Below are 57,671 nucleotides of genomic sequence, written 5' to 3' on the forward strand. Positions count from 1 at the left end.
TTTACCACAATAAGAATGGCTAGTTGCCATATAATTTTTTAATTGCTGATTAACATAGATACAGTCAACCATTAAATTGTTATTCTTAATCATTATTGGCATATAGGCCTCAGTTTCATCTGAAGCGGTATTAGAATAATAAAATGCTGGTTTATTATTCCATCTAAAAAAATTAATATATACCATGCCTCTAATTCCAATTACATTTTTAAGGGATTTATTGATATTTTTTCCATGTACTTCCAATATGCCGGGTTTTATAAAAACTTCACTCTCCTTCTCATCACAATAGTAAGAAGTAAATTTATAAGATTGAGCTTTAAGGTTAAAGTGATAATTTCTTACTGAGGTTTTATTTGAACAAGGTTGCTTTGCATAGCAAACAGTACTGATAATTAGCGTGAAAATTAACAATATTATTTTTTGCATATTAAAACTCCTCAGTCAAAATTGAGGTTTGTCGAAGAATAGCTTCAAAACGCTTAGCAAATTCTGCTAGTTTATCAGCATAGTCAGATCCATTTATAACTGCTCTTGCTGCTTTATAGTCAATACGATTTTTATTAATATACGTTGTTAGTTTTTTAGTACTAAAACCGCCGGTCATCGATCCCCATATCAAAATTGGTACCGCATTATCAAGTTCAGCGGCTTTATCAGGATCTTTTACAAAATCAATACCAAAATAGTCACTGGCTCTTTTATAATTGCCTTTAAAGGTTAAATGAGCTAAACCTCTACCACGATATGTATATCCGTCACCCTGTTTTGTATTTCCATTATCTTTAGCTCGCTTTCGTAAATCTTCAGTAGGAGCTAATACAGGATCATATCGATTAAAATATGATAATGAACCATGTTCAAACAACGCACAAAAAACATCCTCACCCCAAGTCGCTTCCCAACGAGCTGTGGCTAACATATAAGATAGATAGTAAATATTGGGTTTAAATTCATCATTTTTTCTATAAAACAGATTGATTCGTTCAATAATACCCCGAAGTGTATATTTGGATTTTTGATTAAAATCAGGAACATTATCCGTATCTTTTTTCTTAAAATTTTTATGTTCACTTTCATACTTAACAAGGAAACTTTCTACATCGATCAGATCTTGATATGTCACAAATTTAAACAGCGAGATAGGATGGATAAACCATACTTTACCATCCTTGCTAAGGGTGGCGGGTGGCGTGGAGTTTGCTGGTGCGGTTGAGGTATCTGCACCCTTTCCATTTTCAGCAGTAGTGTCAGTTTGTTGGCTTTGCTTAGCTAAGCCTTTAACCACATCATCCCACCACAGCATTTTTTTCGCCTTTTCTTTGGTTTTTTCCCAAAGCATGACACACCTTTCTAGCTCTTCTAATTGAACACAAATTTCAAGTTGTTCTTTACTCAGTTTTTCTGCTGCTTGATCTTTAAAGTTTTTAGGTAAACGTTTAATTTCTCTTCTTAGCTGTTCCAATCCTTTTTTTACAGGTTTTTGCTTGCTTGCATTTAATGTGCTTATGTACGCATCACATTTTGCTTCATTCCCTTTCTTTAAATAGTCCAAGATGTTTTGGGCATCTCCGGTCATTTCACTGTTCAATTCTTCCCATTTTGATATTTTACCTTCTGTATTAAGTTTACCATACCATTCACTTTCATAATTGATTAATAACCGTGCTAGCGCCGTGATTAATATTGGCTCATCAACGATTCCTTTAAAGCAATTTTGTTCTATCATTGCATATTTCTCTTGCCCTGACTTATATTGCTTATCTAAGATTGTTAATACCTCTTTTATGGATGGCGTGTACTGTTCTAAAGATGAATTATCTTTATTTCTTTTTAAGGTCTTTTCTGCACTAAGATAAAATTCTTTTAAGCTGGCACTTTCTTTAATCTGCTTAAAATCAAACCAGTCCCAACAACTGACTCTTTTCACACCTTCGCCTTCGGTTGATACCCACCCTGGGATAGGCAAATTTTTATCATCTAATAATTTTTCTACCCTTATCCATAAAGTACCTTGCTCATCCTCTGCCCGATTTTCTTTTGCCCGAAATTTATTATCATCCAAATCTAGCAATAAAGACGTGCCGACAATATGGGTACTACTTTTTAAATCACTAACCTGTAACGGATGCTTACTCCATGCTGGCGTATTTTCAGTTAATTCAATATTGTCATTTGGTATAGCTTTTTTCTCTATCGCTTCATTGTTTTCTATCCATAATTTCTTGCTTTGGTTTTCTGCTATTGTAATTTCTATTTGTAACCACTTTATATTTATCGCTTTACTTATTACCTTGATTTGTGTTTCTTTAAGCGGTTTACCTACGGTTGTATCGGGTTTCGTATTAAGAAGCAAAAATTTCGCACCTTTAGATATCCCTAATAATGGTTTTTCTTTTTTAGGTATTTTGCTCGCCTCTGTTTGCGTTTTTGTTATGTAACTCGCTAAATCTTCACTGGTAAAACATTCAATATGTAAATTTGGTCTAAATTTACTTTTTTTTAAACCACCGCCAAGTGGTAAGGTCTCTATATCTTGATAACTGTTATCTTTATTTTTTTCTTTGCGAATACTATCATTCTGATTATGACCAATATGTCCTACTAAATCACCCGCTTTTATTGGAAACGGTTTATCTAATACCACAACCTCATTATATTTTTTCCCTCTTACTATATGTTTTAAACCATCAAATTTGACCATTTTTTTCGTGTCAGGTAAGGGTAAAGTTGGTTGACCATTTCGAACAATTTCCGTCAGTTCAACAAGCTTTCCTGCTTTTTTTTCACCCGTTATTTTTATTTGGGTTCCCTGTGGTAGCATTGAAATATTATCACTACCACCTTCGTTTTTGATGCCTAATCCCCTGGATTTAGCTTGACTTGTATCTGGTCGGTCGCTTGGGGGAATCTCAAATATCGATTCAGTTAGTTGCTTATTTGAATCATTGTAAACCAAACCCAGAATTTGATGTCCCTTATAATCATAAGGCTTTAATATGGGAATTGAGGAATAACCATCTACCAAGCTCGAAACGCCATACCATTTAAATTCATCTTCATGCACTTCAAGATTTAAATTAACTTTTGTTCCAGTCTGTAATACTCCTAGAATCTGTTTATTTGGGTCATGCCGGATATTTAATCCCTTAACATATTCCAAACTTCCATCTACTTGATAAACATCTTGTTCCCAAAATGCTGGTGTAGGCTCTTTGGGATTATCATCGTAGTATTTAGTATCAGCCAAATGCATATACAAACTATAAAAATAGAGGCGATGACCTGGTTTTTTGTCTTTTTTTGACTTGGTTGCTGGCGCAGTTGATGTTTTGGTTGACGAGGATGAGGCATTCGATGATTGAGCTGAATTAGCCGTTGCTTCTGATTTTTGTGTGTCGGCATTATCCGTTGGCTTATTAGTTTCTGCTGCTTTTGGTGTTTCTTTTTCAATAAGATCCATTTCAAGCAGATGCCGAACTAAGACAAAACCGGTTGAGAAAAAACCAACTTCATCACCATAATCTACTTTTTGATAATTGTCATTAACGCGATAAGCTATGACTTCTCCATCAGCAATACAATGCACTTTACGAACACTTTCATTACCTAATCCGGCAAGAACATTCTGATCAAAATGAATTCCACCATGCACCTGATTGTTTATACTGACAGGATAAAAGCCACTTTGTGCTAATTGTAATGACCGATAATAATGATTTTCACTTGGTTTATCTTCATCATTTTTGATAACCGGGAACTTCCATCTTTTTACTGCTAATAATGCCATTTTTTTAATCCTTTTATTTAACAATTTGGTATTTAGTCAATTGATTAATAAACATTTTAGCGCCGTTAATGATACTGGCTTATCAATTATTTTTTTAAAACTATCGGCTATTATCGCTACATATTTTTATTGGTTAGGGTGATATTGCAAAATGCCAATCTCTATTTAATTATTTCGAATTTTTTCTGAAAGAAATCTAGATTTCTTTACAAAAGGATTCTCTCAATTAAAAGCAATAAATAGCAGCAATTTGAATTTTCCTTGTAGCAATCTTTTTCGAAAAAGTTAGTTTCATCATATTCCTTTTTTAATTTTTTATCTCCATATAATTGCTTTTTAGAGTTGTTTTAATAATATACAGGAATGTTGGTTATGGCAGCGACATTTTATTTCGGTATTTTTTTAAGTTCTTTTTCTTCTGTCTCATATAAGTCACTATAATTAAATATTTTTTTAGTCAACATTTTTCCCTTTTTATCGTAGGTGGTGACAATTTTATAATCTTTACCAAACACATCGGGATGATAATATGTAACTTGAACTAAAGCACCAGATAAATCATAATTATACCAATTCCCCACTGAAATACCTGTTGCATCAAAATGGCCTTGGCAACCTTTTTCCGATATTTGACCATTTGGATAATATTCTATTCGCAGTGAATAACAACGAGGAAGATTATCTAATGAAATTGATGAATTAGTTTTACTATGCTTTGGGGTTGATACTTTTTGGGTAACCATAGTGGCTAAATGACAACCATCAGTTAGCTTATTGTTACATGCTTGATTAAACCAAGATAGAGCTTGTTGGTAATTGGATTGAGCTAGTGTAATTATCCCTAAATTAAGTTGCGCAAAAGCACTGAAATCATTATTCGCTTTAGCCGCCGTTTTAAACCAATATATCCCTTCTTTTTCGTCATTTTCTGTATTAAACCCAGCATCATACAAATATAAATTACCTAACTCTACTTGGGCAGCAATATAACCTTGCTCTGCCGCTCTTCTCAACCAATATAAAGCTCGTAAACTATCATATTTATTCATCAAAAAACCAAAGCGGTAACACACACCTAAATAGTATTGTGATTGAACATGATTTTGTTTCGCCGCTTCTAGTAACCAGCTAATGGTTTTTTTATAGTTTCTGCGTTCCAAATAAATCATAGCCAAAGCAAACTGAGCATCGGCATACCCTTGCTGAGCTGATTTTTGATACCAGTAAAAAATTTTATCATTATTTTTTTCACCAATATTTTGAGATAACAACCTATTAGCAAGTAAATACTGAGCGACTTTATCACCGTTTTCAGATTTAAGGATTAAATCATCTTTAGGGCTATTATTTGCCTTTGCAATATTATCAATATTAACTACCCACAATAGAAAAAATAATATTGTTATAAGGTAGCTTTTTTTATTACAGTATTTCCGTTTGTTTTTTTCTATCATCTTATATAAATCATTATAATTAAATATTTTGTAAAAATATTTCAGGTTAAATATACGTTTGAGTATAAAAGCTATACTCAATATTAGCTATAACATCTTAATTTATTGAAGAATAAATTTGAACAACAGGTTAAAATCATTAGTCTCCTTAAATGTTGCTACTCTTTAATACCTAATGTGTGCTAAAGCATTGAATTGGATAATAACAAATCATGTTATATCGTTCATCACAATTTTGAGAAAGTCATCGCGGAAACAGTTTTTCAACTCAGGATTCCAGCTTACACCAATCTCCCAGCGTATTTGGTTGTTAGGTGGAATAAGTAGTTTTACGCCGTCTGGTAAAAAATGTTGAACGCTTTTGGGCAACAATGCAATCCCATTCCCCCCAGCAACTAACGCTAACAGGGTTGTCATATCTCCCGTAATGGAAACTTGATTTGCATTTAATAGATTATTTTGTAGAAATAATGTTGTTTCTGCGGCTAAACAAGGATTGGTTAATGGATCTAATTGTAACAATGGATAAGCAGATAAAATGCGTTGTATATCGGTAGGTTCAATATCACATATTGTTGGTACAGCTAAAGCTAATATCTCTTCATGAATAACTTGTGACGCTAGATTTTTTGTTATCGGCATCCTGACAAATCCGGCATGTAATCCCCCTTCTTGCAACATTTCCATTTGTACACTAGAGGGAAGTTGATTAATTTCTACATCACATTCAGGATATTGTTGACGAAATTGATTTATCCAATGAGGAACATTTTGAAATGAAGAAATACCAAACCCGATAAATAATTTTTCATGATTAGGGTTATTTAATTGTTTGGCATAATTTAAGAATTCAACATGAGATTGTAAAATTTCATTAGCCTTAGGGTAAAGTTGTTCCCCAAATGAAGTTAGGGTTGCACCATGACGACCACGGAAAAAAAGCTGTCCATTAGTCAATTTTTCTAATGCTTTTATCTGTTTTGATAACGCAGGTTGAGTTAAAAAAAGTGATTTAGCAGCATGACTGTAATTGCCCTTTTCCGCTAATTTAACAAAAGCATGTAGGAGTTTTATATCTATTCCTTTCATTTATAGACTCCAGAAAAAAATGGAATTATACAGGTACTCATAACTAACATATGATACTAATTCATAACTAAAAAGATGACAAATCTTTTGCTGTTTTGCTTGTATAACTTATTGTTAATATCAATTGATAGTTAGATTAATGTAATTTAAGTAAAACCAACAAATATTGCAGTATTAATGGAACTCTTTTTAAAATTAATCATTGCAAAAATAAGGATAGCATAAATGGATAATCACATACCTAAAATAGCAGCAGTGTTGTTTGATATGGATGGTGTACTTATTGATTCTAATGCCGTTATAGAACGAGCTTGGCTAGAAGCAGCTCAAATGTATGGTATAACAATATCAGAACAAGATATGCTGCAACATATTCATGGGCAACCCGGACCACATACTATCCGCACACTTTTTTCTGATCTGCCGATAGAAGATCAGAAAAAAGTCCAAGCTCATATTATTGATTGTGAAAATATTGCAACCTATGATCCAATTCCCGGTGTTGCACAGTTAATTATCTCTCTTCATGCGCACCACATTTGTGTTGGGATTGTAACTAGTGGGTGGCGCGAAAAAGTTAACCGTGTAATTACCATGCTCGGCGTTGAAAAATGTATCTCGGTTATTGTTGAACGGGATGATGTGAGTCGAGGTAAACCATTCCCTGACCCTTACATTTTAGCAGCAAAGCGTTTACATCTACCTTCAGAACAAACGTTAGTCTTTGAGGACTCACGTAGTGGAGTAATTTCAGCAGTTGCAGCTGGTGCATTTTGCGTTGGCATTGGTAATACTGAATTAGTCGAATGTGGCGCAAAGCTAACAATACCAGATTTCACTGGTGTTAGCGTCATTAGTCAACCGGATGACAAAATAGTTATGGCTTTTGATCCTAATCATACTTTAGTCATGGAAAAATCAAAAATAGCTTGAATTAGCCAAAAAAAGAATTGTTAAGTACTTGATTGAATGTGATACAAATTTTTTATTTCATCAATAAAGTTAATATTGTAATAGATATCTTCTTGTTTTTTAGGAAAGATTTTTAACAATCCGTTATAAAATTCAAGTGCTGCTGACAAAAAAGCCTGCATAAATTCGATAAAATCGACATTAATTCTATCATCATCTACAGTTAGTATTAGGCGAGAATTCTTTTTTTGCAAAATAACTTTGATTGGCTGATCGGGAAAATAGAATTCTGAACTAGAATGCGTTTTTAGATCATTGAGGGTATTTAAAAAATAAAACCATAATTGATCTATCAAATCCCAATACCTAAAACCCAAGATATTTTTATTTTGATATTCAATACATATAGCACCATAAAGATAATCATAATCTAAATGATGCTTAATCAACACATCATCATTTTTGATACTGATAAATTTTGTCTGATTTATTTTGTTTAAATCTTTTATCTTATAGTTAGGTAAAAGTATGTAGGTAGCTATTTTATCAAATCTTATATCCTATTGATTAATTTTGATAATAACACCGTTTTATTGTTAGTTTATTAGTATAAATAATGTGCTAGTAAAAGCCAAAGTTGCATTGATTTTAGCATTGGATCATCTGTTGGTTTTCAAATATTGAAATAGTAACTGAAATGAGATTTCAATCTTAGCTATTGAATTTAGCCATTATGAAAAAATGAGACGGTATAGACTCCTGAATATTTTTTACAATACAGGCATCATTTTATAAACAAACAAATCCTGTTATTACTCCCTTCGCCGTTAAATTTAGCCATTAAGAAAAAATGAAACGGTATAGACTCCTGAATATTTTTTACAATATAGGCATCATTTTATAAACAAACAAATCCTGTTATCACACTCTTCGCTATTGAATTTAGCTTATAATCTTATACTCAAACATATAGCTAACCTGAAATATCTTGTTAAAATATGTCTGTCTTATTTCGGTTTACCCAAAAAAATACCGCCAGTAGTTACTGGCGGTATGATTTCATCTAATAATATGATTTAGTTCACGCTATTTTTTCTTAGCTTTAGCGTTTGGTAAATCAGTGACTGTTCCTTCGAAAATTTCAGAAGCTAAGCCTATTGATTCATGAAGCGTTGGGTGGGCATGAATTGTTAGCGCAATATCTTCTGCATCACAACCCATTTCAACTGCTAAAGTGATCTCACCAAGTAATTCACCACCGTTAGCACCAACTACCGCGCCACCTAACAGTCGGTTATCCGCCTTATTAAAAATCAGTTTGGTCATTCCTTCTGAACAATCTGAGGCAATGGCACGACCTGATGCAGCCCATGGAAAGATTGATACTTCATAATCTATACCTTTAGCAATCGCTTCTTTTTCAGTTAAACCAACCCAAGCGACTTCTGGTTCAGTATAAGCAATGGAAGGAATGGTTTTCGGATCGAAGTAGTGTTTTTTGCCAGCAATCACTTCGGCTGCCACATGCCCTTCGTGTACACCTTTGTGAGCCAACATAGGTTGACCAACAATATCACCAATGGCGTAAATATGTGGAACATTGGTTCGCATCTGTTTATCAACTTCAATAAATCCACGATCAGTTACTGTCACACCTGCCTTTTCAGCGCTAATGAGCTTACCATTAGGTGTACGGCCAATGGCAACTAATACTGCATCATACATATGTGTTTCAGTTGTGCCGTCTTTCTTTTCCATGGTGACATAAATAGCATCATGTTTAGCTTCAACTGTTGTGACTTTAGTTTCTAATCGTAAAGTAAATTTTTTCTGAATTTGTTTAGTAAATACTTTAACTACATCTTTATCCGCAGCGGGGATCACTTGATCGAACATTTCAACCACATCAACTTCAGATCCTAACGCATGGTAAACAGTTCCCATTTCTAAACCGATAATCCCACCACCCATTAATAGTAGTTTCTTTGGGATAGTCGTTAATGCTAGGGCATCTGTAGAATCCCAAATTCGTGGATCTTCATGAGGAATAAAGGGTAATTTAATTGGTCGTGATCCTGCAGCAATAATCGCATTATCAAAAGTTATTTTGTTGACCCCTTTTGCTGAAGTCACATCCATAGTATGACTACCAGTAAATTGAGCTTCACCTTGAATAACATTGACTTTGCGCATTTTTGCCATGCCAGCAAGGCCATTGGTAAGTTGGTTTATGACTTTTTCTTTCCATGCTCTCACTTTATCCAATTCTAGTTTTGGCGTACCAAAATGAATACCTTGATCGGTCAATGATTTGGCTTCATCCATTACTTTAGCAACATGCAATAGTGCTTTGGACGGAATACAACCTACATTTAAACAAACGCCACCCAGTGTTGAATAGCGTTCAACAAGAGTAACATCCAGTCCAAGATCGGCCGCACGAAAAGCAGCTGAGTACCCTGCTGGCCCTGCCCCTAAAACCACAACTTGTGTTTTAACTTCTTGACTCATAGTATATTTCCTCCACTACATCACTAAACGACGTAAGTCGGATAAAACGTTTACAATGTGACTTAAGAAGCGCGCACCGTCAGCGCCATCAATTACTCGATGATCGAAAGACAGTGATAAAGGCAACATTAAGCGTGGAGTAAACTCTTTACCATTCCAAATCGGTTTCATGCTCGATCGGGAAACACCTAAAATGCCAACTTCAGGCGCATTAACAATTGGTGTAAACGAAGTAGTACCAATTCCACCTAGACTTGAAATAGTAAAACAACCACCTTGCATATCAGCACCTGTTAATTTACCGTCACGTGCTTTTTTGGAGATTTCAGCAAGTTCGCGCGAAAGTTCCACTATGCCTTTTTTATTGACATCTTTAAATACTGGTACAACTAAACCATTTGGTGTGTCTACTGCTACACCAATGTTGATGTATTTTTTAATAATCAATGTTTGCGCATCTTCTGATATAGAACTATTAAAGCGCGGGTAAGCAGTTAAGGCACTTGCTACAGCTTTCATAATAAAGACCAATGGGGTGATCTTCAGATCTAATTTCTTCTTATCCGCTTCAGCATTTTGTTGCTTACGAAATGCTTCTAGTTCAGTAATATCTGTTTCATCAAATTCTGTAACATGTGGGATCATGACCCAATTTCGGTGTAAGTTAGCACCTGAAACTTTTTGGATCTTAGTTAATGGTAGGCTTTCTACTTCACCGAATTTACTAAAATCGACTTTCGGCCAAGGTAATAAGCCCGGTAACGCGCCTCCGGTAGAACCACTTTCGATCTGTTTAACCGCATTTTTGACATAAGCTTGAATATCTTCACGTAAAATACGATGTTTAGGACCAGTCGGCGGAACTTTTGCCAGATTAACCCCAAATTCGCGTGCTAAACGACGTACTGAAGGGGTAGCATGTGCATAAGCATCATTTTCAACAAAATCATTACCAGTAGTAGTCGATGCTAATGTTTGAGCTGGAGTACTATTAGTAGGTGCTGATGAGATGCTACTCTTTTCTGTTGCAACTGGCGTTACCGCTTGAGCATTAACCGGAGCGCTACTGGTCGCAGTGGTAAATTCCATGATCTTGGAACCCGTTTTCACTTTGTCACCAATTTTGACCAAGATGCTTTTCACAACCCCAGCTATCGTCGCCGGCACTTCCATTGAGGCTTTATCACCTTCAACTGTTATCAATGAATCATCAATAGCAATAGTATCGCCAACTTTAACTAAGATTTCAGTAACTTCAACTTCATCACCACCGATATCAGGGACATTGACATCAACCACTTGATTGGTTGTTGGTGCTATAGATGCAACTGGCGCTGGAGAAACTTCTTTTGATTCCTCTTTAGCAACAGGAGCCGTTGCGCCTTGTTCATCAAACACCATAATACTTACACCAGTTTTTACTTTGTCACCAATTTTAACCATAATGGATTTAACGATCCCCGCTTGTGGCGCAGGAATTTCCATTGAGGCTTTATCACCCTCTACCGTTAATAATGATTGATCGAGTTCAACTTTATCACCCACTTTAACTAAGATTTCGGTGACTTCAACTTCGTCATTACCAATATCAGGTAATTTAATTTCAATACTCATTATAGTTACCTCTTATGCTATACGTGGGTTTAGTTTGTCGGCATTAATATCAAACTTTTTAATTGCTTCCTCAACGACACTTGCTTCAATATCGCCTCGTTTAGCAAGTTCACCCAATGCTGCAACGACAACATAAGATGCATCAACTTCAAAATGATGACGTAAATTTTCACGGCTATCACTGCGTCCAAAACCATCTGTACCTAGTACTCGGTAGATTTGTGTAGGAATATATCCGCGAATTTGTTCAGCAAATAATTTCATATAATCGGTTGAAGCAACAGCAGGATTATTATTCATCACTTGGGTAATATAAGGTACTTTTGGTGTTTCACTTGGATGTAACATATTGTAACGTTCACAATCTTGGCCATCTCGGGCAAGCTCAGTAAATGAGGTAACACTGTAAACATCGGAAGTAATTCCGTAATTTTTGGCAAGGATATCAGCGGCTTCACGTACATGACGTAAAATAGAGCCTGAGCCTAATAACTGAACTGATGGTTTGCCGGTTTGCCCTTCAACGGTATCAAGTTTGTAAATACCGCGTTTGATGCCCTCTTCTACACCTTGTGGCATTGCCGGTTGGGCATAGTTTTCGTTTAATGTTGTGATGTAATAATAAACGTTTTCTTGCTCGCCATACATTCGACGTAAGCCATCTTGCATAATCACTGCAACTTCATACGCATAAGCTGGATCATAAGAGATACAGTTAGGAATAGTTAGCGCTTGAATATGGCTGTGACCATCTTGGTGCTGTAAACCTTCACCATTGAGAGTAGTTCGACCAGATGTTCCGCCAAGCATAAACCCTCGAGCCTGTTGATCGCCTGCCGCCCACATTAAATCTCCGACACGTTGGAAACCAAACATTGAATAGTAGATATAAAATGGGATCATTGGAAAATCATTAGTACTATATGAAGTTGCGGCTGCTAGCCAAGAAGCGGTAGCCCCGCACTCATTAATACCTTCTTGTAAAATTTGTCCTTTTGCATCTTCTCGATAATACGCCACTTGTTCTTTATCTTGTGGTGTATATTGTTGACCATGAGGATTATAGATACCAATTTGACGGAATAGTCCTTCCATACCAAAAGTACGCGCTTCATCAGCCAGAATCGGCACTAAACGTGGTGCTAACTCTTTATCTTTTAGCATAATATTGAGTACACGAACAAAAGCAATAGTGGTTGATATCTCTTTGGATTGGGCTTCAAGTAATGGTGCAAATTCGCTAAGTGGTGGAATTGAAACGCTACCTGAAAACTTCTTCAATCTGGTTGGTACATAACCATGTAAAGCGTTGCGACGTTCATGAATATATTTATATTCAGGTGTGTGTTCTTCAAATTTTATATAAGGTAATTTTTCCAGCGCTTCATCGGTTACCGGAATATTAAAGAAATCGCGAACATGACGCACACCATCCATATTCATCTTTTTGACTTGGTGAGCAATATTTTTGGCTTCTGCCGCTTCTCCCATACCATAACCTTTAATGGTATGCGCTAGAATGACAGTTGGACGATCTTTGGTCTCTTTGGCTCGACTAAACGCAGCAAACATCTTTTCAGGATCTTGACCACCTCGATTTAATCGGAAAATCTCTTCATCAGACATATCTTTTACTAATTCAGCCGTTTCTGGATATTTACCAAAGAAATGTTCACGAACGTAGGCGCCGTCTTTAGATTTAAATGTTTGATAATCGCCGTCAAGCGTTTCATTCATTAAACGTATTAATTTACCTGATTTATCTTTTTGTAAGAGTTTATCCCAGCGATCACCCCAGATAACTTTAATCACGTTCCAACCCGCACCGGCAAAAACACCCTCTAATTCATTGATAATTTTACCATTACCTGTGACCGGACCGTCCAAACGTTGTAAATTACAGTTTACTACAAATATGAGATTATCTAATTTTTCACGTGTAGCAACGGTGATTGCTCCTTTAGCTTCTGGTTCATCCATTTCACCGTCGCCTAAAAAGGCATAAACAGTTTGTTCGGAAGTATCTTTCAAGCCACGATGTTGTAGATATTTTAAAAATCGTGCCTGAAATATTGCACTGACAGGACCCAATCCCATAGAAACCGTTGGGAATTGCCAAAATTCTGATAATAATTTAGGGTGAGGATAAGAAGGTAAGCCTTTACCATGAACTTCTTGACGGAAATTGTCTAACTGTTCTTCCGTTAAACGTCCTTCGACAAATGCACGAGAATAAATACCTGGTGAAATATGCCCCTGAAAATAGACGAGATCACCGCCATCTTTTTCATTGCGCGCACGGAAAAAGTGATTGAAGCAGACTTCATAAAATGTGGCGGCAGATTGGAAAGATGCCATATGACCACCAAGCTCCAGATCTTTTTTCGAGGCTCTTAAAACCATCATTATGGCGTTCCAACGAACGATTGAACGAATACGTCTTTCTATTTCCCAATCACCTGGATATGCTGGTTGTTCTTCTACTGGAATGGTATTAATGTAATTACTTGTTGAAGTTCCGAAAAGTAAAGGTACTCCTCCATCTCTAGCTTTATTGACGATCTGTTCAATAATATATTGCGCTCGTTCGACGCCTTCTTCGCGAATAATAGACTCAACACTTTTCAGCCAATCTTGCGTTTCGACGGGATCGATATCATTCATTTGCATGTCCGACATATTTAAACCTCTTTTTTGTTATAAAAAATGCAGTCTCTACTATCCTTAGCTATAACAAAAGCCATAACTAACTTTATTGGCTTCAATTCTGCATTACGGAGCTTCATTAATATAAGTCTGCCATTTCCAATAAAAAAGTAAAGCAAACAACCTAGTAGAAAAGAATGTTAATTCCTATCAAATTAATCATCTATTTCAATAAAACAATTTAAATAAATAATAATTATTTGATAAAAATCAATTTTTGCAAAGCGTGAAGTATCGAGTTGTATGACGTTGGTTATACCGTGTTCAGTGACAGGTTGTCAAGTTATAGTAAAATCTGTTATATAAGATTAAATAATTTGATAATGGTGATCCCTAATAAATAAACTATGCCACTGGACAATATCATCATACATAATTTAGGTATAGAGCCTTATATGCAGACTTATCAGGCAATGCATGCTTTTACTAAAAACCGTAATGAACATACCACTGATGAAATTTGGTTAGTTGAGCATTTACCTGTATTTACTCAAGGTAAAGTCGGTAAGCCTGAACATCTATTAACCCAATCGGATATTCCTGTTGTGCAAACTGATCGGGGTGGTCAAATTACTTACCACGCGCCAGGTCAACAAATTATGTATATCTTGTTGGATTTAAAGCGACGACAAATAGGTATTCGCCAAGTCGTCAGTTATTTAGAAAATTGTGTGATTCAAACCTTAGCTCATTATGATATTGTAGCTTATGCGAAAGCAGATGCACCGGGTGTATATATCGATCATAAAAAAATTTGCTCTCTGGGTTTAAATATTCAACATGGTTGTACATTACATGGACTGGCTCTTAACATCAATATGGATCTGACTCCATTTAACTATATAAATCCTTGTGGATATGCAGGCTTAGAAATGACGCAATTAAATCATTATGTCAGCCAGATTGATCTAAATGAGATCCGTCAATTATTAACCGATCAGTTTATTAAACAGTTACTTAACTAATAAGATACAAATTATGCAAAATAATCAAACGATAATCAGAAGTTCTAAATATCGCGATGCAGATAAAACCCGTTTAATACCGACAGTTACCTTAGAAGATACTACCCCACTCAAAAAGCCAGAGTGGATGAGAATTAAATTATCTGCTCACTCTGATAATATCGCGCATATTAAAAATACCATGCGAAAACATGGTTTGCATTCCGTTTGTGAAGAAGCTTCTTGTCCTAATTTAGCTGAGTGTTTTAATCATGGAACGGCAACGTTTATGATCCTAGGTGATATTTGTACCCGCCGTTGTCCATTTTGTGATGTCGCTCATGGGCGACCTTTACCGCCAGATCATCAAGAGCCAATTAAGCTAGCACAAACGATTCACGAGATGAAATTACGTTATGTGGTGATTACTTCTGTTGACCGAGATGATCTTAAAGACGGTGGCGCAAGTCATTTTGCAGCTTGTACCGCAGAAATTCGTTCATTAAGCCCCAATATCAAAGTTGAAACTCTTACACCTGATTTTCGTGGTTGTATTGATGAAGCTGTTGATGTATTAAGTGATAATCCTCCAGATGTATTCAATCATAATTTAGAAAATATTCCTCGTTTATATAAAAAGATTCGTCCCGGAGCTAACTATGATGGCTCTTTGAAATTGCTCGCATCTTTTAAACAAAGACATCCTGAAATTCCAACCAAATCGGGGCTGATGGTAGGATTAGGTGAAACAAATCAAGAGTTGATCCAAGTATTAAAGGATTTACGTGCGCATGGTGTAACTATGTTAACGCTTGGGCAATATTTACAACCAAGTAAATATCATTTACCTGTAGAACGTTATGTTTCGCCAGATGAATTTGCCGAGCTAAAGAAAATCGCTTTAGATATGGGATTTACTCATGCAGCATGTGGACCATTTGTACGCTCATCCTACCATGCAGATTTACAAGCAATGGGAAAAGAGGTGAAGTAGTATTCACCGGTAAACTGACAACTAGCTTAAACTAAAAGTTATACTTAAACATATAGTTAACCTGAAACCTTTTTACAGTTTTATAAGCTGTCTTAACGGATATTGTTAATTAACTGATACAATTAGTTTTCTTGCTATCTATTTTTTGATAATTTAGTTATCTACCACCATAAATCGACGATTTTCTGTGACAATCTGTAAAAATATTGGCAAGCTAATGGTTTCATCTTTTTGCAATTTATTGTCAAGATCGTAAATCTTAGAACGACCATAGGCATCAAGCACAATGGTTTTATCATCATAAAGCGCTGCAATCTCATTTTCATTACCTGCAACTAACCATTGTCGAGTATTAGTTTTAAATAGATTTTTACCTTGACTGTACTGTTGTGGTGGTGTTGTCACATACAATGCATCTTGCAATAGTGTTCGCATAATATCAGTTTGGGAAGTTTCTTCGGTTATTTCGCTACTTGCCTTTTCTGGCCATGCAATAATCAGTGGAACTTTTAGCAAATCGCGATTGAAGCTACTTCCAGTATTTCGCATAGCGATTTTTTTCACTTCATCAATATTAATATCATTCGAACCAGTTATCACAATCACAGTATTATCAAAATCATTTGAGAATTTTAAATAAGAAATGAGTGATTCTAAATATTGATCTAGCTTTTTAGCTTCGGATCCTAGATTGGCTAAAGGGATTTTTTTATTTTTATCTCCCAATGTGTATTGAATAATTGAGAATGACGGTTGTAGATTTTCAAGTTTGTTTTGCTCATCATACCATGCCATCCAATAGTCAGTTATCTGTTTATTCGACTGTTTTTTCGGTTCTGGCATAGCAAAATTAGACAATAATGCATAACGATAAAGCGGATCAGCAAAACCGTCTGCCGAAAATAACCCTAAATTATAATGCTGTTTCGCCACTACATCGAGTAAAACTGAAGGTTTATGGCTTGCTAAAATGCTATTGTAATAATTTGGATCTAGACCATAGAAAAGTGAAAAGTTATTTAAGTAAGCTTGATGACTTGCACCATAATGATTAGTAAATTGTATATTTTGTTTGGCAAACTCTTTTAACCACGGCATATTATTCGCCAATAAATCATTATTCCAACCATCAATTACAATCATCACCACATTTTTTTGTACCTGATCTTGCGTATAATTGATACGCCCAAGTGGATATTCAATCGCGATAGCAAAGGGATTCCCCTCTTGAGCAACACGATTACGATAGTTACTTTCGGCAATAAATCCATATCGTTCCAAAAAATGACGAGCAGTTAATGGATAAGAGAGTGGTAAACTCGAACGCTGCATAGTAATTGGTCGATAAAAATTAGCATCAGCCCAAATATGAATTAAATGTGAAGAGACAAAGCAGAGAATAAATAAAATAACCACTGGTTTGGCATAATTTCGACGTTTGCTTAAACTGCGTAGTTTTTTCCAGCTCCAAACAGCAAATAAAATTTCGATTAATAATATAAACGGAATAATAATAAAGGTACTACTTAAAAATGAGGCTCTTTGCGAACTAAATAATTGCCAAATCGATAAATTAAGATGCATCCTAAAATGTGAAAAGACATCGATATCAATTAAAAGTAATGAAATCCCTAATGTGGCAATAATTGTTGCGATGATGCGCTGCCAGCGAGAAGAGTGTATAAAAAAACTTAATGGGAAAAGCAAAATCAGATAAGTTATAAATGTCAAATAACTAAAGTGACCGATCGCACTGATGATTGCATAAAATCGCCCCATAAAGGTACGCGGCCAATCTGCAATCAATAAATATTGACTACCAAGTGTAATGACGATAAATATATTAAACAACGTAAACCAGTGTCCCCAGCTAACGATTTGCGAAGAACGGTCATCTTTAAGGTGATTATTTTTGAGTTTGAGCATATTTAATCGTTGATATTGATGATAAAGAAGATAACTAAATACTAAATTGCCAAATAGTTTACCCGATTTTGAAAAATCTTTCTGTAAATTTTTTATCTGGTAGCATAAAGATTCAGGTAATCTGTTGGCGTTATAGCTGTTACTTGTTATAATTTGAGGATTAAATTAGCTAACAAAAAAGACAATAACTTTGGCAATCACACAACTCAAAACTCAACAGCTCCAACCTAATTTAGATCCAATCACAGAACTTGTTAAGAAGAGCAAAACAGATAGGCCGTCAGTAAACGATAAATCATCTCATTTACTTACTTGGCAACCTCGGGTTGCCTCTGCGCTATCGATGTTATGTCCGAGTAAACGAGTACCCTATAATCCACGTTTTATGCTTTTAAAAGCGAATGAAAGTGAATTATTTTTCAATCTACTTAAGCAGTCTGTTAAGTTAAATCTAACTACCTCGACTTTAGGTTATAGTTATCATTGTAACGAAACTAAGATTACTTTAACTAAAGCTAAAACTCAGCAAGATAACTTTGCAACGCTTGATAGTTGCTTAGCTGCCACCACTGTAGATAGTGAAAAATTATTTGGTTGTGTTCGACAACCTGAAAATAGTCCAATTAAATTACAGGCAGGATTAGTTCATTATACTAATGGCGGTATTTTAATTTTAGGTTTACGTTCCCTATTGAGCCAACCTACTGTTTGGACTAAATTAAAACAGATGATTATAAAACAAGAATTCGAATGGTTTTCAGCTGATGAATCGCACCCTTTGCCATTAGCTATTCCACCGATGCCACTTGATTTACGCATTATTTTAGTTGGCGATAGGTTGAGTTTAGCGGAGTTACAAGAGTTTGAACCTGAATTTTATACAACTGCAATTTATGCCGAATTTGAAAATGAATTGCATATCAAATCTCCTGAGCAAATTGAACAATGGTTCGCTTATCTACAATTTATCGCTGATAAACAGCAGTTGCCTAACATAGACAAATCTGCTTTTGCTCGACTGTTGAAACATGCTACACGTTATACCGGTGATCAGTATTATCTCCCTCTTGCGGTTGACTGGGTGCAATCATTACTGGTAGAAGCGAGCTATCATGTACAAGACAATACTATCGATGACATCTGTTTAACCAAAGCTATAGAACAAAAATCATGGCGAGAAGATTACTTAATTGAACGCTTCCATGAAGAGATTTTTAGTAATCAAATAATGATCAACACCAAAGATCAAGTGATTGGTCAGATCAATGGACTTTCAGTAATCGAATATCCGGGTTATCCCAAAGTAATTGGTGAACCGTCTCGCTTAAGTTGTCTTGTTCATTTTGGCGATGGCGAGTTAATTGATATTGAGCGTAAAACCGATCTTGCCGGTAATATTCATTCTAAAGGTATGATGATTATGCAGGCCTTTATTATGTCTGAATTTGCTATTAATCATCAGTTACCTTTTACAACTTCTTTGGTTTTTGAACAATCTTATAGCGAAATTGACGGTGATAGTGCATCACTTGCCGGACTTTGTGCGTTAATTAGCGCATTATCTGAACAACCAATAGATCAACAATTAGCCGTCACCGGCTCAGTCGATCAGTTTGGTCATGTTCAATCTATTGGTGGTGTTAACGAAAAAATTGAAGGTTTTTTTGCTGTCTGTAAACATCAAGGTTTAACCGGTCAACAAGGGGTTATTATACCGGCAAGCAATCAACGTCATTTAAGTTTGCATGATGATGTAATTAAGGCGATCAAGCAAGAGCAGTTTTCAATATGGGCGGTTGAACATATAGCTGAAGCACTCTATCTATTAACGGGCATTCCTTATAAGGATGAAAATAGTATTAGTTTATATAAACTCATCCATGCCCGTATGCAATCAATGCTATTACAGGATAAAAAACAAGATAGCTGGTTAAGTAAATGGCAAAAATATTGCAAAAAGTAGTAATTGACAATAAACTTTGATCCAAAATCCCATTAATAAAATAGTGGGAAATTTTAATTTTTACCGATTAATTTTTCATAATATGGTTATCAATAATTCTATTTACGATAACCATGAATGTGATCACAACAAAAATAAGGTTTTTTTATGACATTTGAACGTAAATCTTCATACGATAAAGCAGATCTGATTAAATCAGGAAATAATGAACTATTTGGCCATGACGGTCCCCCCTTACCATCTGATTTAATGTTAATGATGGATCGTGTTATCGAAATGAATGAGGAAGGCGGTAATTTTGGCAAAGGCTATGTCGAAGCTGAACTTGATATCAATCCTGATTTATGGTTCTTTAAATGCCATTTCAAAAACGATCCAGTTATGCCGGGCTGTCTTGGTTTAGATGCTTTATGGCAATTAGTGGGATTCTACCTAGGCTGGCTTGGCGGAAAAGGTAAAGGTCGCGCTCTTGGTGTCGGTGAATTAAAATTAAAAGGTCAAGTATTGCCAAGTAATAAAAAAGTAACTTATAAAATCCACTTTAAGCGCGTTATTAATCGTAAATTAATTATGGGTATTGGCGACGGCGAAGTTTTTGTTGATGGTAAACTCATTTATGAAGCAACCGATCTTAAAGTTGGTCTTTTCAAAGATCCTGCCAATTTTTAAGTATAATATGTAATCTGATCTCGTTAACAAGTAGTTAACGAGATTTAAGCAAAAAATGCGATCCCAGATTAACTTATTGAAATCCCTTAAAAACAGTCCTATATTTCACCACTGACGTTAATCTCTTTTGATTTTAACAAAAAAATTGTATCCACTTGTTAATTATATTGATGCGTGAATCAATTATTATTCACTTATCTAAAATAGATATACGTAATTGATACCCAATTATTTTCGAGATAAAAATAACTCCTTCTGACTCTTTCATAGTCAACCAATCGCGAAATAGTATGGATGAATAATGAGTATATTTATTTGTGAATTTCAAAAACACAAATAAGTTATTGTATTATGGATAATCAAACACAAACCAAATTGTGGAGTACGGATTTTATTGTCGTTTCCGCTATTAATCTATTCGTTTTGATAAATTACTATATGTTACTTGTAACCATAGGTAATTACGTTGTTGATACATTTGCTGCCAGCAAAAGTATCGCAGGCCTCGTTACTGGTATGATGGTTATTGGGTGTCTGATTGGTCGGTTTATCACTGGATTTTTCCTTGAAATGATTGGCTGCAAAAAAGCACTTTTTGTTGGCATCACCGGTTTTATTATCACTATGGGGTTATACTTAACCGCTTTTAACCTGACATCATTAATATTAGTTCGTTTTATTAGTGGCATTTTTGTCGGTGTCATTGGTACTGTAACAGGTACAATTGTTGTCTATATTGTTCCACCTAATCGCCGTGGTGAAGGCATTAGCTACTTTAGTTTGAGTACCATTTTAGCAACAGCATTAGGCCCTTTTGCCGGCATATTATTAGCACAACATGTCAACTTTTCGGTACTGTTTTATTTTGGCATTATTATTGGGATCATTTGTCTATTAATTGCTTATCGCCTTAAAGCGAATAAATTGATGATCAACTCCCCCCAAAAGCAAACATCTAAGCAAAAAGCATCATGGTTACAATTATCAAGTTATATTGAACCTAGTGCTGTACGTATCTCATTTATCGTAATGCTTGTTTCTATCGGGTATGCAGCCATTCAAGCTTACTTGTCATTTTATGCTCAGCAGCTGAATTTAATAGAAGCAGCTAGTTTCTTTTTTGCTATTTATGCCGTATTTATTTTAATATCACGTCCATTTAGTGGTAAATTGTTCGACCTAAAAGGCGAAAATGTAATTATTTATCCAACCTTAACTTTACTTATTATTGGCTTTATTGTTCTAAGTACTGCTCATAATGCATGGCTTTTACTACTTTCCAGTGCTTTGATAGGACTAGGTTTTGGTAACTTTCAATCAACTGCACAAGCTGTGGCTGTCAAAGTTTCTCCACATCATAAAGTAGGACAAGCTACGTCTACTTATTTCATTCTATTTGATTTTGGTATTGGTCTAGGACCTTATTTTATGGGACTTGTTATTCCCTACACCGGTTATCAAGGATTGTATTTACTCTGCGCACTAATAACTTTCTTATCTATGATTCTTTACTACTTATTACATGGACATAAAAAACCACAAATTACGGTCACAGAAGAGCGATAAATTAACTTTTAACACATAATGAATACTAAATTACACGTTGAGTAATAAGCCTGAATACCAACTTGCTCCGAAGATAATTTCAAGATATGTGATCGTTTAATATTCAACATGCCTGAGTTTTTCAATTGCATTCCGGTTAAAGTTAACTTAATCAGGGTTTCAATTGAGTATCTATTTATATTCGGTATATAATATATGACAATATTTGCAAATTATTATTGATGATGAATTTATTAAAACATTTTTTTATTAGTATTGTACTACTTCTATCATTAACAACTTTAGCTAATGCTGATTTTCAAGGTAAAGTTGTTAAAGTCATTGATGGTGATACCGTTGATGTATTAACTTCCCAAAAACAAAAAATCCGAATTCGTTTATTGGATATTGACGCGCCTGAAAGTCGACAAGCTTTTGGTAATGTATCAAGGAAATATTTGGCATCATTGATTGCAGGTAAAATGGTTTTCGTTAAAGAAAATAAGAAAGATATTTACCAACGCACCCTTGGTACCATTTTCTATAATAAAATAAATATCAATGCCAAAATGATTGAAAATGGTTATGCATGGGCATACCGTTATAAAGGGGTAGCTAAAAATAAGATATTTGTAAATCTAGAAACTAAAGCTAAACAAAACAAAAAGGGACTTTGGAAAGATAAACATCCTATAGCCCCTTGGGATTTTCGACATCAAAATCGACATTAAATTATTATTAATCAATAATACTATCTTTTAGGCATTGAAGCTTCAAGTTGTTTCAATGTTTCACTAGCTTGTTTACAAGCAGCTTCTTGTTGAGATTCAGGCATTGAAGAAATCTGTTGTTTACCTGCTTCTAAATTTTGTTTCATTAGATCCATTTGTTGTTTAGTTGCGGCATCATCAGGAATAGCTTTAAATAAAGTATCAACTTTATCAAAGTATGTTTTACATGTAGCTGATAAATCAGCCATAGCAACTGATGAAAGACCTAATAGTGCTACTGATAAAAATAATTTTTTCATTAAATTTTTTCCTTTCTATATTTGAGTATAATTATGTTGATTAATAAACCAACATACCGGAATAATCATACAATAGAAATTTTCATAACACAAGTTGATAGGCGATAAAACATCTTATCAGTAGTGTGTTTATAACCTACTGATAAGATTAAAAAGAAAGGGTAATTACATTATAACAACTTCGGCAGCAGCTGGACCACGAGGACTATCTTGGATAGCGAACTCAACATGTTGCCCTTCTGCTAATGTTTTGAATCCGTCACCAGCAATAGCGGAAAAATGTACAAACACATCTTTACTACCATCTTCTGGAGAGATAAATCCAAAACCTTTACTTTCATTAAACCATTTAACTTGTCCTGTCTTCTTAGACATAATAATTTCCTCTAATAAAATAATCTCAGCCGATAAGGCTATCTTTAAAACATAAAACTTAGAACTTATGAACACTGAGAAGGAAAAGTTGAAGAGAACTAAAGCTAAAAGAGATAGAAAGTAAACTACAAACTGCTTAAATCAAAATGTCACTAAATAAATCCGCATGTCATATGCTAGGTACTATTAACGCATAGATTGACTTCATATGCAAGCAATGTTTTAAACTATTTTATTGTTTGCTATAAATAGCCCCTGCCAAAATCATTATCCGCCATTAATAAATTAAGGCGGATAAAAGAGTTACACTGTTACTTTTCAGCAAGTACTTGAGATTTTTTAATCGTTGCAGCCACAGCATCCATGACTGCAGCCCTAAATCCTCTCTCTTCAAGCGTTTGCACACCCTCAATTGTTGTACCGGCTGGTGAACAAACCATGTCCTTAAGTTCACCGGGATGTTTGCCTGTTTCCAAAAGAAGTTTAGCTGATCCCATGACTGCTTGAGCCGCAAATCTATAAGCTTGTTTTCGCGATAAACCACCTTTGACCGCCCCGTCAGCTAATGCTTCAATAAACATAAACACAAATGCAGGCGATGATCCACTTGCACCTATAACTGCATCAATTAAGTATTCAGGAACGACTTCGGTTGCACCAATACAGTTTAATAATGATTGAATAACAGCAATCTCTTCATCTGTTACTTCGGTATTTGGTGTAATTGAACACATTGCCGCATTGACCAGTGCCGGAGTATTTGGCATTACGCGTACAATTTTTTGTTCATAACCAACACTATTAGCAATGGTTTTTATCGTTACACCGGCTGCAATTGATACCACAATAGTGTTCTTTTTCAGTTCCTTTTGAATGTCATTTAAGACATCAACAATAACATTAGGTTTTACTGCGATAAAAACAATATCTGACTCTCTGGCTACATCTCGGCCGGAACTAAGATTATTAATAGAATAAGATTGATTAAGCGCCTGCCCTTTCTCAGGATGAGTATCATAAACATAAATTTGCGTTCCCGGTACTATGTTACTTGCCAAAACACCTTGCAAAATAGCATTACCCATATTACCTAAACCGATAAAACCAATACGCTGTTCCATTATTTTCTCCTTAGTGAAAGAACGACTAAGTGATTATAAAATATTTTGGTTATAAAGCTAAAAAATATTATTGGCAATATCAACGATACTAGTAACAAACTATTCATAATTACGTTTATCTCTTTAATTATTTTTTTACAATGCCGGGAAATAATTTTAAGCAATTTACCAATTGAGTTAAAAAACGATTATCAAATTTTGTTGGGTAACAGGTATCTTTTCTTTCTAACAAATGGGTTACTGGTTTGGCTGTTAGGCGAAAATGTTCTGATGAGTCAATGATATTTACTCTCGTTTCGATACATCTATTTTGATCAAAGATTGTAATTATTGATTGTTCCTTCTGTCTAAGTATTCATCTAGCTAACGCAATTGGTTGTGTGCGTCATATTGAATGGATTGGATAGCTAGTAATAATCAATGTACTTTTATTATTACTAGTGAAGATGATATATATATATAACGCTCTTTCATTTACAATATTCATTAAAATTGATCATCATTGTGGCATAATTTGCATACCATATTGTTGCCCCGTCTGCATAAGTGAAAAAATCTGCTTAATTTTACCTTCATTGATTAAATTACTTACCGCAGGTGTATTAATCAATATTTCAAATAGTGCCTTCCTGCCATTTGTGTGTGTAACTAATTTTTGGCTTATCACCGCTTTTAAACTACTGGCTAATTGAGTGCGAATAAAATCACGTTCATGACCATTAAATACATCAATAATACGATTGATCGTCTGTATTGCCGAACTTGTATGTAAAGTTGCAAAAACCAAATGCCCCGTTTCAGCAATGGTTAATGCCGCTTGGATAGCTTGTTTGTTTCGCAGTTCACCTAATAGAATAATATCTGGATCTTGCCTTAAAATAGAATTTATCGCACTATCGAAATCTGATAACTCTCGTTGCTCAATTAATGATTTTTCATTTTGGTATATAAACTCAATCGGATCTTCTAATGTGATAATATGTTTAGCTACCGTCAAATTGATATATTGAATCAATGATGCCAATGTAGTCGATTTGCCACTACCTGTCGCGCCAGTGATTAAAATAATACCATACTTTGATTCTACTAAACTTTTAAAAATATTTGGGGCATCAAGCTGTGATAGGTCGGGGATTTGTTGATTAATTACTCTAAATACAGCAGATATACCTCGATGCTGATAGAAAATATTTGCTCTAAATCGACCGATATTGCCAAGATGATAAGCTAAATCAAGTTGACCGTTATGGTTTAATTCATCTTGTTGTAATGGAGTAAGTATTTTAAGTAACGCTTGTTTTAGTTCCAGAGGTGATAATTTTTCATCAACTAAAAACTGTAACTGCCCATTTATACGGATGCATGGCTTTTCACCACTGGAAAGATGCACATCTGAAGCATTTTGCGTTACACTACGTGCCAATATTGAGTTTAACATATTATTACATTATCAATTGGAAATTAAAATGAACACGGTACATGACAATTTACTTGCTATTAAAAATAAAATTCAAAAAATTGCCTTAGAATGCGATCGCGATCCCAACACTATTGAACTTATTGCTGTAAGTAAAACCAAACCTGTTGAGCAAATCACAGAAGCGATAAATGCTGGTCAAATTTCCTTTGGTGAAAATTATGTTCAAGAAGGTGTTGAGAAGATCAACTACTTTAAGCAAGCATTACCTGATACCCCTTTAATATGGCATTTTATTGGTCCTCTCCAATCCAATAAAAGTAAATTAGTTGCAGAAAATTTTGATTGGATGCATACCATTGATCGTTTCAAAATCGCTCAACGATTAAATGATCAACGTCCAACGCATATGGCAAAACTTAATGTACTTATTCAAGTTAATATTAGTCAAGAAATGAGTAAGTCTGGTGTCTCACCTTCAGATGTAACCGATTTAGTTAAACAAGTGATAAATCTCCCTAATTTAAGTTTGCGAGGTTTAATGGCGATCCCTGAAATTGAAAATGATTTCAACAAACAACTGAACGTTTTTCGTCAAATGCAACAACTTTTATATTCATTACAAGCTGACTATCCATTTATGGATACACTGTCAATGGGTATGACTGGTGATATGCAAGCCGCTATTGTTGCGGGTAGCACTATGGTTCGAATTGGCACAGCAATCTTTGGTGCAAGGCAGTATTTATGATATATTGCAAGGCATGTAAATTTTAAGGAGTTTTAGATGGCATCGATTTTCTTTCTAGGAAAAACTGTTTTAACCGTTTGCCTTTATATCATAATTTTACGATTATGGATGCAACGCATGCGTGTTAATTTCAATAATCCATTTACGCAATTTATCGTAAAAATTACTCAACCAATTGTAGGTCGTTTACGTCAATTTATTCCCTCAATCGGGCGATTTGATACTGCAACATGGATTATTTTATACGTGTTTGCATTAATCAAAATTATGTTTGTTTTTAGTTATGGCACCATCAATGCACCTTTATTTAATATTGATTATTTGTGGTTTGCTGTTGTAGCAATCATTCATGCGATAGGACATTTACTATTTTGGTTATTATTATTTAGAGCAATTTTTAGTTGGATTAATCGTGGACAAACGTTTACTGATGAACTGCTTGCTCAATTAACCGAACCGCTGATTGCGCCTATTCGCCGACTAGTACCACCTATCGGGTATATTGATATCTCATTTATAATTGTGGCATTTATTCTTATCTTTTTAAATTTGCTAGGTAATGATATTTTCGGTGTTTTGTGGATCTTACTTTAATGACTATACTTTAATAACTAAAGTAAAAGGGAGCGAATGCTCCCTTTATGTTAAATGATATGATCTTCCCAACAAATCACATCTTTTTCATAAACAATACGATTTTTAACTGAAATTTTTAGTTTATGCATCTGCTTTTTATTGCCTGTAATAAGCGGATGCCATTCAGGCAATCGACCATTATCTAAAAAGAAACGATAACTACAAGTTAATGGCAACCATTCGATAGTAAGTAAATTTTCTCGGGTTAATTTAATACAATCAGGTTCATATTCAAAACGATGATGATAGTGTCTGCACTGACAAGTATTCGAATCTAATAAGTTGCAAGCAACATTAGTGTATAAAATCTCATCGGTGTCTTCGTCCATTAATTTATTTAGACAGCATTGACCACAACCATCACAAAGTTGTTCCCATTCATTATCACTCATTTGATCTAAGGTTTTATATTCCCAAAATGGTTCGATCATACTTTAAAATCATCTTCTTTTAGCATTTGCAGAAAAAATCCATCATTTTTTATCTTTTCTTCAATTTCATCAGAAGTACCGACGACAAAACGTCTTTTTCCGTCAAGCAATACCTTCATAACAAACACTGGCGTACCAAAAATAGAAAGGATTTTTTCAGGAATGGTTGAAAAGTCATTCTCATTTTCCATATACAAATAACAATTCTCTTTTTTACTACTACGATAAATATAACACCACATCATAAGATAACTTCCTTACTAATCAGCACTTTTCCAGGCTATTTTGCAAATATACACCTGCACCAAATAGTCCCGGATCTTTATGAGTGATAACATACACAGGCACTTTTTTAACCAAAAATGACATACGGCCTTTATTTTCAAATGCATCTCTAAATGCCGATTTTTTAAAAAATTCTATGAAACGAGGCACAATACCACCAGCGATATAAACCCCACCTTGTGTATTAAGCGTTAAGACTAAATTTCCGCCAAATCGTCCCATAAAAGTACAAAAGTGATTTAAGGTTTGTAAGCAAATTGGACAGCTATTATCTAAGGCTCTTTGCACAATAATATCAGGGGTAATATCCTCTATGGGTTGATTATTGATTTGTAATAGTGCTTGATAGATATTAACAATACCATTACCTGATAAAAAACGTTCTGTTGATACACGCCCGAACTTTTTACGCAATTGCACTAATATACGATCTTCTTCATCGTTAGTCATTGGCAATTCAGTATGGCCTCCTTCACCAGATAAACTTATCCAGTGACCATTGATGTTAATCAGATGTGAGACACCAAGCCCTGTTCCAGCGCCATAAATAGCGATCGGATAATTTAAATCGGGTTCTCCACCACCAATTTTCACCACATCTTGTGGTAATAATTTAGGAATAGATGTCGATACCGCAGTAAAATCATTAATAACTTCAAGTGTAGTTAGATTAAGCTCTCTAATAAGTTCAGAACGAGAAAATGACAAATCATTATTAGTCATAGTGATCACATCTTCATCATCAATCGGGCATGCTATTGCAATGCAAGCCATATCAATTTTTACCGATTGTGTAGCTAAATAATCTTTGATTAATGTTAATAAAACATCGTGTTTAGCAATAAGAATTTTCGTGATTGCCGATAATTCATTAGTTGTTAAATTATATAATGCAAAGCGAGCATTGGTTCCACCAATATCGGTTACAAGTGCATATTGACTCATGTTATTCCCTTTTTTAACAAATTGATTGATTCTGTGCAAATTGTGAGCTGTTACACTTATGCGCTACAACAAGCTTAATCACAATATTATGAACTATTTCTTTAAACTTAACTAGTTTACCTTAATTGGCTATGGCTAAGAGGATTCTCCGCTAATTTTATAAGCGGAGAGTTGTAATGTGATACACAAATGAACTAAAACTTATAACCACTTTTTGAGTTTAAAATAAATATATGGTGCAACACCTGCAAGCAACATTAGAATTAACGAAAATGGATATCCATATTCCCATTTAAGTTCTGGCATAAATTCAAAATTCATCCCATAAGCAGAAGCGACAACTGTCGGCGGTAAAAAGACAACTGATACCACCGAGAAAATCTTAATAATGCGACTTTGTTCAATATTAATAAAGCTGGTTGCGGCTTGCATCAAAAAGTTCACTTTTTGAAATAGTGATTCATTATGTGGTACCAACGATTCAATATCGCGGATAACCTCACGAGCTTGTTCAAGTTGATCTACTGGCATTTTGGCTCTGCGCACCAGATAGTTAACTGCTCGTTGACTATCCATTAGACATAAACGAACTTTCCAGGCCGTATCTTCAAGTTCAGCCAAAGAAGTAATGGCTTCGTCATAATGCTCTTGAGCAGAGCGATCCATAATAATTAAACTGAGTTCTTCCAGTTCACTATAGATATTCTCGATTTGATCGGCTAATTGTTCAACTTTCACTTCAAATAGATCGAGTAATACTTCATAAGGATTCCCATCATTCATACCTTGATAGCGTGAACGCATGCGATATAGGCGAAATGCCGGTAAATCCCGCTCACGTAATGTGAATAAACGTCCGTTATGAACGGTAAATGCAACAGTTGAGTTGCCCGCACGATCTTCAGCATCTTCATAAAAAAAGAAAGAGTGGACATGCAATCCTTCATTATCTTCAAAAAAACGAGCTGACGCCTCAATATCATCTAATTCTATACTTGTAGCTAAGTTTTGTCCTAAATGAGTTAAAACAAAATCTCGATCGGCTTCTTCTGGTTCAATTAAATCAATCCAGGTCGCATTATTTATATCGCCTTCATTAATTTTCACTAACTGTTTGTTTTTTAGTCCAAACGCATTAATCATAAGGCCTCCTTTGTGGGAAATTTTTTAGAACATTGCATAAACAAATGTGTGGCATTATACTCGTTATAGCAATAAATTCCTATGTCTAAGCTAATCTTTCTGTATCTTTCCAATATGGAAGTTGTATTCCATTAATAAATTAAATTCGGTGATGTTGCTTCATTGTCATGTTACAATACTGAACTTAAATTTTTATGCAATTTTTAGGAGTTTATAATGGCAAACCGAGGTATTAATAAAGTCATTTTAGTTGGCAACTTAGGCCAAGATCCAGAAGTCCGTTACATGCCAAATGGTAACGCTGTGGCTAATTTTAGCGTTGCAACATCTGAATCATGGAAGGATAAACAAACAGGTGAAAACCGCGATCGTACTGAATGGCATCGTGTTGTCGTCTTTGGTAAATTAGCTGAAATTGCTGGTGAATACATAAAGAAAGGTACTCAAGTTTACCTTGAAGGCCAATTACAAACTCGAAAATGGCAAGATCAAACAGGTAATGATCGCTATACCACAGAGGTCGTGGTTAATCCTGTGGGTGGAACATTACAAATCTTAGGATCTCGTAATAACAGTGAAAGTTTTGATGATAACTCGCAACATTGGGGGCAAAGTGCCAATAACGTTTCATCTGCACCAGCTGCACCTGCTCGCTCATCGGCACCAACAGCGCCAGCAATGCAACAACCTAAAGCACCTGAACCACCAATGGATTTCGATGACGATATTCCATTCTAAAATTACCATTTTTATGTTGTTCAATAGTGGGCGTTAATTCGCCCATATATTATATCTAGCTTATTTGAATTATAATTATCTGTATTTTTTGCCATTAGGTCTTAATAATATTTATGTTAGAGCTTATACAAACTGTTGGTTTTGGGTTAATTTTGTTTATTCCGTTAACCAATCCGTTAACCACCGTAGTGCTACTACTTGGTTTATCGGGTGATATGACCAATGAAGAACGTAATTATCAGTCTAAAATGGCTTGTATTTATGTATTTGTGATTATGGTTGCCTCATTTTATTGTGGTCAATTAATTATGAGTACATTTGGTATTTCTATTCCCGGTTTACGCATTGCTGGAGGTATGATTGTTGGTATTATCGGCTTTAGAATGCTCTTTCCCCAGCAACCATCGCATAGAACATTGGAAGCAGATGCTAAAAAGAAGGAACCTTCCAATAATATTGCTTTTGTGCCATTAGCTATGCCTAGTACAGCAGGACCTGGAACAATAGCAATGATAATTAGTATGGCATCAACAGTAAAAAGTGGTGGTTATGATGTTTCAACTTGGGTAGTTTATACCGCCTCAATTTTGGTTCCACTATTGTTATGTCTTATTCTTTGGTTTTGTATGCGTAGTGCTGGTAGTATAATGCGTTTCATGGGGAAAAGTGGCATAGAAGCCACCTCACGATTTATGGGTTTTTTATTAGTCTGTGTGGGTACGCAATTTATTATTAATGGCGTCAAAGAGTTAATTGTCAATTTTCCTAATATTTAATTTTGCTGTTACTGAAATAAACTCGATAAAGTCGCTTGCAAATAACCATTCAATCGTCAAATTGTTGGTGCAAGATAACTTAATAAATATCAAATTGAAATAAAATTATAGCTTAGGTATATTTTTTATCATCTCCACTCGCATGAAATAATCATAGAGTGGTAATAGTTGTTTAAATCTCTTCGCTAACTTATCCGGCAAATCACCATTAAGCACGTCGTCTATTTGTTTGCTTGTCACCATGACAGTAAGGCTTTTGCGATTATACCATGTCGCAATTTTTTCATCTTGCTCTTTAATTAAAGGACGTTTATAACTTTCACCAACTAACGTAAATGGTTTTTTAACACAATTAATCACTTTTAAAAATTTTGCAGGATCCTTTAGTACTTCTTCCCGAAAGATATCCATTGTTTGCTTGGATGCACAATAATAACCAAGCCCAAACTGATACGTATCTTTACTAATTTCAAAGAAGTAAGCAGGTGCTTCTTTCCAATCACGATTCGGGCGTTTAAATGTGAGCCATAAGTGATCTCGATATAAGGATTTATCGTGTGAAAAACGGGTATCTCGGTGGATCCTTGAGATTGTTTTACCGATTGCCGGACGGGTTTCGAACCATTCGTCAATTTTAAGCATTGCCGGAGTTAACTGCTCAACGAGCAATCGAAAAGGTTTGACTAAATCATTATCATAAATGGCTCGATTTTGTTCAAACCACGATCGACTATTATTAATCCATGCATCTTGTAGAAAATTGAGTCCTGCTTGAGTAAAACCGGTAAACTGAGCCATTATAACTCCTTAAATAATTCTCTTACTTTGTCTAAATCTGCTTGAGTATCAACCCCTATAGCGGGAGACTGTTTAGCTACCGCAACATGAATTCTCTCACCATACCAAAGAACTCTAAGCTGTTCTAACATCTCAATTTGTTCAAGCGTCGATGGTGTCCATTTAACATACTGACGAATAAAACCTGTAAGATAAGCATAAATACCAATATGTCGTAGGTAAAAATCACCAATACTGGTTTGTTTGGATAAATCGGCAGATTTAGCAAATCGATCGCGTTCCCATGGAATTGTCGCACGGGAAAAATAGAGTGCATAACCATCTTTATCTGTGACAACTTTAACCGCACCTGTATTAAATGCCTCTTCGACCGAATTAATCGGAACAGCAAGTGTTGCCATACCTGTTTTAAATTGGACTAGATTGTTTGCCACTTGATCTATAATAATAGGAGGAATTAAGGGTTCATCACCTTGTACATTGACAATAATTTCATCATCAGCAAATTGATAAGCATCGACCACTTCAGCTAAACGCTCGGTTCCGGAATTATGTTTATCACTGGTGAGAATAACTTCACCGCCATAATCCTTAACTACATCAAAAACTTGTTGATGATCCGTTGCCACAATCACACGACTGGCTGATGATTTTTTGGCTTGTTCCATTACTCGAACTATCATAGGTTTACCATGAATATCTGCCAATGGTTTAGCAGGTAAGCGACTTGATGCATATCGAGCAGGAATAATAACTGTAAAATTCATAACTAAAACCTTATATTTTCATTATTCTTGAGTAAGCAATGGTTGGGATAGTTTTTGTGCTTCATTTTCCAGTAAAACGGGAATGCCCTCTTTCACTGTATAAATTAACCTATCTGTATAACAGATCAATTGCTGATGTACTGCATCGTATTCCAGTTCACCATGACATTTCGGACAAGCAATGGCGCGAAGAAGTCTCTCTTTCATTTTTTTATTCTCTTTGTGATTTTATATTGGCTAACAACCAACAAATCTGATCTATTGCCGCTGACGGTATCACTGCATCAATGGGCAAATACCACCAGTTAGGTAATGCAAATTGCCGACATTTTACCGCATCTTTTTCAGTCATTAAAAGTGTTTGTTCATTGGTGGCTAGATTTGCCAATAATGATAAACTAAATTGTTGATGATCTGCAAAAGAGGTGGTTTTTATAACATCTGCTTTCATCGCAGTTAACATAGCAAAAAAACGTTGCGGATGACTAATGCCAGCAATAGCACAAATATTATGCAGCTCAGCTAATTTCCTTTTTTCTTGTGTTAACAAATTTACCGCGTACAGCGGTGCTAATTGCATTGTATAAGTTTTATCGGGATACTGTTTATTTAGATTATTAACACTATCACCATTTATCATGATTAAATCGACTGATTGCAACCGGTTTGTTCTTTCTCTCATAGGACCTGCCGGTATCCACCAACCATTACCAAATAGACGTTTACCGTCAACAACAACAATTTCTATATCACGAGCCAGCGCATAATGTTGTAAACCATCGTCAGTTAAAATTACATCTAACTTGTGATGTTTAAGCAGTATTTGTACAGCTTGACAGCGATTAGGTGAAACTGCAACAGGGACTTGGGTTCGTTGATAAATTAATACAGGTTCATCACCGGCTTGTTCAGTGGTGGTATGTTCATCTAACATGAGTGGATAGTTATCAGCTTTACCACCATAGCCTCGCGAGACGATACCAATTTTTAATCCTTTAGCTTTTAAGGCTTCAATTAATCCAATTGCGAAAGGTGTTTTACCGTTACCGCCTACCGACAAATTGCCGATAATAATTACCGGAACTGGTGAATGCCAAGATTTCAATATTCCGGTTTGATATAATTTACGCCGAACATAGGCAATCAAACCGTACAAACAGGAAAATGGTATCAGTAACCAAAATAACGGATTTTTACCATACCATAACTTTTCAATCATAACTTAATATTCACTCTATTGTGTTTAGTCAATATCATCTGCGATGTATATTTATTGATAACTGTAGATACCTTATTTTACTCATAAATAGGTAAACTACCAAACCAATCATGATACCATCTAGGGCTTATTTCTCCTCGCATTGTTTTTAATGTCCAGTCATGTTTATTAAAAAATAGACTAATTTGACCTGATTTAGCCGTAATGAGAAAATCTAAATCTAATTCACGATAACGGGCAATGCTTTTATATGAAGGTAGCTTCCATGGGTTATAACGTGATGTAGAAGCAAATGAAAGTCGTGGTGCAACATGATTGATGAAAGTATAACTTGATGAGGTATTACTAGCATGATGAGGAATTTGTAAAAACGTCGATGCTAGTTTATTGTGATATTTTGCAACTAATTGATACTCTTGATTACGCTCTAAATCCCCTGTTAATAATAGCTTAAAATTACCGTCACTAATTTGTAAGACACAAGAATCCTCATTCTGGGCATAATCAACTAATTTATCCGGCCATAAAACCTGTAAAGTTAAACGATCCCAAGTTATAGTATTACCAGTAATACAGTGATAATGGTTATTTAGTTTAGAAGATGAACTCATCAGCCATGCATTAGGATAATATTTCTGAAGTTCAGTTAAACCACCAATGTGATCGTTATGCTGATGACTTATAATGATGCCCTGTACATCTAAATTGTGCCACTGTAAGAAAGGAATAATGATGCGCTGCATAGCTGAACTTTTTTCCCATTTTGCACCAGTATCATATAATATTGCTGATTTACCATTATGTAAGACAACAGCCAATCCATGCCCAACATCTAACATATCTAATCGCCATGAATAGTCCTGCTGTTTGAACAAAGGGCTAATTAGTATTATCCATAATACTAATAAAGTAATGAAAAATCGGCGCCAGCATCCGGTACGTAAAACAAAAATAAGTAACCAACCACTAATACTCAATAGATAGAGATTAGAACAAACAGTTAACCAGCCATAATTAAGCTGTTTTAAACAATAAAATAACCATTCCAGTGATTGTTCAGCAATAAACCAAAACCATAATGCAATATAAAAACAGTCAACAATAGTATAGAGTAGCGCCAATAAAATTGCCGGAAAGGTGCAAAAAGAGATAATAGGAATAGCAATTAAATTGGTTAATAATGACGCCATACTTATTCCATGAAAAATCAAAAGTTGAATGGGTAATAAAAGTAACATCAAACCCAGTTGTAAATGCAGTAATCTAACCAAATACCAACGCTTTTTATGTTGCATAAACCTAGGTAAAGGTATCCATTCAAAAAGAAAAATCAAACTTATAACGGCATAACAGGATAACCAAAAACTTTCAGATAAAATCATTAAAGGATCGAACAATAATAAGATAGCAATGATGCGATTAATTTTTTGCCAAGCACTGAGTTGATAATTGTAATAACGTAAATAGATCCAAACTGACAACGCCAAAATAGCACGCAATGCAGGCGGATTAAAACCTGTTAACCATGCATAACAAAAGGCTCCAAACCACCCAATTACAATAGGAATACCATAATAAATTAGACGTTGAGGCAGTAAAAACAAAGCTATTTTTACAGTGAATGAACAAATCATAAAAACCAATAAAATATGCATTCCTGATATTGCCATTAAATGTGCAACTCCAGTTTGTAGCATAATATTGCGGTTATCATCATCTAATTGAGTGCGATCACCAAAAGCCAATGCTAGCAAAATATCACGGTAAGAAAATAAGTTAATATAAGAGGTAGCCTGGTTAACGACTGTCTGTCTGATATTGATTTTGTCACTAACTAAATTAGCTTTAAGTACTTTTGCTGATAATAAATTTCGATTAGCAATCGCAAAGCGTTGACTATCAAATCCACCTTCATTTAAATAACTATGGACAACTCTAGTTTTTAACGTAAGTTGCCAGATTTGACCGGCTAATGGCGTTTGTGATTGATCCCAATAAACCGATATAGGTAGTTCAAAATCTAAAGGATGATTATCAATTTCAAGCAGAGTAAATTTAATAAAGTATGGCGATGAGTCTGCCAATAAATATCGGGTATTGAGACCATCAACTTTAGCTTTCACTAAGAGAGTTTTATCAATGTAAGTAATGGTATTGGTTAAATACTGTTTTGAATAAGCTGTTGACCATAAAAAGCTTAATATAAACACAGCAAAGATCATCAGATAATTGCGAAATTTAGACGGTATGAAAAACAGTGCAAAAGCTAATATAAATGCCAGAACATACCACTGATTATCGGTAGGTAATGCCCGCAAAAACATTAATGGCACACAACCTAATGAAGCACTAATTGCGAGTAAATCAAGTGAGTAAAACTGTCGCATTTTTTTAAACCACAATAATGTTGGGGGGAATAAATTAATCAGCCTAGCATGATATGATTACGAAATAATAATCCGTTGTTAGAATTTGGAGTTAGCTTCCAGTTTTATACTTTAGTTAAGGCTGTTGTCATAAACTCACAACCAAAACCTATGGTTATCGGTAGTTTCACTGCATAGTTAAATGGAAATTTTGATAATGTTCACTAAAGTATTTAAAGGGAAAATAATTTTTGAAAATTGTTTAGTATTGTTATTTACAGAAAATATTTATTTTTTTGAGAATAAACAAGTTATTTAATTAAAGATAGGACACGCAGAAAAAAAAGCCTTTGATTTCTCAAAGGCCTCTAGTTGAATGATATTTTTATGCTTTTGCAGCATTATTTACTCTTTCACGCAATTCTTTACCCGGTTTAAAGTGAGGAATATATTTATGTTTAACCTCAACATTGCCACCTGTTCTTGGATTTCTTGCTTTACGTGGGGCGCGATAATTTAAACTAAAACTACCAAAACCTCGAATCTCTACACGATCGTTACTCTCCATAGCTAAAGCGATCTGTTCAATGATATCTCTTACAGCATCATCAACTAGTTGCACAGGAAGGTGTGCCCGCCAGCTTACTATTTTTTCTGCTAAATCTGATCTGTTCATGGTCACTCCTTAATTATTTATGCGACATTTAATCTTTTCATTTTATACCACAAAAGAAAAAGAGGGCAAGCCCTCTTTTTATCTTTGAATAAATATTTTTTTATTCAGTTTTTGATGCAGCTTTAAACGCTTCTGCCATTGCATTAGTAAATGATGCATCTTCTTGAGTTGCAGTGTTATTTACAGCAGCAAGTGCTTCTTTTTCATCAGCTTCATCTTTAGCACGAATTGATAAAGAAATTGCTCGAGCTTTGCGATCGATATTAACGATTTTCGCTTCAACTTCATCGCCAACTTTAAGTACAGTTGTTGCATCTTCAATACGTTCACGTGCAATATCTTGTGCTTTTAAGTAGCCTTCAATACCGTCAGCGATTTCGATAGTTGCGCCTTTGGCATCAACAGCAGTTACTTTACCTTTAACAATTGTGCCTTTTTTGTAGTTAGCTGCAAAATTATTGAAAGGATCATCTTCAAGTTGTTTAATACCTAAAGAGATACGTTCACGTTCTGCATCAACTTGTAACACAACCGCTTCGATATCATCACCTTTCTTATAAGCTTTAACCGCTTCTTCACCTGGCATATTCCAAGAGATATCTGAAAGATGAACTAAACCATCAATACCGCCTTCTAAGCCGATAAAGATACCGAAATCAGTAATTGATTTGATCTTACCACTAACTTTATCACCTTTATTGTGTGATTCAGCAAATTGTAACCATGGATTTGGTTTACATTGTTTAAGACCTAAAGAGATACGACGACGTTCTTCATCAATTTCAAGTACAATTACTTCAACCACATCACCTAAGCTAACCACTTTAGATGGGTGAATGTTTTTATTTGTCCAATCCATTTCAGAAACGTGTACTAAACCTTCAACACCAGTTTCGATTTCAACAAAACAACCGTAGTCAGTTAAGTTAGTAACTTTACCAGTGACTTTAGTACCTTCTGGGTAACGTTTAGCAATTGAAACCCAAGGATCTTCACCTAATTGTTTCAAGCCAAGTGAAACGCGTGAACGATCTTTGTCAAATTTAAGAACTTTAACTAATAATTCTTGACCCACTTCAACCACTTCACTTGGGTGTTTAACACGTTTCCAAGCCATATCAGTGATATGAAGTAAACCATCAACCCCACCAAGATCAACGAATGCACCGTAATCAGTAAGATTTTTGATGATACCTTTAACTTCAGAACCTTCTTGTAGATTTTCAAGAAGTTGTTCTCTTTCTGCGCTATTTTCAGATTCGATAACTGCACGACGTGAAACCACAACGTTGTTACGTTTTTGATCTAATTTAATAACTTTTAATTCGATTTCTCGGTTTTCAATATGAGAAGTATCGCGTAATGGACGAACATCTACAAGCGAACCTGGTAGGAACGCGCGAACGCCATTAAGATCAACCGTAAAGCCACCTTTAACTTTACCATTGATTACACCTAAAACTGTTGCAGCGTCATCTACTGCTTTTTCTAGTGTTAGCCACGCTTCATGGCGTTTTGCTTTTTCACGAGATAAAATAGTTTCACCAAAGCCATCTTCAATTGAGTCAAGCACGACATCAACTTCGTCGCCAACTTGCACTTCTAATTCGCCTTGGGCATTTTTAAACTGCTCTACTGGAATTGCTGATTCAGATTTTAAACCAGCATCAACTAAAACAACATCTTTGTCGATAGCAACGACAGTACCGCGGATCATATTACCAGAACGAGTGTCTAGTTGATTTAAAGACTCTTCAAAGAGTTGAGCAAAAGATTCAGTCATATTTATTTACTTAAGTTAATATTAACGTCCACATTACTTCCTGTCTTGTGGGGTTGTTTACGATACTCCATTCTTCCTTATAATGGAGCTTGGTTCGCTTAGTAAGATTGCTTACAACGCGAGTTTTTCGGATATATACGTAATAGATTGATTAAAGACATCTTGAATAGAAAGTGATGTGGTATCAATTATTAGTGCATCTATAGCAGGTTTTAACGGCGCAACAGTTCGATTACGATCGCGTTCATCTCGCGCAGTTATCTCTTGCAAAATTTCGGCGAATTTAGCATGATTTTGCTTTTCTTGCAACTGTTTCATTCGTCTTTCTGCTCTGGAGTGTGCGCTAGCATCAAGAAAAATTTTAACAGGCGCATCAGTAAAAACCACTGTCCCCATGTCCCGACCGTCCGCAACCAGTCCCGGAGCTTGTCTAAAATCACGTTGACGCTGTAATAAAGCTCTTCTAACTTGATTGAGTGAAGCAACTTGCGAAGCAGCACCACCTGTCTCTTCTGTTCGTATATCTCTTGAGACATCCAAACCATCTAATAAAACTTTAACTTCTGCTTCGCTAGTATCAAAAGTTAATGGTAGATTTAACGCTAATTGAGCTAATTGATTTTCATCATCCAGCGCAATTTGATGTCGTAATGCTGATAGAGCAAGTACGCGATAAATTGCACCAGAATCTAACAGATGCCAACTAAAATGATTAGCTAACGCTTGACATAAAGTGCCTTTACCCACACCACTTGGTCCATCAACGGCAATAACCGGTACAATTTTATTCATGTTACTCTTCACTTAAACGTTTAAATTGTTGGAAATAATCAGGAAAGGTTTTCATAGTACATTTAGGATCTAATATTGTGACAGGTGTATCGGATAATGCAACCAATGAAAAACACATAGCAATACGATGATCGTTATAAGTCTTAATTTCAGCATGCGTCAGCTTAGCGGGTGGCACAATAGTGATATAATCTTGCCCTTCATCAACCGTTGCACCAACTTTGCGTAGTTCAGTCGCCATTGCCGATAAACGATCAGTTTCTTTAACTCGCCAATTATAGATATTTCGGATTGTTGTTGATCCTTTAGCAAATAAAGCAGTGGTTGCTATTGTCATTGCTGCATCAGGGATATGATTCATATCCATATCAATACCGTTGAGTTCACATCGAGTACACTCGATATAATCATCAGCCCAAGTAATGTTAGCACCCATTTTTTCCAATACATGTGCAAATTGAGTATCACCTTGAAGGCTTTTTTTACCAATTCCGGTCACCCGCACTGTACCACCTTTAATGGCTGCTGCAGCTAAGAAATAAGAAGCTGATGAAGCATCACCTTCTACCAAATAATGGATTGGTGATTGATAGCTTTGTTGAGCTTTAATCACAAAATTTTGGTAATTATGGTTAACTACTGTTACACCAAAAATAGCCATCATTTTAATGGTGATATCAATGTAGGGTTTAGAGACTAAATCACCGATAATGCTGATCTCAGTATCTTTCGGTGCTAAAGGAGAAGCCATTAATAAAGCGGTTAAAAATTGACTGGAAACTGATCCATTAACCTCAATTTTACCACCGACAAATCCACCCTGAATATGCAAAGGAGGATAACCTTCATTTTCGAGGTAATCAATCTTAGCTCCACCTTGACGAAGCGCATCCACCAAATGCCCAATTGGGCGCTCTTTCATTCGGGGTTCACCGGTTAACACTATATTATTGTGACCAAGACATAAAGCAGCTGCAAGTGGGCGCATAGCTGTACCAGCATTACCCAAAAATAACTCTAATGCTTGGGGAGTTTGTAATATTCCCCCTTGCCCTTCAATGTCACAAATCGTTCTGTCATGGGATAATTGATATTTGACCCCTAATGCAGCTAGAGCATCGAGCATATAACGTACATCATCACTATCGAGGAGATTAGTTAACCGAGTCTTTCCTTTACTGAGTGCTGATAGTAATAATGCGCGGTTAGAGACACTTTTAGAGCCGGGTAAATTAATCGTGCCATTAAATCGTTTTATGGGTTGTAATGTTAAGGATAACATGATAACTCTCTTTAATATTTTTAGATTCTTTAAAATTTTTCTAATGTTGCTTTTAACAAATCAATTGCTTGATGATCTTTAGCACTATTTTGCCATAATTTATCAAATAAATGACGATAACGTTTAATTGCATCATTAGAAGAAGTAATTGACGCAATACCTGTTGTAACATTAGGTAGCTCACCTAATCGAAACGGACTCATTGCCAATGAGATTGGTTGTTCATCACGATAAAAAATTTGGAACGTTATGGACGGTATAGCTTCTTGGGTAATAGCAATAGTTGGAGCAAAAGATTGCTGTTCTATTAATTCGATTAGGTGATAAACCTCTTTGCGTGCCAGTAACATTCTTTCTGATTTTTTACCCGGTGAAATAGTCAAATTACCTACTAAACCAATATGCAAAAAACGTTCGACATTACGTAAGCTAATCAGATTGATAATCTTTGGTACTGATTGGTAAAACTGATTTTTGCGCTCTTTGAGAATAGATAACGTGACAGCATAATTAGGTTTCGCTTGTAATTCTGTTGATTCATCTAGCATTAAGGCTAAATGGTTCAAATAATCAGGTGAGGTTAATAAAAAAGAGAAGGGATCAAAATGCGAATAGATATGTGTCGATTGCTCTTCCAATTGACGCATACGTTCAAAAAAACCTTCACCACTTGAGTAATATTCGGTATCAATACCTAGTAAACTGGCAAGAGAAGTATCTAATAAAGAAGCTAATCTTTCCAAAGTCTCAATTTTGACAATTTCACCTTTTTCTAAGCGATAAACCGCCGCCCTTGAAATTTTCAAATTTTCAGCCACATCTTCAGCACGTAAAGATGCAGCAATACGATAAGCCCGTAAACGCTGTCCTATAGCACAATAATCAATCGATCCTGTTATCATAATCTACTCAATTTATTCAGTTTTTGGCAGTGTATCACAAGGTGATAGCAATGCCAATTTTTGGCAAGAAGTTTCAGGTCAGGCATACGTTTTAGTATATTATTTTAATAAAACATCTTGTAATGCTGAGGCATTTTCAAATTCAGTATATTCAGTGATCGATTCTACTTGTTTTCCACCCTCTGAGGTTTTACCTAAAACTTGAGAAGCAAGCACTAATCCTTTTTGTTCCATGACTGAATGTTTATAAAAATCAATCAAATCTTGCTGGGTAATTTTTTTCAGTTGAGCTATTTTCTTGTCACGTGAATCAAAAGCAAAACGCGATACAGTATAGTCTAACAGATATCGTGCTAACTCTTCATCCAATGTCTGCGGAGGCATAGTGAGTTCGTCATGCATGGCTTTTTTATACTGTTCAATATCTTTTTTGGTTAAGGCTTCTAATTTACTTAACATAGTAGGATAAAATTGTTGATAACGTTTTAATAAATAAGCCGGATCGTATTGATTGCTTTGAATAATAAAACTTATGCCTGTTGATTTACCAATTGTTACAGGTACAGCAAATACAGCATAGCCGAGTTGTTCATTGGTACGCAATTGATCAAAAAACCAAGGTGATATGATTTTGTAAAGCGTATAACTCAATATCCGACTTGAAATTTCATCATAATTCGTAGGAATATAGCTCATTATCAAGGCATTATCGGTGCTTTTAGCTTGTTGAGTAATTTTGGCGGTTAATGCGTTTTTAATTATAAGATCCTTATTTGGCTTAAATTCAGCACTTCGTTTCAATGTCTTTTGAATAGAATGGTAAAGATCCAATGAATTCTCATTGGACAAATTACCCAAACTAAGCATATAAGGTACCGAATTAGTTAACAAATCATCGCGATAAGCCAATATATCACTCATATTGATTTGTGCTGTAACTTGTCGTCTTAGATCTCGTTCAAAATAGTGAGGTAATTCAGACAATGCATTGACCGGCTTAATGGCTAACAAATAGCTATTAGCATGATCGGCCGCATCAAGTTTTTGTAAGTACCAAGACTTAGCTAAAGCCAAACTTTGTTCATCAAGGGTGAGTTGGCGATAACTATCAAGTATTTTGGTTATCATTTCCGGCAAATGTTGATTAAAACCGCTGGCAGTGATCATCAAACCATTATCACTACTGGTCGATAATGATATACCAGCAACACTAGCTTGAAATTGTAACTGAGCTAAATTACGACTAACTAAATAGTCAAGTAAATCAAACGCCACTTTTGATTTGGCGTCAATAAACGCCTGATTATTTCTTAATGATACAACAATAGCTGCTTTAGGCTCTTTGTTAAAATATTGGCTAACAAAGTGTAAATGGTTACCGCGTGGACTAAACTCCGCTGGTTGAGATTGACTACTATTTTGGCTGATGATTGAAAAGTCATCCGGAATATAAGGATTTAACTCAGGTAAAGTAAATGAATAACTTTTACCTAGATTCGTCCAATTTGCTTTTTGCGAAGTGGTAATATTGTCAACCTTGTAAGGAGCATCGACAAAATAAGCTGTTTTATTAGTAACTTGATCCGGAGAGATCACCCAAATTCTGGCATTATCAGGCGTCAAACTTTTAATTCGCGCGGTAATAGCGGCTTGATCAAAATGAGTAGCAACATAATCAGAATTTAAAATATTTTGTAACGGATAGAACAGCAACTGATCTGACAACCACTCCACGTAGGACATATCTCGTTCAATCTCTTCATACTTAAACTCTAATGCTAAAACTTTTTTCAACTCTTGATAATAAGTATCAGAAATGCCCTCTTTTTGAATGAGTTGTAAATAATTAAAGATTGCTCCTATTACTTTATCTTTTTGCGCAAGCCCTTCATCGGTTAAATTGACATTAATACTAAAAATACCACTGTTACCATAACGAATTGGATCATTTGTGGCATTAATCCCTTCAATCAAACCTTGTTTTTGGAGCTGATCAAATAGTGTATTTTGGCTTCGGTTACTGATTAAATAAGCGATATATTCATCACTTTTATCGGCAAACTTAGCTATATTATTGGCTATTGGAAATTGTAACAGCAGTAATTTTTTCGGTTGTGCCGGTACCATTGAAATCTGTTTAGCTAAACAGTCTGGGGTTACCGCCGTTTTATCGAGTTGAGGAACATTGATATTTTTATTTGGTATTTGTCCAAATGCGGTTTCAGCTAATTTGATCAGTTTATTCATGGCTTGATGACTGTAAATCACTCCTACCATGATATTGGAAGAGTAATAATCTTGATGAAACTTGACTAACGCATCTTGTAATTTACTGGTAGATTTATCACTTAAAGTTTGTAAATTCCCCCCCGAAAACTGTGACGCGGGGTGTTTTTGATTAATTGTTTCAGAATCGATCTGACCAATTCGAAAACCGTCATTCGATCTTGCCATAGTCAATTCAGCATTTACGGCATTACGTTCTTTATCGGCAAATTGTGGATCTAAAATAGGTTCGGCTATGGCATTAGCTAAATAGTCTAACGCTGTATCAAGCGCACTATTCTCAACCTCGAAATAAAATGCAGTTCTATTTGCACTGGTACTAGCATTATAACTGCCGGCATGACGATTTAAGAAAAGAGAAAAACTCGCTGGTTCAGGGTATTTTTTCGATCCCATTAAGACCATATGTTCAGTATAGTGAGCTAATCCTTGTTGATCATTAGGATCTTGCAAAGAACCAACCGGAAGAGCCAGTGAAGCAAGTGATTTCACTGCTTTTGGATCGGAAACCAATAATACTCGCATTTTATTAGCCAGTTCAATCACTTGATATTGACGGGTATCACGATCACTTTGTTGTACTTTTTCAAGTAAAACTGGACGAGTAAGCTTATTTTCACTGGCAAAAGATGAGTTAAAAGTAAGTAATGCTAATATTGTAAAAACAATAATGCTAATGTTTATTTTATTCATACGATTTTCTTCTAGTAAATAATGTCATTATATTCTGAATTTCATAAATAAAGGAGTGAAAAAAACAATACCGGTGATAGATTGTTTTTAGTAGAAAACCCTCTACCATAAAGTATATTTTTAGACTTAAAACCACTTAAATAAGAGCTGAAAAGACTCAAAGCTACAAGAACAAAAGTAATACACAACAAGAATAAGTTCCGTTTAAGCGCTTGTCAAAAGTTTATTGTGATAATTGGTAAAAATTAGATTTGATAGATAAATTAAAGAGCTAGCAACCTAGCTCTATCCATTTATCATCTCGGTTGCCTTATAAAATAAGACATGAAAGATTAATGTTCGCGAGTTTTTCTGAATTCAACATCTGGATAACGTTCTTGAGTTAAATTCAAATTCACCATGCTCGGTGCGATATAAGAAAGATTATCACCGCCATCTAGTGCCAAATTTTGCTCACACTTGCGTTTAAACTCTTCAAGTTTTTTCGCATCATGACACTCAACCCAACGGGCTGTAGTAACATTTACAGGTTCATAAATTGCTTCGACGTTATATTCTGATTTTAATCGAGCTACCACAACATCAAATTGTAATACCCCAACAGCTCCCACAATTAAATCATTATTACTAATTGGACGAAACACTTGTACTGCACCCTCTTCTGAAAGCTGAACAAGGCCTTTTAATAGCTGTTTTTGTTTAAGCGGATCTTTTAAGCGAATTCGGCGGAATAACTCAGGTGCAAAGTTAGGAATACCGGTAAACTTCAGATCTTCACCTTGCGTAAAAGTATCACCAATTTGAATCGTACCGTGGTTATGTAAGCCAATGATATCGCCAGCATAAGCTTCTTCAACTTGTTCGCGATCCCCGGCCATAAACGTTAATGCATCAGAAATGTTCACATCTTTAGCAATACGTACATGCCGTAATTTCATCCCTTTTTCATACTGACCCGATACAATTCGCAAAAAAGCAACTCGGTCACGATGTTTAGGATCCATATTGGCTTGAATTTTGAAAACAAAACCAGTGAATTTATCTTCGCTCGCTTTAACTTCTCTTTTATCAGTTTGGCGCGGTTGAGGTGTTGGCGCCCAAGCAGTTAAGCCATCAAGCATATGATCGACACCAAAATTACCTAATGCCGTTCCAAAAAAGACAGGGGTGAGATCACCAGATAAAAAAGCGTCTAAATCAAACTCATTTGATGCACCTTGCACCAACTCAAGTTCATCGCGTAGTTGTTGGGCTAAATCATCGCCCACGGCATTATCTAACTCAGGATTGGTCAATCCTTTGATAATACGCACTTCTTGAATAGTATGACCTTGACCAGATTGATACAAATATGTCTCGTCTTTCACTAAATGATAGACACCTTTAAATAACTTACCACAACCGATCGGCCAAGTAATGGGAGCGCACATGATATTAAGTTCATTTTCTACTTCATCAAGTAGCTCCATAGGATCGCGAATATCACGGTCTAGCTTATTCATAAAGGTTAAAATTGGTGTATTACGCAAGCGAGTAACTTCCATTAACTTGCGAGTTCGATCTTCAACCCCTTTGGCTGCATCAATTACCATTAAACAGCTGTCTACTGCTGTTAAAGTTCGATAAGTATCTTCCGAAAAGTCTTCATGTCCCGGCGTATCTAATAGATTGACTAAACAATCGTTATAAGGAAATTGCATTACTGAGGTGGTAATTGAGATACCGCGCTGTTTTTCCATTTCCATCCAATCTGACTTAGCATGTTGTGCATTAGCTCCTCGTCCTTTTACGGTACCCGCCGTTTGGATCGCATGTCCAAATAATAATACTTTTTCAGTAATGGTTGTTTTACCTGCATCGGGGTGAGAAATTATCGCAAATGTGCGACGCGCGTTGACTTCATCTAAATAAGCTTGTTCTGTCATAAAATTAACTGTTTTTATCTACCTAAAAATAATCGCGTATTCTAGCAGGTATCATTTTATATTGCCATTTATGTTGTTACTTAGACTATTTACCTTATTTGTTTATCTATGCATAATACTTAACCTTAATATTAAAAAAACATCTTCGTTGTTATTGACAAGATGTTTCAGGTTAAACTAACGTTTTAGTATAAAACGGAACTTGCTATGAATATTCGTGATCTAAAATTGTACTTACATTTATGCGAAACTTGTCATTTTGGTATGACTGCTGATGCCATGCATGTTAGCCCTTCAACATTATCCAGACAAATACAGCGCCTTGAAGAACATTTTGGTCACCCACTTTTTATTCGTGATAATCGGCAAGTTCAAATCACGCAAGCTGGCGAAAAAGTAAAACGTTTTGCATTGCAAGTGGTTAGCCTGCATCAACAATTGCGACAAGATATTGATAAATCAGATCAGCAGTTAGTTGGCGAACTTAAACTTTTCTGCTCTGTTACTGCGGCCTATAGCCATTTACCTGATATTTTAGATCGGTTTCGGATCAAATATCCTTTAGTTGAAATCAAACTCTCAACCGGTGATGCAGCTGACGCTGTTGAAAAAACCCAATCTAATGAGGCAGATTTGGCTATTGCCGGTCGACCTAAACAACTGCCTGCTGGTGTGGAGTTTTTGAAATTAGGTGAAATTGAAATGGTATTACTGATACCAAAATTAAACAGTTCATTTAGTGATAAATTACACCAGAAAAAACCAGATTGGCACAATATTCCCTTTATTTTACCTGAGCATGGACCGAGTCGGCATCGTATTGATTTATGGTTTAAACAACAAAAAATCACTAGTCCCAAAATTTATGCTACAGTGGCCGGTCATGAAGCCATAGTCTCTATGGTGGCTTTGGGGTGTGGCGTGGCTTTACTGCCTAAAGTCGTCATGGAAAATAGCCCTGAGAGGATCAGAGAGCGAATTACAGAATGGTCAACTAATTTAATGCAACCTTTTGATGTCGGCATTTGTGTACAAAAAAGACGTTTATCTGAAAAAATTATTGCAGCATTTTGGACAGTTGCCAATCTGAATTTACCAAATAGCCAAATAAATGAAATATAATGTATAATCTGCATACAAAAATACCCCTTAACCTATATGATAGTAAGCATAATGCCAGCTATTTTATATTTTTTTAAATTAAAGTTAGATGATAAAAAGAATAGGAAATAATTGCGATGAAAAAAAAGAAGAGCATAAAACTAAAAACATTAGCTTCCTTACTACTTTTCACTACTGTTGTAGTGCCATGCTCATTGCATGCTGCCAAACCAAACAATCGCATAAATATAAATCGTACCAATATCAATTTAATTCATCAACCCGATTGGCTAACCATTGAAAGCTCCAATTATTACGAAGGTGATAAAGATGATTTAGTTACTGCTGGTTTAGGTTTTACCAAGCTATCTGGCAATGCCTTTGCATCTTCTTTTGCCTATCCATCGCAACCAACTTTACAAGAATTAAGACAAGCTAAACTAAACCGTTTCATTAATGTGAAAAATGGTGAGGGTTTAATGTTTGGTTTTAAGCGCCAAACCTTAACACCAATGTTTGACGGCAGAGTGCCGGGTACCGAAATTTTAGCAACTTATGATGATGACAATGTTACTGTAGGGTTGTTATTACAAATTCCGCTTGATTTCGATAAAAATAAACCTTGCATTGTTGCGATACCGGCAAGCGATTCTGACGGACTATTCAATGCTAGCGATGTACAAATTCGCGGTTTATGGGGATTAAAACACAATTGTGCAGTGATTTATAATGATAAAGGCGCGGGTAACGGGATTTATGATCTTACCTATAGACGAGGATATGGTATCAATGGTAAAAGCCAAAAAAGCAATTTACTTTTTGTACCTAAACTTAATGACATTGCTCAATATAACCAAAAATATCCTAATCGTTATGCAGTAAAACAGTTACACTCCAGACAGAATTCCGAACAACGTTGGGGTGAATTTGTTTTGAAATCGATTGAGTTTGCTTTTTATGAACTCAATGTTAAATTCTCCCCTTCTCAGGAAGTGTTTTTTAATAAAGATAATACACTCGTTTTAGTTTATGGCGCTAACGATGGTGGTGGTGCTGCATTAAAAGCTGGTGAACTGGATAAAGATAATATCATAAAAGGTATTGTGGCAGTTAATCCTCAGATACAACCTGTTTTACCCAAAAAGCCAGTAACTATTAAATATGGTACAAATACTGAAAAGAAAATTGAATCTAAATCTATCGCTGATTATAGCGCCTATGCATCGTTATATATTCCTTGCGCTGTACCGGCAATTGTAGCCAATAATGCTGACAGCTATGTCCCTTTTGCCGATAAATATAGATATTCGCAAAATCGCTGCGACGCATTAAAAAAAGCAAAATTATTAACTGATGGAACACCAGAAGAAGCGTTACAAAAATTACATCAATATGGCTGGACTACTGATATGGATATCCAACTCCCTTATTTCTATTACAAAGAAACAGTCAGTTTGCCCTATCAATATATAAGTGCTTATGGACGCTTTGATGTTAGTGAAAATATGTGTAATTATTCTGTTGCCAGCACACAGCAAGATCCTATTTACTATATTGGCAAAGTAGCGCCATTAACAAAGGTTAACTTTGAACAACTTTGGGGACTGGCTAATAGTCATTTACCTTTGTGGCTAGGTGACGATGCGACAGTGTTAGATCTGGTTAATAATGATGACCTTAACTCACCAAAACGCGATTTCTATTCAACTTCTCAACATAAAAACTCGATTGATTATAATACCAAAGGTGCGATCTGTTTATATAAAAAATTATCAGACTCACGCGTCCAAAAAGGACTAAATCAGGTCAAATCAACAGGTAATTTAAATAAAATTAAAACATATATTGTTCATGCACGTAATAATGTCAAACAGTTACCTGATTATACCTCTCGGGCTTATGTAGGATTGAATAGCCAAGTAGAGGGAAAAGCAACCCAATTACGTTATATTGAAGTAGAAAATACCAGTTATTTAGACGGTAACTTTCCATTTGATAATCTCCTACTTCCGATTGATTTTTATGGTGAGGATGCCATTGAGTGGTTATGGGCCAACTTAACAAATCAAGCAACCTTGCCTGAAAGTCAGGTTGTTAGAGCTAAAGCCCGAGGTGATAAGATAGGTTCAGCGCCAGAAGTAACAGCTAAAAACTTAGTGCCAATATCACAAACACCTAAGCGTAATGATGTAATCAAGCAGGAAAACGGCAAAATTGCTATCCCTGAATAAATATGATTTAGTTCAATAACCGTCACGATTAACGAGTTAATCTATTACTGAGTTTAACTCGTTACTCTTTAGCAAAAAGCTCGATACTATTTATTTTTTATTGATGGCTGTACAGCTAAACACATATTAGGATAAAGGATAAAAAATTGTGATTCTAGTGCTGTATAGTGGTGTTGGATATCAACAATGGTCTCTTGTAATAGATAGAGTTTTGGTCGTCTTGTGGTCATTCCTCTTAATACTTTACCAACAAAATCAAGTGATGCATAATTTTCTAACCATTTCCCTTGCCACATAGCCTGCATAAAATGCTGATAATCTGTAGGATAAGAAGCAATATAAGGTTGAATTTGTTGCTGTGTTCTTAAATTAAATTCTGCCACATTACCTGTGATACCAAAATCACGCCAATATTTAGATAAGAAATGATCCCAGACAATATCTAAAGCAATAGGTGCCACACGTCGATGCGTTGTTCGAAATAGTAATTTAGCTTGTTTAACTTCTGGCAAACTATCGGTCATGGTATCAATTTTACGATGTAACATAATACCATCGGCAATTGATTGCGGATAAGTAGTATAGGGATCGCCTTTTACAAAATCAGCAACCGTATTGCCAATTAAAGAACTGTTGGCTAAAGTGGCTAAATGCAAGTGTGCAAGAATATTCATGGTTTAGTAAGTTGCTTTATTCACGACGGCGAAACTCACCTTCAGCAAATCCTTCACGCCAGTAACTGATAATCTGCACAGCATCAGGAGATAATTGGGTATATTTATCTTTTATAGTATGGCGTAATTGCTGGGCTAAGGAACTTTCCATACCTCCCCAAAATAACAAGTCGTCATAAGAGGTTAAATCAGCAGCCATAACGGCATCAATTAATTGATTTGGTTTGTTTTGATCGCGAATCAACCAATTTACTTGGCTATCATCCTGCTTAACTAATGGCATAATGTCAGACGGATAATTAACCTCAATAAAAGCATATACTTTCTGATTTTTCGGTAAATGCTCCAGAGTATAACAAATGCTAGGCACTGCCGAAATATCGCCCATTAAAATAACTGGTTTCCCAGAAAATGTTACTTTACCAACCGTACCAACAATACCAACTTGATCGCCCGGTTTTGCGTGCTGAGCCCAAAGCGTTGCCAATCCTTTAGGGTGAACAGCAAAATCAATCAATAGCTGATTAGTCGTCTCGTCATAACCTCGAATACTGTAGCTACGCGCAAGTCTTCGTATTGTTTCATTAACAACGATCTTATTATTTTCATCCAATTGTGGAAAAGTAATCGTGCCAGTTACAGGATCGGTAAATAACAATTTTAAATGAGGACAAATCCATAAAGGATTGACAGTCAGATGCTTATCGCTATGAAAATAGATTCGAATAAAACTCTGCGAGATCCTCTCAACTTTTAATACCGTCAACAGTGCATTTACAATAGCTCTCTTCGGTGATTCAGGCATGATTGATATCCTCATATTTCGTTTTAACTAGCTTGATTATCATACAACAAAACCAATAAATGTTTTCATTTTTTATGATAACCAAACTAATATTACCAGACTGGTTAATCGTGATATGAAGATAATAATTAACGTTTTATTGTGTTCAATACGTTAATGATCCAAAAGCACTACACCAATCTTGATCAAACTTGGTGATTGCGGCATCGACAGCAGGATCTGAAATAAACAGCTCTGCCACATCAACCGGTAAAGTAATCCCTTTACATCCAGCTAACATACAGTTGAGTGCTTGTCTTGGGGTTTTAAAACTTGCAGCTAACACCATAGATTCAGGGCAATGTAGATCTAATAAATTTTGTAACTCCTGCACGGTTTCTTTACTGTTACCCCCTTGTGCATCAATTCGATTAACATAAGGAGCAATATATTTAGCACCCGCTAGCGCACCTAAAAAGCCTTGACCCGCACCGTAAACCGCCGTGCCTAATGTTGGTACCCCTTGTTTGCTCAACTCTTTAATGGCAATTAACCCTTCGGCATTAACCGGAATTTTAGTCACTAAATTAGGGACAACTTTTCTTAATTGCTCTGATTCTTTTATCATCTGTTTAGCGTCGCTGGAAAGGACTTGAGCAAATAATAATTTGTCTGCACCTAAAATATCTTGAAGTTCAGCAAGTAATGAGAAAATTGGCTTACCCGATTTAGCCACTATACTTGGATTAGTTGTAACACCACTAATGGGTAATACTGCTGCTAAACGTTTAATGGCTGCAATATCAGCGGTATCTAGATATAATTCCATAGTTAACTCCTAATGGATGAATATTTTAAAAATGAATTGATTTATGATCTACATAGTAAAAAATATTTAAGAATTAACCTAGAAGACAATTTTGCCATTTACTGGATTTTTGTACGCTTCCTTAATAAATGTGAGATAGATCACATAATTAAATTTTCTTGGTCATTTTTCTTCAAAATCATGACAATGAGTGAATTGCATCACCACTTATTGTAAGTATATAATTCCAACCAATAAGCAATTATTTCACTTATAATCAATAAAATATCATGAAGATAGCCATAAATAAGATATTAACTGAACTGGTCAATCATCAAAAAAAAATTAACCATATTTATTTCGCTAATCATCATTCGCATGCTCCTTTGCATGCTTATCAGGTTGATTTTCCTAGGATAGAAATCATATTAGAAGGAGAACAGCAAATACAGTGGGCCGAGAGTAATGGCGAAGTCGTGCAACAAAATCTATATCGTGATGATTTATTATATATTACACCTAACAGTTGGAATAAACCTTTGTGGCAAAAGCCAGTTACTTCGTTAAGTATTTTATTTGGTAAACAGCAAATCGGTTTGAGTTTATTACATTGGGATGGCTCGCAATTAATCCCTTATGGACAAATTAATGCGCCACGACGAGGACCAAGAGTTGGCACATTTATTATTCAAGCCTTATCCGAATTGACTTGGCATAATCAACCTAACCAACAAAGTCAAACAGCACTGTATCTGATACTAAGTTTACTCAGTAATACACTTGATTTAATTAACGTAAAAGTTGAAACCGCCTCTAAAACCACTAGTTTATTTGCAGCCATTCGACAGTATATTGATACTCATTTTCGTGAAGATGTGACCCGCGATTTTTTAGCCAATATGTTCTATATTTCTCCTAACTATTTATCACACCTATTTCAACGTGAAGGCAATATAGGGCTAAATGAATATTTGAATCAAATTCGCTTAGAATATGCCAAATCACTGCTGAAAAATTATGATTTAAATGTTAAAGAGATTGCCCTTGCCTCCGGTTTTAAGGACAGCAATTACTTTTGTCGGGTTTTCCGCAAGCAAACGGAACGTACGCCAACTGAATACCGACGACAATATCACAGTAAATTGTCATAATCATAGTAATAAGTCACTTTAAAACCGTTTTAATTTACTAACTGATTCTATGTCGATAATGATAATAATCAATGTGATAACAATTATCATCGACCGCTTTATAATGATCACTCACCATAAACAACGGTAATAAAGCGATTCCCTGACTTTGTTCGACTAAATTCAATAACATACTTAGCGAATCAACCGTAATGATGTTAGCTGCATCACCATATAATCTTAAAGTTAAAGCTCTTAAAGGACAATCCTCATCATGATTAATCAATATAGGCAACTGCTTCGGCGTTTTTGCTGATCGACTTTGTAACAATGAGACAGGTAACGCCAGCGTTTGTATCAAATAATAATCGGGATGATTAAGTTGAGTAAAACAGATCACTTCATCATAACTTCGTTGATTAATAATATTATTCATTTCACTGGTTCTTTTGATAGTAATATCAGCAGATTCAATGGTATATTTTGCACTCTCAATGACAATAAATTGGAATAGCAGTTCAGAGATCAGTAAAGTTGGACGCAAGCATTTAAATGATTGTTGTAGTTCAGCAAATTTATTTAACGTCTGACAGGCAAAAGTATAAAATTGCTCACCTTTTTCTGTAGGTTTAATTCCAACAAAGCTACGTATAACCAGCGTGGTTTTCAATTCCTGTTCCATTTTTTTTAGGTGTGCCGTCACATTGGATTGCGTATACCCTAAAATGTTGGCGGTTTTATTTAAACTTTTCACTTCATAAATCGTTTTAAAAATTTTTAATCCTTTAAAATCCATTTTGCCTTATTCCTTATCACTATTTTTGATACCCCAATCATAAATTAGAATTATTCAAACCTCAATTAAATGCCTAGAATAAATCAACTTAATCAATGAGGAATACAATATGCAAGCAATGCAATATAAGATTAACTTACCTGCCGATTATGATATGCAAATCATAAAAAATCGGATTAAACAAAATGGTTACAAAACGGATCGTTTTGAAGATCTGTTATTTAAAGCCTATCTCATCTCAGAAAAAGATAACGATAATCTAGCTAATAGTTATTGCCCACTTTATGTTTGGCGTCAAACTACCGGTATGACTAAATTTATCTTTGATGGTTATTTTGACAATATTATTGATTCTTTTGGCTGGCAAAATATTAATATAGGCGTTACATCTAACGTTGAACTGAGTGAATCTTTTTCGCAAAGTAGATATGTTTTAGCTCAGGAAGTAAATATTCCTACACAAGTACCATTAAAAGATTTTTGTTTCAAAAATGTGCAATATCCAGATGAATTAGCAAACGTGGTTATCTATAATCCAGACAAATGGCAATATGTTACTTTTACTTTCTTTAAAGAAAGACCAACCACTACCAAGCATAATTTGTATACAGTACTACACCTTTCATTGGGATAAATCATTACCCTGAAAATTATTATTAACAAGCAATTACAGTGACTTAGAATCAAACCATATTACATTAAAAAATAAGGGGCTAGCAAATCCAGAACATAATCTTATTTTAAATAAAGCAAAAAAATTTAATTGTCAAAATAGTTTCATATGATATAGTTACAAATGAAACTATTTTTTAAGGTGTTGTTTATGGCTATTGAAATTACAACGGTGGAAAAGATCATTAATAAATTTCAGTCCAAAGGATTTTCTGCCAAATATGATGAAATCTATTTAACCCGTTTATTGCAGTTCAGCACAGAAACTTTACTCGAAAATCTAAATGAAATCTATAAACAACACCAACTAGATGACAAACTATTTGCGGTGCTATTAGTCGTTCAATGGCACAACCCTCAAGGCGTAAAACCGTCACAAATCAGTGAATTGACTAACTTTTCCCGAGTACAAATCACCCGCTTTGTGGATGCTTTAGTTGCTAATAATTTAGTTACACGTAAACAAGTCCCTAGTGATCGCCGTTCTCATTGGTTAGTTTTAACAGATAAAGGAAGTGATTTTTTTCAAAAACAAATGCCACCTATCGAAAAAAAAATTGTTGCTGCATGGCAAGTTATTACGGCAGAAGAACGCCAACAATTACGATCGATTTTACACAAACTTTTAAAACACATTGCCCAATAATTCCTAGCGAGAACACTAATGAAAACGAAGAAGAAATCTATCATAATAATTGCATTAGTGGTGATTGTGGCAATCAGCTACACTGTGTGGTTAGTTTGCAAAAGCACACCGCCACTAATATTGTATGGTAATGTTGACATTCGCACCGTCAATAGCAGTTTTCGCGTGACTGGACGCTTATTGCAATTAAATAATGAAGAAGGTGATCAAATTAAACAAGGTGATCTGTTAGCAAAACTTGATGACAAGCCTTATCAGATCGCTTTAGCACAAGCGAAGGCAAATTTAATGGTGCAGCAAGCTCAGCTTGACCTTGTCACCACCGGGTACCGTAAAGAGGAAGTAGCTCAAGCAGCAGCCCAAGTTTCACAATATCAAGCAACTTATGATTATGCCGAAAGTAACTATCAACGCATGGTAAAATTAATTAAAACGTCCTCAATATCCAAAGATCAACTGGATAACAGTTTAACTTTACGTAACCAAGCTAAGGCTAACTTGCAAACTGCCAAGCAAAAACTTGATCAATTAACCAATGGCTACCGTAAAGAAGAGATCGAATCAGCTCAAGCCTCAGTTGCTATGGCTAAAACACAGTTAGAGCAAGCCGAACTTAATTTAGCTGATACCGAACTTTATGCCCCGTCAAATGGCACCATTTTAACGCGCGCGATTGAACCTGGAACTATGTTGACCTCTGGTACACCTGTTTACGCGATCTCTTTAGATCGCCCTGTTTGGGTTCGTGCTTACATTGATGAGGTCAACTTAGCTCAAGCTATTCCTGGCAAAGAGGTTTATATTTATACTGACGGGCGACCAGATCAAGCTTATATTGGTAAAATTGGTTTTGTCTCGCCGACTGCTGAATTTACCCCTAAAACCGTTGAAACACCGGTTTTACGAACAGACCTTGTTTATCGATTACGCATTCAGATTAATGCAACAGGCTCCGGACAAGCCGACGAACTTTTGCGACAAGGAATGCCAGTAACGATTAAATTTACAAAATAATGGTAATTGTATGCAAGCTTGTAATCAAATTGTTTTACAACATGTCGAAAAGCAGTTTGTACAAAAAAAACAATCACCAACAACTGCAATTAAACAATTATCCATAACGATTTCAAGTCAAGGGGTAACGGGATTAGTTGGACCTGACGGAGCCGGTAAAACTACCTTACTACGTATGCTTGCCGGACTCCTTTCGCCAACACAAGGGAAAATCACGGTAGCTGGATTAAATCCGACTGAAGAGAGATCGCAATTACGTGCCATTTTAGGTTATATGCCACAAAAATTCGGTCTTTATGAAGATCTCACCGTAATAGAAAATCTTAATTTATTTGCTGACTTACGTGGTATATCCCAAAACGACCGTAAACCGCTATTTGCTAAATTACTCAAATTTACCGATCTTACCCGTTTTACCGATCGTCTATCTGGCAACTTATCCGGCGGTATGAAACAAAAATTAGGACTTGCCTGTACTTTGCTGGGTGATCCGCAAATATTACTACTTGATGAACCGGGGGTTGGAGTAGATCCTATTTCACGGCAGGAATTATGGAACAT

At 35.4% G+C, this 57,671-nt stretch carries 51 protein-coding genes (1 of these 51 running past the window's edge); 18 read left to right on the forward strand and 33 right to left on the reverse strand.

Annotated features, from left to right (window positions below; all coding sequences use genetic code 11):
* The 4 genes from A9G11_RS09370 to A9G11_RS09385 all read right to left on the reverse strand — a co-directional run.
* Positions 1-429: hypothetical protein (locus tag A9G11_RS09370; protein WP_141674397.1), on the reverse strand; the 429-nt coding region annotated here is incomplete at its 3' end.
* Position 430: 1 nt separating this feature from the next.
* On the reverse strand, positions 431-3,790 hold the full coding sequence (locus A9G11_RS09375) for a hypothetical protein (RefSeq protein WP_065619347.1): 3,360 nt from the start codon (positions 3,788-3,790) through the stop codon (positions 431-433).
* A 386-nt stretch (positions 3,791-4,176) separates the two neighbouring features.
* Positions 4,177-5,244 carry a tetratricopeptide repeat protein gene (locus A9G11_RS09380; protein ID WP_065619348.1) on the reverse strand — a complete coding sequence of 356 codons (1,068 nt, stop codon included), beginning with the start codon at positions 5,242-5,244 and terminating at the stop codon, positions 4,177-4,179.
* Between the two features lie 210 nt (positions 5,245-5,454).
* On the reverse strand, positions 5,455-6,333 hold the full coding sequence (locus tag A9G11_RS09385; protein WP_081298514.1) for a LysR family transcriptional regulator: 879 nt from the start codon (positions 6,331-6,333) through the stop codon (positions 5,455-5,457).
* 225 nt (positions 6,334-6,558) lie between these two features.
* Between A9G11_RS09385 and A9G11_RS09390 the strand changes: the two genes are divergently transcribed.
* Positions 6,559-7,266, forward strand: a complete 708-nt coding sequence (locus A9G11_RS09390; protein ID WP_065619349.1) for an HAD family hydrolase — start codon at positions 6,559-6,561, stop codon at positions 7,264-7,266.
* 20 nt (positions 7,267-7,286) lie between these two features.
* Here the strand turns inward: A9G11_RS09390 and A9G11_RS09395 are convergent, their stop codons facing one another.
* The 4 genes from A9G11_RS09395 to aceE form a co-directional block, all read right to left on the reverse strand.
* On the reverse strand, positions 7,287-7,601 hold the full coding sequence (locus A9G11_RS09395) for a hypothetical protein (RefSeq protein WP_141674398.1): 315 nt from the start codon (positions 7,599-7,601) through the stop codon (positions 7,287-7,289).
* Between the two features lie 730 nt (positions 7,602-8,331).
* The gene (gene lpdA, locus A9G11_RS09400; RefSeq protein WP_065619351.1) at positions 8,332-9,756 is read right to left on the reverse strand and encodes a dihydrolipoyl dehydrogenase; all 1,425 of its coding nucleotides are present in this window, start codon (positions 9,754-9,756) and stop codon (positions 8,332-8,334) included.
* Between the two features lie 15 nt (positions 9,757-9,771).
* Positions 9,772-11,370, reverse strand: coding sequence for a pyruvate dehydrogenase complex dihydrolipoyllysine-residue acetyltransferase (aceF, locus tag A9G11_RS09405; protein ID WP_065619352.1), 1,599 nt, complete (start codon positions 11,368-11,370; stop codon positions 9,772-9,774).
* Positions 11,371-11,382: 12 nt separating this feature from the next.
* On the reverse strand, positions 11,383-14,049 hold the full coding sequence (gene aceE, locus A9G11_RS09410; RefSeq protein WP_065619353.1) for a pyruvate dehydrogenase (acetyl-transferring), homodimeric type: 2,667 nt from the start codon (positions 14,047-14,049) through the stop codon (positions 11,383-11,385).
* Between the two features lie 374 nt (positions 14,050-14,423).
* Here aceE and lipB point away from each other — a divergent pair, with 374 nt between their 5' ends.
* Positions 14,424-15,041 (forward strand): lipoyl(octanoyl) transferase LipB, encoded by a 618-nt coding sequence (lipB, locus tag A9G11_RS09415; RefSeq protein ID WP_065619354.1) that lies wholly within the window; start codon positions 14,424-14,426, stop codon positions 15,039-15,041.
* A gap of 13 nt (positions 15,042-15,054) precedes the next feature.
* Entirely contained in the window at positions 15,055-16,014 is a 960-nt protein-coding gene (gene lipA / locus A9G11_RS09420; protein WP_065619355.1) for a lipoyl synthase, read from the forward strand.
* A gap of 153 nt (positions 16,015-16,167) precedes the next feature.
* Here the strand turns inward: lipA and A9G11_RS09425 are convergent, their stop codons facing one another.
* Positions 16,168-17,940 (reverse strand): DUF3413 domain-containing protein, encoded by a 1,773-nt coding sequence (locus tag A9G11_RS09425; RefSeq protein WP_065619356.1) that lies wholly within the window; start codon positions 17,938-17,940, stop codon positions 16,168-16,170.
* 190 nt (positions 17,941-18,130) lie between these two features.
* Here A9G11_RS09425 and A9G11_RS09430 point away from each other — a divergent pair, with 190 nt between their 5' ends.
* The 4 genes from A9G11_RS09430 to A9G11_RS09445 all read left to right on the forward strand — a co-directional run bounded on the left by A9G11_RS09430 (position 18,131) and on the right by A9G11_RS09445 (position 22,848).
* On the forward strand, positions 18,131-19,903 hold the full coding sequence (locus tag A9G11_RS09430; protein ID WP_141674399.1) for an AAA family ATPase: 1,773 nt from the start codon (positions 18,131-18,133) through the stop codon (positions 19,901-19,903).
* A 147-nt stretch (positions 19,904-20,050) separates the two neighbouring features.
* Positions 20,051-20,572 carry a bifunctional 3-hydroxydecanoyl-ACP dehydratase/trans-2-decenoyl-ACP isomerase gene (fabA, locus tag A9G11_RS09435; protein ID WP_065619358.1) on the forward strand — a complete coding sequence of 174 codons (522 nt, stop codon included), beginning with the start codon at positions 20,051-20,053 and terminating at the stop codon, positions 20,570-20,572.
* A gap of 351 nt (positions 20,573-20,923) precedes the next feature.
* Entirely contained in the window at positions 20,924-22,138 is a 1,215-nt protein-coding gene (locus tag A9G11_RS09440; protein WP_065619359.1) for an MFS transporter, read from the forward strand.
* A 221-nt stretch (positions 22,139-22,359) separates the two neighbouring features.
* Complete coding sequence (locus tag A9G11_RS09445; protein WP_081298515.1) at positions 22,360-22,848, forward strand: thermonuclease family protein; 489 nt, start codon at positions 22,360-22,362, stop codon at positions 22,846-22,848.
* 20 nt (positions 22,849-22,868) lie between these two features.
* Here the strand turns inward: A9G11_RS09445 and A9G11_RS09450 are convergent, their stop codons facing one another.
* The 4 genes from A9G11_RS09450 to A9G11_RS09465 form a co-directional block, all read right to left on the reverse strand.
* Entirely contained in the window at positions 22,869-23,147 is a 279-nt protein-coding gene (locus tag A9G11_RS09450) for a DUF5339 domain-containing protein (protein ID WP_065619360.1), read from the reverse strand.
* 165 nt (positions 23,148-23,312) lie between these two features.
* The gene (gene cspE / locus A9G11_RS09455; RefSeq protein WP_065619361.1) at positions 23,313-23,522 is read right to left on the reverse strand and encodes a transcription antiterminator/RNA stability regulator CspE; all 210 of its coding nucleotides are present in this window, start codon (positions 23,520-23,522) and stop codon (positions 23,313-23,315) included.
* A 311-nt stretch (positions 23,523-23,833) separates the two neighbouring features.
* Entirely contained in the window at positions 23,834-24,643 is an 810-nt protein-coding gene (gene proC, locus A9G11_RS09460; RefSeq protein WP_065619362.1) for a pyrroline-5-carboxylate reductase, read from the reverse strand.
* Positions 24,644-25,142: 499 nt separating this feature from the next.
* The gene (locus A9G11_RS09465) at positions 25,143-26,081 is read right to left on the reverse strand and encodes a type IV pilus twitching motility protein PilT (protein WP_065619363.1); all 939 of its coding nucleotides are present in this window, start codon (positions 26,079-26,081) and stop codon (positions 25,143-25,145) included.
* A 28-nt stretch (positions 26,082-26,109) separates the two neighbouring features.
* Here A9G11_RS09465 and A9G11_RS09470 point away from each other — a divergent pair, with 28 nt between their 5' ends.
* Together A9G11_RS09470 and A9G11_RS09475 are read left to right on the forward strand one after the other, a co-directional pair.
* On the forward strand, positions 26,110-26,811 hold the full coding sequence (locus A9G11_RS09470; RefSeq protein ID WP_065619364.1) for a YggS family pyridoxal phosphate-dependent enzyme: 702 nt from the start codon (positions 26,110-26,112) through the stop codon (positions 26,809-26,811).
* 36 nt (positions 26,812-26,847) lie between these two features.
* Entirely contained in the window at positions 26,848-27,405 is a 558-nt protein-coding gene (locus A9G11_RS09475; protein WP_065619365.1) for a YggT family protein, read from the forward strand.
* Between the two features lie 50 nt (positions 27,406-27,455).
* Here the strand turns inward: A9G11_RS09475 and A9G11_RS09480 are convergent, their stop codons facing one another.
* From A9G11_RS09480 to corA, 4 genes are all read right to left on the reverse strand, one after another.
* The gene (locus A9G11_RS09480; RefSeq protein WP_065619366.1) at positions 27,456-27,878 is read right to left on the reverse strand and encodes a YcgN family cysteine cluster protein; all 423 of its coding nucleotides are present in this window, start codon (positions 27,876-27,878) and stop codon (positions 27,456-27,458) included.
* Positions 27,875-28,123, reverse strand: coding sequence for a YcgL domain-containing protein (locus A9G11_RS09485; protein ID WP_081298516.1), 249 nt, complete (start codon positions 28,121-28,123; stop codon positions 27,875-27,877). Before A9G11_RS09485 ends, A9G11_RS09480 begins: the two co-directional genes overlap by 4 nt.
* 19 nt (positions 28,124-28,142) lie before the next feature.
* The gene (glk, locus tag A9G11_RS09490) at positions 28,143-29,108 is read right to left on the reverse strand and encodes a glucokinase (RefSeq protein WP_065619367.1); all 966 of its coding nucleotides are present in this window, start codon (positions 29,106-29,108) and stop codon (positions 28,143-28,145) included.
* A gap of 201 nt (positions 29,109-29,309) precedes the next feature.
* Positions 29,310-30,251: a magnesium/cobalt transporter CorA gene (corA, locus tag A9G11_RS09495; RefSeq protein WP_065556855.1), complete on the reverse strand. Its 942-nt coding sequence runs from the start codon at positions 30,249-30,251 to the stop codon at positions 29,310-29,312.
* A 216-nt stretch (positions 30,252-30,467) separates the two neighbouring features.
* On the opposite strand from corA, the gene A9G11_RS09500 reads away from it, so the two are divergent.
* Together A9G11_RS09500 and A9G11_RS09505 are read left to right on the forward strand one after the other, a co-directional pair.
* Positions 30,468-30,989: a single-stranded DNA-binding protein gene (locus A9G11_RS09500; RefSeq protein ID WP_065619368.1), complete on the forward strand. Its 522-nt coding sequence runs from the start codon at positions 30,468-30,470 to the stop codon at positions 30,987-30,989.
* Between the two features lie 113 nt (positions 30,990-31,102).
* A complete protein-coding gene (locus A9G11_RS09505) occupies positions 31,103-31,765 on the forward strand; it encodes a MarC family NAAT transporter (protein WP_065619369.1) in 663 nt (220 codons plus the stop codon).
* 105 nt (positions 31,766-31,870) lie between these two features.
* Here the strand turns inward: A9G11_RS09505 and A9G11_RS09510 are convergent, their stop codons facing one another.
* From A9G11_RS09510 to prfC, 12 genes are all read right to left on the reverse strand, one after another.
* Complete coding sequence (locus tag A9G11_RS09510; RefSeq protein ID WP_065619370.1) at positions 31,871-32,563, reverse strand: DUF2461 domain-containing protein; 693 nt, start codon at positions 32,561-32,563, stop codon at positions 31,871-31,873.
* Positions 32,563-33,330: a 3-deoxy-manno-octulosonate cytidylyltransferase gene (gene kdsB, locus A9G11_RS09515; RefSeq protein ID WP_065619371.1), complete on the reverse strand. Its 768-nt coding sequence runs from the start codon at positions 33,328-33,330 to the stop codon at positions 32,563-32,565. The genes A9G11_RS09510 and kdsB overlap by 1 nt, the downstream gene beginning before the upstream one ends.
* A 21-nt stretch (positions 33,331-33,351) precedes the next feature.
* Positions 33,352-33,537: a Trm112 family protein gene (locus tag A9G11_RS09520; protein ID WP_065619372.1), complete on the reverse strand. Its 186-nt coding sequence runs from the start codon at positions 33,535-33,537 to the stop codon at positions 33,352-33,354.
* Between the two features lie 4 nt (positions 33,538-33,541).
* The gene (lpxK, locus tag A9G11_RS09525; RefSeq protein ID WP_065619373.1) at positions 33,542-34,549 is read right to left on the reverse strand and encodes a tetraacyldisaccharide 4'-kinase; all 1,008 of its coding nucleotides are present in this window, start codon (positions 34,547-34,549) and stop codon (positions 33,542-33,544) included.
* Positions 34,550-34,626: 77 nt separating this feature from the next.
* On the reverse strand, positions 34,627-36,936 hold the full coding sequence (locus tag A9G11_RS09530) for a DNA internalization-related competence protein ComEC/Rec2 (RefSeq protein ID WP_065619374.1): 2,310 nt from the start codon (positions 36,934-36,936) through the stop codon (positions 34,627-34,629).
* A gap of 364 nt (positions 36,937-37,300) precedes the next feature.
* Entirely contained in the window at positions 37,301-37,591 is a 291-nt protein-coding gene (ihfB, locus tag A9G11_RS09535) for an integration host factor subunit beta (protein ID WP_065619375.1), read from the reverse strand.
* Between the two features lie 100 nt (positions 37,592-37,691).
* Positions 37,692-39,374 carry a 30S ribosomal protein S1 gene (rpsA, locus tag A9G11_RS09540; RefSeq protein WP_065619376.1) on the reverse strand — a complete coding sequence of 561 codons (1,683 nt, stop codon included), beginning with the start codon at positions 39,372-39,374 and terminating at the stop codon, positions 37,692-37,694.
* Positions 39,375-39,485: 111 nt separating this feature from the next.
* A complete protein-coding gene (gene cmk, locus A9G11_RS09545; protein ID WP_065619377.1) occupies positions 39,486-40,166 on the reverse strand; it encodes a (d)CMP kinase in 681 nt (226 codons plus the stop codon).
* Position 40,167: 1 nt separating this feature from the next.
* Positions 40,168-41,448, reverse strand: coding sequence for a 3-phosphoshikimate 1-carboxyvinyltransferase (gene aroA / locus A9G11_RS09550; protein WP_141674400.1), 1,281 nt, complete (start codon positions 41,446-41,448; stop codon positions 40,168-40,170).
* Between the two features lie 29 nt (positions 41,449-41,477).
* Positions 41,478-42,350 (reverse strand): helix-turn-helix domain-containing protein, encoded by an 873-nt coding sequence (locus A9G11_RS09555; RefSeq protein ID WP_065619379.1) that lies wholly within the window; start codon positions 42,348-42,350, stop codon positions 41,478-41,480.
* Positions 42,351-42,449: 99 nt separating this feature from the next.
* Positions 42,450-45,329: a pitrilysin gene (gene ptrA / locus A9G11_RS09560; protein ID WP_065619380.1), complete on the reverse strand. Its 2,880-nt coding sequence runs from the start codon at positions 45,327-45,329 to the stop codon at positions 42,450-42,452.
* 332 nt (positions 45,330-45,661) lie between these two features.
* The gene (gene prfC, locus A9G11_RS09565; RefSeq protein WP_065619381.1) at positions 45,662-47,254 is read right to left on the reverse strand and encodes a peptide chain release factor 3; all 1,593 of its coding nucleotides are present in this window, start codon (positions 47,252-47,254) and stop codon (positions 45,662-45,664) included.
* A 207-nt stretch (positions 47,255-47,461) separates the two neighbouring features.
* Between prfC and ilvY the strand changes: the two genes are divergently transcribed.
* Both ilvY and A9G11_RS09575 read left to right on the forward strand, forming a co-directional pair.
* Complete coding sequence (ilvY, locus tag A9G11_RS09570; RefSeq protein WP_065619382.1) at positions 47,462-48,376, forward strand: HTH-type transcriptional activator IlvY; 915 nt, start codon at positions 47,462-47,464, stop codon at positions 48,374-48,376.
* Positions 48,377-48,492: 116 nt separating this feature from the next.
* Positions 48,493-50,586: a 3-hydroxybutyrate oligomer hydrolase family protein gene (locus A9G11_RS09575; RefSeq protein ID WP_065619383.1), complete on the forward strand. Its 2,094-nt coding sequence runs from the start codon at positions 48,493-48,495 to the stop codon at positions 50,584-50,586.
* 86 nt (positions 50,587-50,672) lie between these two features.
* Here the strand turns inward: A9G11_RS09575 and A9G11_RS09580 are convergent, their stop codons facing one another.
* From A9G11_RS09580 to fsa, 3 genes are all read right to left on the reverse strand, one after another.
* Complete coding sequence (locus A9G11_RS09580) at positions 50,673-51,260, reverse strand: acyl carrier protein phosphodiesterase (protein WP_065619384.1); 588 nt, start codon at positions 51,258-51,260, stop codon at positions 50,673-50,675.
* A 16-nt stretch (positions 51,261-51,276) separates the two neighbouring features.
* Complete coding sequence (locus A9G11_RS09585; protein ID WP_065619385.1) at positions 51,277-52,065, reverse strand: siderophore-interacting protein; 789 nt, start codon at positions 52,063-52,065, stop codon at positions 51,277-51,279.
* A 145-nt stretch (positions 52,066-52,210) separates the two neighbouring features.
* Complete coding sequence (gene fsa / locus A9G11_RS09590) at positions 52,211-52,873, reverse strand: fructose-6-phosphate aldolase (protein WP_065619386.1); 663 nt, start codon at positions 52,871-52,873, stop codon at positions 52,211-52,213.
* Between the two features lie 269 nt (positions 52,874-53,142).
* Here fsa and A9G11_RS09595 point away from each other — a divergent pair, with 269 nt between their 5' ends.
* A complete protein-coding gene (locus tag A9G11_RS09595; RefSeq protein WP_065619387.1) occupies positions 53,143-54,003 on the forward strand; it encodes an AraC family transcriptional regulator in 861 nt (286 codons plus the stop codon).
* A 37-nt stretch (positions 54,004-54,040) separates the two neighbouring features.
* On the opposite strand, the gene A9G11_RS09600 is transcribed toward A9G11_RS09595, so the two are convergent.
* The gene (locus A9G11_RS09600) at positions 54,041-54,778 is read right to left on the reverse strand and encodes a LysR family transcriptional regulator (RefSeq protein WP_065619388.1); all 738 of its coding nucleotides are present in this window, start codon (positions 54,776-54,778) and stop codon (positions 54,041-54,043) included.
* Between the two features lie 109 nt (positions 54,779-54,887).
* Between A9G11_RS09600 and A9G11_RS09605 the strand changes: the two genes are divergently transcribed.
* The 4 genes from A9G11_RS09605 to A9G11_RS09620 all read left to right on the forward strand — a co-directional run.
* The gene (locus tag A9G11_RS09605; protein WP_065619389.1) at positions 54,888-55,412 is read left to right on the forward strand and encodes a DUF4865 family protein; all 525 of its coding nucleotides are present in this window, start codon (positions 54,888-54,890) and stop codon (positions 55,410-55,412) included.
* Positions 55,413-55,601: 189 nt separating this feature from the next.
* On the forward strand, positions 55,602-56,096 hold the full coding sequence (locus A9G11_RS09610) for a MarR family winged helix-turn-helix transcriptional regulator (protein WP_065619390.1): 495 nt from the start codon (positions 55,602-55,604) through the stop codon (positions 56,094-56,096).
* A gap of 18 nt (positions 56,097-56,114) precedes the next feature.
* Positions 56,115-57,110, forward strand: coding sequence for a secretion protein HlyD (gene hlyD, locus A9G11_RS09615; protein WP_065619391.1), 996 nt, complete (start codon positions 56,115-56,117; stop codon positions 57,108-57,110).
* A 10-nt stretch (positions 57,111-57,120) separates the two neighbouring features.
* Positions 57,121-57,671, forward strand: the beginning of a protein-coding gene (locus A9G11_RS09620; RefSeq protein WP_065619392.1) for an ATP-binding cassette domain-containing protein. The gene runs 1,180 nt beyond the window's last position; only the first 551 of its 1,731 coding nucleotides appear in the window; the start codon lies at positions 57,121-57,123; the stop codon falls past the right edge of the window.

This window comes from Gilliamella sp. wkB108 (assembly GCF_001690195.1).
Lineage (GTDB): Bacteria > Pseudomonadota > Gammaproteobacteria > Enterobacterales > Orbaceae > Gilliamella > Gilliamella apicola_L.

Bases quoted from the DNA above. Each gene is read 5' to 3' on its own strand.
- A9G11_RS09610 (WP_065619390.1), top strand. From the start codon at position 55,602: ATGGCTATTGAAATTACAACGGTGGAAAAGATCATTAATAAATTTCAG.
- glk (WP_065619367.1), bottom strand. From the start codon at position 29,108: ATGAGTCAATATGCACTTGTAACCGATATTGGTGGAACCAATGCTCGC.
- A9G11_RS09480 (WP_065619366.1), bottom strand. From the start codon at position 27,878: ATGATCGAACCATTTTGGGAATATAAAACCTTAGATCAAATGAGTGAT.
- ilvY (WP_065619382.1), top strand. From the start codon at position 47,462: ATGAATATTCGTGATCTAAAATTGTACTTACATTTATGCGAAACTTGT.
- fsa (WP_065619386.1), bottom strand. From the start codon at position 52,873: ATGGAATTATATCTAGATACCGCTGATATTGCAGCCATTAAACGTTTA.
- kdsB (WP_065619371.1), bottom strand. From the start codon at position 33,330: ATGAATTTTACAGTTATTATTCCTGCTCGATATGCATCAAGTCGCTTA.
- A9G11_RS09465 (WP_065619363.1), bottom strand. From the start codon at position 26,081: ATGTTAAACTCAATATTGGCACGTAGTGTAACGCAAAATGCTTCAGAT.
- cmk (WP_065619377.1), bottom strand. From the start codon at position 40,166: ATGAATAAAATTGTACCGGTTATTGCCGTTGATGGACCAAGTGGTGTG.
- A9G11_RS09440 (WP_065619359.1), top strand. From the start codon at position 20,924: ATGGATAATCAAACACAAACCAAATTGTGGAGTACGGATTTTATTGTC.
- A9G11_RS09605 (WP_065619389.1), top strand. From the start codon at position 54,888: ATGCAAGCAATGCAATATAAGATTAACTTACCTGCCGATTATGATATG.
- A9G11_RS09595 (WP_065619387.1), top strand. From the start codon at position 53,143: ATGAAGATAGCCATAAATAAGATATTAACTGAACTGGTCAATCATCAA.
- lipB (WP_065619354.1), top strand. From the start codon at position 14,424: ATGCCACTGGACAATATCATCATACATAATTTAGGTATAGAGCCTTAT.
- A9G11_RS09485 (WP_081298516.1), bottom strand. From the start codon at position 28,123: ATGATGTGGTGTTATATTTATCGTAGTAGTAAAAAAGAGAATTGTTAT.
- A9G11_RS09390 (WP_065619349.1), top strand. From the start codon at position 6,559: ATGGATAATCACATACCTAAAATAGCAGCAGTGTTGTTTGATATGGAT.
- A9G11_RS09580 (WP_065619384.1), bottom strand. From the start codon at position 51,260: ATGAATATTCTTGCACACTTGCATTTAGCCACTTTAGCCAACAGTTCT.
- A9G11_RS09375 (WP_065619347.1), bottom strand. From the start codon at position 3,790: ATGGCATTATTAGCAGTAAAAAGATGGAAGTTCCCGGTTATCAAAAAT.
- A9G11_RS09470 (WP_065619364.1), top strand. From the start codon at position 26,110: ATGAACACGGTACATGACAATTTACTTGCTATTAAAAATAAAATTCAA.
- ihfB (WP_065619375.1), bottom strand. From the start codon at position 37,591: ATGAACAGATCAGATTTAGCAGAAAAAATAGTAAGCTGGCGGGCACAC.
- A9G11_RS09445 (WP_081298515.1), top strand. From the start codon at position 22,360: ATGATGAATTTATTAAAACATTTTTTTATTAGTATTGTACTACTTCTA.
- lpdA (WP_065619351.1), bottom strand. From the start codon at position 9,756: ATGAGTCAAGAAGTTAAAACACAAGTTGTGGTTTTAGGGGCAGGGCCA.
- A9G11_RS09385 (WP_081298514.1), bottom strand. From the start codon at position 6,333: ATGAAAGGAATAGATATAAAACTCCTACATGCTTTTGTTAAATTAGCG.
- A9G11_RS09575 (WP_065619383.1), top strand. From the start codon at position 48,493: ATGAAAAAAAAGAAGAGCATAAAACTAAAAACATTAGCTTCCTTACTA.
- A9G11_RS09505 (WP_065619369.1), top strand. From the start codon at position 31,103: ATGTTAGAGCTTATACAAACTGTTGGTTTTGGGTTAATTTTGTTTATT.
- A9G11_RS09600 (WP_065619388.1), bottom strand. From the start codon at position 54,778: ATGGATTTTAAAGGATTAAAAATTTTTAAAACGATTTATGAAGTGAAA.
- A9G11_RS09585 (WP_065619385.1), bottom strand. From the start codon at position 52,065: ATGCCTGAATCACCGAAGAGAGCTATTGTAAATGCACTGTTGACGGTA.
- A9G11_RS09555 (WP_065619379.1), bottom strand. From the start codon at position 42,350: ATGATAACAGGATCGATTGATTATTGTGCTATAGGACAGCGTTTACGG.
- aroA (WP_141674400.1), bottom strand. From the start codon at position 41,448: ATGTTATCCTTAACATTACAACCCATAAAACGATTTAATGGCACGATT.
- lipA (WP_065619355.1), top strand. From the start codon at position 15,055: ATGCAAAATAATCAAACGATAATCAGAAGTTCTAAATATCGCGATGCA.
- aceE (WP_065619353.1), bottom strand. From the start codon at position 14,049: ATGTCGGACATGCAAATGAATGATATCGATCCCGTCGAAACGCAAGAT.
- hlyD (WP_065619391.1), top strand. From the start codon at position 56,115: ATGAAAACGAAGAAGAAATCTATCATAATAATTGCATTAGTGGTGATT.
- aceF (WP_065619352.1), bottom strand. From the start codon at position 11,370: ATGAGTATTGAAATTAAATTACCTGATATTGGTAATGACGAAGTTGAA.
- A9G11_RS09520 (WP_065619372.1), bottom strand. From the start codon at position 33,537: ATGAAAGAGAGACTTCTTCGCGCCATTGCTTGTCCGAAATGTCATGGT.
- proC (WP_065619362.1), bottom strand. From the start codon at position 24,643: ATGGAACAGCGTATTGGTTTTATCGGTTTAGGTAATATGGGTAATGCT.
- lpxK (WP_065619373.1), bottom strand. From the start codon at position 34,549: ATGATTGAAAAGTTATGGTATGGTAAAAATCCGTTATTTTGGTTACTG.
- A9G11_RS09425 (WP_065619356.1), bottom strand. From the start codon at position 17,940: ATGCTCAAACTCAAAAATAATCACCTTAAAGATGACCGTTCTTCGCAA.
- cspE (WP_065619361.1), bottom strand. From the start codon at position 23,522: ATGTCTAAGAAGACAGGACAAGTTAAATGGTTTAATGAAAGTAAAGGT.
- corA (WP_065556855.1), bottom strand. From the start codon at position 30,251: ATGATTAATGCGTTTGGACTAAAAAACAAACAGTTAGTGAAAATTAAT.
- A9G11_RS09510 (WP_065619370.1), bottom strand. From the start codon at position 32,563: ATGGCTCAGTTTACCGGTTTTACTCAAGCAGGACTCAATTTTCTACAA.
- prfC (WP_065619381.1), bottom strand. From the start codon at position 47,254: ATGACAGAACAAGCTTATTTAGATGAAGTCAACGCGCGTCGCACATTT.
- rpsA (WP_065619376.1), bottom strand. From the start codon at position 39,374: ATGACTGAATCTTTTGCTCAACTCTTTGAAGAGTCTTTAAATCAACTA.
- ptrA (WP_065619380.1), bottom strand. From the start codon at position 45,329: ATGAATAAAATAAACATTAGCATTATTGTTTTTACAATATTAGCATTA.
- A9G11_RS09380 (WP_065619348.1), bottom strand. From the start codon at position 5,244: ATGATAGAAAAAAACAAACGGAAATACTGTAATAAAAAAAGCTACCTT.
- A9G11_RS09500 (WP_065619368.1), top strand. From the start codon at position 30,468: ATGGCAAACCGAGGTATTAATAAAGTCATTTTAGTTGGCAACTTAGGC.
- A9G11_RS09475 (WP_065619365.1), top strand. From the start codon at position 26,848: ATGGCATCGATTTTCTTTCTAGGAAAAACTGTTTTAACCGTTTGCCTT.
- A9G11_RS09530 (WP_065619374.1), bottom strand. From the start codon at position 36,936: ATGCGACAGTTTTACTCACTTGATTTACTCGCAATTAGTGCTTCATTA.
- fabA (WP_065619358.1), top strand. From the start codon at position 20,051: ATGACATTTGAACGTAAATCTTCATACGATAAAGCAGATCTGATTAAA.
- A9G11_RS09450 (WP_065619360.1), bottom strand. From the start codon at position 23,147: ATGAAAAAATTATTTTTATCAGTAGCACTATTAGGTCTTTCATCAGTT.